This is a genomic window from bacterium, from assembly GCA_035308905.1.
Lineage (GTDB): Bacteria > Sysuimicrobiota > Sysuimicrobiia > Sysuimicrobiales > Segetimicrobiaceae > DASSJF01.
In genome coordinates this window covers 115,344-173,014 of record DATGFS010000009.1, presented here as the reverse complement: position 1 = coordinate 173,014, position 57,671 = coordinate 115,344, and the positions used below count along the sequence as shown (strand labels likewise).

Annotated in this window: 45 protein-coding genes and 1 pseudogene (2 of these 46 cut by a window edge); 10 read left to right on the top strand and 36 right to left on the bottom strand. The window is 69.3% G+C overall.

Annotation, left to right across the window (positions count from 1 at the left end; all coding sequences use genetic code 11):
• From VKT83_03360 to VKT83_03290, 15 genes and pseudogenes are all read right to left on the bottom strand, one after another.
• Nucleotides 1–508, bottom strand: partial view of a glycosyltransferase family 2 protein gene (locus VKT83_03360; GenBank protein HLY21486.1) — the 5' portion only. 443 nt of this gene lie to the left of the window's left edge; the window shows 508 of its 951 coding nt (coding positions 1–508); the start codon lies at nt 506–508; the stop codon falls past the left edge of the window.
• Nucleotides 505–1,257 carry a sugar transferase gene (locus tag VKT83_03355; protein ID HLY21485.1) on the bottom strand — a complete coding sequence of 251 codons (753 nt, stop codon included), beginning with the start codon at nt 1,255–1,257 and terminating at the stop codon, nt 505–507. Before VKT83_03355 ends, VKT83_03360 begins: the two co-directional genes overlap by 4 nt.
• A gap of 71 nt (nt 1,258–1,328) precedes the next feature.
• Nucleotides 1,329–2,564, bottom strand: a complete 1,236-nt coding sequence (locus VKT83_03350) for a glycosyltransferase family 4 protein (GenBank protein HLY21484.1) — start codon at nt 2,562–2,564, stop codon at nt 1,329–1,331.
• Nucleotides 2,561–3,955, bottom strand: a complete 1,395-nt coding sequence (locus VKT83_03345) for an O-antigen ligase family protein (GenBank protein ID HLY21483.1) — start codon at nt 3,953–3,955, stop codon at nt 2,561–2,563. Before VKT83_03345 ends, VKT83_03350 begins: the two co-directional genes overlap by 4 nt.
• Nucleotides 3,956–5,503, bottom strand: coding sequence for a hypothetical protein (locus VKT83_03340; GenBank protein HLY21482.1), 1,548 nt, complete (start codon nt 5,501–5,503; stop codon nt 3,956–3,958).
• The gene (locus VKT83_03335) at nt 5,500–7,302 is read right to left on the bottom strand and encodes an ABC transporter substrate-binding protein (protein HLY21481.1); all 1,803 of its coding nucleotides are present in this window, start codon (nt 7,300–7,302) and stop codon (nt 5,500–5,502) included. The genes VKT83_03340 and VKT83_03335 overlap by 4 nt, the downstream gene beginning before the upstream one ends.
• On the bottom strand, nt 7,299–8,288 hold the full coding sequence (locus VKT83_03330; GenBank protein HLY21480.1) for a methyltransferase domain-containing protein: 990 nt from the start codon (nt 8,286–8,288) through the stop codon (nt 7,299–7,301). Before VKT83_03330 ends, VKT83_03335 begins: the two co-directional genes overlap by 4 nt.
• A complete protein-coding gene (locus tag VKT83_03325; protein HLY21479.1) occupies nt 8,281–9,330 on the bottom strand; it encodes a hypothetical protein in 1,050 nt (349 codons plus the stop codon). The genes VKT83_03330 and VKT83_03325 overlap by 8 nt, the downstream gene beginning before the upstream one ends.
• A gap of 6 nt (nt 9,331–9,336) precedes the next feature.
• Nucleotides 9,337–11,061: a carbamoyltransferase C-terminal domain-containing protein gene (locus VKT83_03320; protein HLY21478.1), complete on the bottom strand. Its 1,725-nt coding sequence runs from the start codon at nt 11,059–11,061 to the stop codon at nt 9,337–9,339.
• 21 nt (nt 11,062–11,082) lie between these two features.
• A complete protein-coding gene (locus tag VKT83_03315; protein HLY21477.1) occupies nt 11,083–11,430 on the bottom strand; it encodes a hypothetical protein in 348 nt (115 codons plus the stop codon).
• Between the two features lie 271 nt (nt 11,431–11,701).
• Nucleotides 11,702–12,118 carry a hypothetical protein gene (locus VKT83_03310; GenBank protein ID HLY21476.1) on the bottom strand — a complete coding sequence of 139 codons (417 nt, stop codon included), beginning with the start codon at nt 12,116–12,118 and terminating at the stop codon, nt 11,702–11,704.
• Nucleotides 12,119–12,250: 132 nt separating this feature from the next.
• Nucleotides 12,251–13,243 carry an NAD-dependent epimerase/dehydratase family protein gene (locus tag VKT83_03305; protein ID HLY21475.1) on the bottom strand — a complete coding sequence of 331 codons (993 nt, stop codon included), beginning with the start codon at nt 13,241–13,243 and terminating at the stop codon, nt 12,251–12,253.
• Nucleotides 13,240–14,247, bottom strand: coding sequence for a GDP-mannose 4,6-dehydratase (locus VKT83_03300; protein HLY21474.1), 1,008 nt, complete (start codon nt 14,245–14,247; stop codon nt 13,240–13,242). The genes VKT83_03305 and VKT83_03300 overlap by 4 nt, the downstream gene beginning before the upstream one ends.
• Before the next feature lie 333 nt (nt 14,248–14,580).
• Nucleotides 14,581–15,099: pseudogene (locus VKT83_03295) on the bottom strand (glycosyltransferase family 2 protein).
• Complete coding sequence (locus VKT83_03290) at nt 15,096–16,316, bottom strand: DegT/DnrJ/EryC1/StrS family aminotransferase (GenBank protein ID HLY21473.1); 1,221 nt, start codon at nt 16,314–16,316, stop codon at nt 15,096–15,098. Before VKT83_03290 ends, VKT83_03295 begins: the two are co-directional and overlap by 4 nt.
• Nucleotides 16,317–16,424: 108 nt before the next feature.
• Between VKT83_03290 and VKT83_03285 the strand changes: the two genes are divergently transcribed.
• A complete protein-coding gene (locus tag VKT83_03285) occupies nt 16,425–19,145 on the top strand; it encodes a LamG-like jellyroll fold domain-containing protein (protein HLY21472.1) in 2,721 nt (906 codons plus the stop codon).
• Nucleotides 19,146–19,173: 28 nt separating this feature from the next.
• Nucleotides 19,174–21,873 (top strand): LamG-like jellyroll fold domain-containing protein, encoded by a 2,700-nt coding sequence (locus tag VKT83_03280; GenBank protein HLY21471.1) that lies wholly within the window; start codon nt 19,174–19,176, stop codon nt 21,871–21,873.
• Between the two features lie 17 nt (nt 21,874–21,890).
• Here the strand turns inward: VKT83_03280 and VKT83_03275 are convergent, their stop codons facing one another.
• The 6 genes from VKT83_03275 to VKT83_03250 all read right to left on the bottom strand — a co-directional run bounded on the left by VKT83_03275 (nt 21,891) and on the right by VKT83_03250 (nt 29,836).
• Nucleotides 21,891–22,670, bottom strand: a complete 780-nt coding sequence (locus VKT83_03275) for a hypothetical protein (GenBank protein HLY21470.1) — start codon at nt 22,668–22,670, stop codon at nt 21,891–21,893.
• Between the two features lie 430 nt (nt 22,671–23,100).
• A complete protein-coding gene (locus VKT83_03270; protein HLY21469.1) occupies nt 23,101–24,282 on the bottom strand; it encodes an acyltransferase in 1,182 nt (393 codons plus the stop codon).
• Between the two features lie 5 nt (nt 24,283–24,287).
• Nucleotides 24,288–26,195, bottom strand: a complete 1,908-nt coding sequence (locus tag VKT83_03265) for a methyltransferase domain-containing protein (GenBank protein ID HLY21468.1) — start codon at nt 26,193–26,195, stop codon at nt 24,288–24,290.
• The gene (locus tag VKT83_03260) at nt 26,192–27,604 is read right to left on the bottom strand and encodes an oligosaccharide flippase family protein (protein ID HLY21467.1); all 1,413 of its coding nucleotides are present in this window, start codon (nt 27,602–27,604) and stop codon (nt 26,192–26,194) included. The genes VKT83_03265 and VKT83_03260 overlap by 4 nt, the downstream gene beginning before the upstream one ends.
• Before the next feature lie 41 nt (nt 27,605–27,645).
• Nucleotides 27,646–28,578: a glycosyltransferase gene (locus VKT83_03255; protein ID HLY21466.1), complete on the bottom strand. Its 933-nt coding sequence runs from the start codon at nt 28,576–28,578 to the stop codon at nt 27,646–27,648.
• Between the two features lie 4 nt (nt 28,579–28,582).
• Nucleotides 28,583–29,836, bottom strand: coding sequence for a GDP-mannose 4,6-dehydratase (locus VKT83_03250; protein ID HLY21465.1), 1,254 nt, complete (start codon nt 29,834–29,836; stop codon nt 28,583–28,585).
• Nucleotides 29,837–29,982: 146 nt separating this feature from the next.
• On the opposite strand from VKT83_03250, the gene VKT83_03245 reads away from it, so the two are divergent.
• Nucleotides 29,983–31,173 carry a BMP family ABC transporter substrate-binding protein gene (locus VKT83_03245; GenBank protein HLY21464.1) on the top strand — a complete coding sequence of 397 codons (1,191 nt, stop codon included), beginning with the start codon at nt 29,983–29,985 and terminating at the stop codon, nt 31,171–31,173.
• Here VKT83_03245 and VKT83_03240 read toward each other — a convergent pair.
• Genes VKT83_03240 through VKT83_03210 form a run of 7 tightly spaced genes read right to left on the bottom strand, consistent with a single transcriptional unit; the run spans nt 31,161 to nt 39,552 of the window.
• Nucleotides 31,161–32,360: a glycosyltransferase family 4 protein gene (locus VKT83_03240; GenBank protein ID HLY21463.1), complete on the bottom strand. Its 1,200-nt coding sequence runs from the start codon at nt 32,358–32,360 to the stop codon at nt 31,161–31,163. The two genes, VKT83_03245 and VKT83_03240, sit on opposite strands and share 13 nt — an antisense overlap.
• Nucleotides 32,357–33,091, bottom strand: a complete 735-nt coding sequence (locus tag VKT83_03235) for a class I SAM-dependent methyltransferase (protein HLY21462.1) — start codon at nt 33,089–33,091, stop codon at nt 32,357–32,359. Before VKT83_03235 ends, VKT83_03240 begins: the two co-directional genes overlap by 4 nt.
• Entirely contained in the window at nt 33,088–33,888 is an 801-nt protein-coding gene (locus tag VKT83_03230) for a class I SAM-dependent methyltransferase (GenBank protein HLY21461.1), read from the bottom strand. Before VKT83_03230 ends, VKT83_03235 begins: the two co-directional genes overlap by 4 nt.
• The gene (locus tag VKT83_03225) at nt 33,889–35,004 is read right to left on the bottom strand and encodes a glycosyltransferase family 4 protein (protein ID HLY21460.1); all 1,116 of its coding nucleotides are present in this window, start codon (nt 35,002–35,004) and stop codon (nt 33,889–33,891) included.
• Between the two features lie 4 nt (nt 35,005–35,008).
• Complete coding sequence (gene asnB, locus VKT83_03220) at nt 35,009–36,892, bottom strand: asparagine synthase (glutamine-hydrolyzing) (GenBank protein ID HLY21459.1); 1,884 nt, start codon at nt 36,890–36,892, stop codon at nt 35,009–35,011.
• 51 nt (nt 36,893–36,943) lie between these two features.
• Nucleotides 36,944–38,233, bottom strand: a complete 1,290-nt coding sequence (locus VKT83_03215) for a UDP-glucose/GDP-mannose dehydrogenase family protein (protein HLY21458.1) — start codon at nt 38,231–38,233, stop codon at nt 36,944–36,946.
• Between the two features lie 23 nt (nt 38,234–38,256).
• A complete protein-coding gene (locus tag VKT83_03210; protein HLY21457.1) occupies nt 38,257–39,552 on the bottom strand; it encodes an O-antigen ligase family protein in 1,296 nt (431 codons plus the stop codon).
• 65 nt (nt 39,553–39,617) lie between these two features.
• Between VKT83_03210 and VKT83_03205 the strand changes: the two genes are divergently transcribed.
• The 4 genes from VKT83_03205 (at nt 39,618) to VKT83_03190 (ending at nt 45,329) form a co-directional block, all read left to right on the top strand.
• Complete coding sequence (locus VKT83_03205; GenBank protein HLY21456.1) at nt 39,618–41,201, top strand: glycosyltransferase family 39 protein; 1,584 nt, start codon at nt 39,618–39,620, stop codon at nt 41,199–41,201.
• Nucleotides 41,198–42,349, top strand: coding sequence for a glycosyltransferase family 1 protein (locus tag VKT83_03200; protein ID HLY21455.1), 1,152 nt, complete (start codon nt 41,198–41,200; stop codon nt 42,347–42,349). Before VKT83_03205 ends, VKT83_03200 begins: the two co-directional genes overlap by 4 nt.
• 71 nt (nt 42,350–42,420) lie before the next feature.
• Nucleotides 42,421–43,803, top strand: coding sequence for a phosphomannomutase/phosphoglucomutase (locus VKT83_03195; protein HLY21454.1), 1,383 nt, complete (start codon nt 42,421–42,423; stop codon nt 43,801–43,803).
• 47 nt (nt 43,804–43,850) lie between these two features.
• Nucleotides 43,851–45,329, top strand: coding sequence for an LptA/OstA family protein (locus VKT83_03190; protein HLY21453.1), 1,479 nt, complete (start codon nt 43,851–43,853; stop codon nt 45,327–45,329).
• Nucleotides 45,330–45,341: 12 nt separating this feature from the next.
• On the opposite strand, the gene VKT83_03185 is transcribed toward VKT83_03190, so the two are convergent.
• The 6 genes from VKT83_03185 to VKT83_03160 form a co-directional block, all read right to left on the bottom strand.
• Nucleotides 45,342–47,219, bottom strand: coding sequence for a bifunctional homocysteine S-methyltransferase/methylenetetrahydrofolate reductase (locus VKT83_03185; GenBank protein HLY21452.1), 1,878 nt, complete (start codon nt 47,217–47,219; stop codon nt 45,342–45,344).
• Nucleotides 47,216–47,971 carry a hypothetical protein gene (locus VKT83_03180; GenBank protein HLY21451.1) on the bottom strand — a complete coding sequence of 252 codons (756 nt, stop codon included), beginning with the start codon at nt 47,969–47,971 and terminating at the stop codon, nt 47,216–47,218. Before VKT83_03180 ends, VKT83_03185 begins: the two co-directional genes overlap by 4 nt.
• Nucleotides 47,972–48,048: 77 nt before the next feature.
• Nucleotides 48,049–49,569, bottom strand: a complete 1,521-nt coding sequence (locus VKT83_03175; GenBank protein ID HLY21450.1) for a cobalamin-dependent protein — start codon at nt 49,567–49,569, stop codon at nt 48,049–48,051.
• On the bottom strand, nt 49,569–50,615 hold the full coding sequence (locus VKT83_03170) for a transketolase C-terminal domain-containing protein (protein ID HLY21449.1): 1,047 nt from the start codon (nt 50,613–50,615) through the stop codon (nt 49,569–49,571). The genes VKT83_03175 and VKT83_03170 overlap by 1 nt, the downstream gene beginning before the upstream one ends.
• A complete protein-coding gene (locus VKT83_03165) occupies nt 50,590–51,594 on the bottom strand; it encodes a thiamine pyrophosphate-dependent dehydrogenase E1 component subunit alpha (GenBank protein HLY21448.1) in 1,005 nt (334 codons plus the stop codon). The genes VKT83_03170 and VKT83_03165 overlap by 26 nt, the downstream gene beginning before the upstream one ends.
• Nucleotides 51,585–52,286 carry a glycosyltransferase family 2 protein gene (locus VKT83_03160; protein HLY21447.1) on the bottom strand — a complete coding sequence of 234 codons (702 nt, stop codon included), beginning with the start codon at nt 52,284–52,286 and terminating at the stop codon, nt 51,585–51,587. The genes VKT83_03165 and VKT83_03160 overlap by 10 nt, the downstream gene beginning before the upstream one ends.
• Nucleotides 52,287–52,421: 135 nt before the next feature.
• On the opposite strand from VKT83_03160, the gene VKT83_03155 reads away from it, so the two are divergent.
• Nucleotides 52,422–53,363: an NAD(P)-dependent oxidoreductase gene (locus tag VKT83_03155; protein HLY21446.1), complete on the top strand. Its 942-nt coding sequence runs from the start codon at nt 52,422–52,424 to the stop codon at nt 53,361–53,363.
• A 24-nt stretch (nt 53,364–53,387) separates the two neighbouring features.
• Here VKT83_03155 and VKT83_03150 read toward each other — a convergent pair whose 3' ends face one another.
• Both VKT83_03150 and VKT83_03145 read right to left on the bottom strand, forming a co-directional pair.
• Nucleotides 53,388–54,686, bottom strand: a complete 1,299-nt coding sequence (locus VKT83_03150; protein HLY21445.1) for a hypothetical protein — start codon at nt 54,684–54,686, stop codon at nt 53,388–53,390.
• A 484-nt stretch (nt 54,687–55,170) separates the two neighbouring features.
• A complete protein-coding gene (locus tag VKT83_03145) occupies nt 55,171–56,808 on the bottom strand; it encodes a hypothetical protein (protein ID HLY21444.1) in 1,638 nt (545 codons plus the stop codon).
• Between the two features lie 141 nt (nt 56,809–56,949).
• Between VKT83_03145 and VKT83_03140 the strand changes: the two genes are divergently transcribed.
• Together VKT83_03140 and VKT83_03135 are read left to right on the top strand one after the other, a co-directional pair.
• A complete protein-coding gene (locus VKT83_03140; protein ID HLY21443.1) occupies nt 56,950–57,573 on the top strand; it encodes an SIS domain-containing protein in 624 nt (207 codons plus the stop codon).
• Nucleotides 57,570–57,671, top strand: partial view of a kinase gene (locus tag VKT83_03135; GenBank protein HLY21442.1) — the 5' portion only. The gene runs 975 nt beyond the window's last position; the window shows 102 of its 1,077 coding nt (coding positions 1–102); it begins with the start codon at nt 57,570–57,572; its stop codon lies beyond the right edge, outside the window. Before VKT83_03140 ends, VKT83_03135 begins: the two co-directional genes overlap by 4 nt.

Sequence of the window (57,671 nt, the reverse complement as noted above, 5' to 3'; positions counted from 1 at the left end):
CCGCCCGCTCCTCGCACCGGGACACGCGGTGCCGCATGACCCGCAGCAGCCAGACCGGGTAGTACCCGCCGTGTCGGAGCCAGCGGCCGAGGAAAATAAAGCGGCGCTTCAGGTAGAAGCCCGCGAGGTCCGGCGGGGCCGCCGCGAGCGCCGCGGGCAGCTCGGCGGCCAGCTCCGGGCTGACGGTTTCGTCGGCGTCGAGGACCAGCACCCAGTCGCCCGTAAACGGCAGATTGCGAAGCGCCCAGTTCCGCTGCGCGGGGTACCCCGTGAAGTCATGGGTCACGACACGCGCGCCGGCCGCGTCCGCGATCGACGCCGTCCGGTCGGTACTGTGGGAATCCACGACCCAGACCGCGGCGGCCAGGGCGGCGACGCTCGCCAGCGCCCGCGAAAGATTGTCCTCCTCGTTCCGCGTGAGGATCAGGACGTCGAGCGGAGGCTGGCGGATCGTGACGTTCGGAACCGGCGACGGTGCGGCGACTCGCTCCGCCCGCCCCGGCGTCATCCCGCTCCCCTGCGCCGCACCGACCGGCCTCGCCGGGGCCAGCGCCCGGTGAGGCTGATCACGACCGACGTGGCGAACAGCTTCATGTCCAGCCACGGACTGATCCGGCGCACGTACAGTGCGTCGTACTTGAATTTCTTCTGCCGGCTGATGTCCCGCCGCGCATAGACTTGCGCCAGCCCGGTGAGACCCGGACACACCGAGGTCCGCACGTGGTAGTTCGGGACTTCCTCGATGTGATGGTAGCGCGACTTGGGATCGACTTCGACTTCCTTGGGCAGCAGCGCGCGCGGCCCGACGAAGCTCATCTCCCCCCGGAGGATGTTGAGCAGCTGCGGGACCTCATCGAGGGCCGTCGCCCGCAGCAGCCGTCCGACGCGGGTGATGCGCCCGTCGCACGTCGTGGCCTGGCGCGGCACGTCATGCGCCTCGGGCTCCCGCATCGTCCGGAACTTGAAGAGATGGAACAGCCGGCCGCCTCGACCGACTCGAGTCTGCCGCACAAACACCGGGCCGCGATCGTCCAGCCAGATCAGCGCCGCGATCAGAAACGCGGCCGGGATGATCACCGAGATGCCTAGAGACGCGAGCATCACCTCGACGGGGCGCCGGAGCGGATATCCCGGCACCGCCGCCGCCGGCGGAACATGGCCGTTCAGCGAGAGCCGGCCGGCGGCCTCGCCGTTGAGCGACAACGTGGGTGTTGCGGCGACCTGCTCCTCGAGCCCAGAAGAGGTGCTTACGGCCATTACGTCCCCCGTCAAAGAAGTATCAAGCACTGCAGCGCGGTTTGCTTTGGCTAACCCACAACCGTTTTCCTCTACGAATCGGTGCCCTCGCGGCCCACGACCGTGGTCAGGAGCCGGGTGTACGCCTGCGCGGCCGTCGTCCGGGACAAGTGCGCCTCCACGTACCGCCGGCCCGCGGTTCCGAGCGAGGCCCCCAGCGCAGGATCGCGGATGAGCCGCCGGATCGCCTCGGCCAGCCCGGCCGCGTCTCCCGGCGGCACGCACAGTCCCCCGCCCGACTGCTCGATCAGCGTCCGCGCGTCGCCCGCCGGCAGCGCCCCCAAGACCGGCCGGCCGGCCGCGAGGATCCCCGCGATCTTGGATGGTACCACAGGCGTCGCCACGGTGGGCTGCAGGGTGACCAGACAGCAGTCCGCCGCGCTGACCAGCTGCGGGTAACGGTCGAACGGCTGAAACGGGAGGAACCGGACCGTGTCGAGGTTGCGGGCGCGCACGAGCGCCTCCGCCTCGCTCCGTCGCACGCCATCGCCGGCCAGCAGGAACGTGACGTCCGTCTCGCCGAGATCGCGGAGCCGGGCGGCCGCCTCGACCATGATGGCCATATCTTGTGCATACCCCATTACGCCTGCAAATAAGACCACAAACCGGGCGCCAAGTCCCAATTCGGCCCGGTAGCCGTTGTTCCGGTCGCCGGGCACGACGGCCGTCGTATCGATCCAGTTGGGAATGACGGTGACTTTGGCGGGCGCGATCCCGCGGGCGACCAACGCGTCGCGGTTGCCGGCGGAGTGGACGGTGATCGCGCGCGCGTGACGGTACGCGTGGCGCTCCAGCCACTCGAGCACGCGCAGCACGACCGGGTTGCGCACGAGCCCGAGATCCACGAGCGCCTGCGGATAGAGATCCTGGACGTTGAACACGAACGGGGCGCGCCAGGCGCGCTTCAGCACGTCGCAGGCCAGCCCCACGGTCAGCGGCGGGGAATAGGCGAGGATCACGTCGTGCCGGCCGGCCCGCAGGCCCGCCGCGGCCATCGAGCCGGCGAGCGTGAAGTGCGTGACGGCCCGGATCGCCGGCGCAACTTTGACAAACGGCAGCACGCGCACGCGGAAGACCCGGACGCCGCGGGCCTCTTCGCGCGCCGGCGGCGGCGCCCCGCGCGCCTCGTCCATGTGCTCGGGCGGGTACGGCGTGATCACGGTCACGGCGTGGCCCTGCGCCGCCAAATCCTCCGCGAGCTCCGACATCAAAAGCGACACGCTCCGGATCTCCGGCGGATAGTGCGGGGTGAGCATGAGGATTTTCATGGCCTGGACACGCGGACGTCGCGCGCGGGCGCGCCGGCCATGATCATGCCGAAGAAGAGACTGAACGCGAGGGCGCCGTCCGGCGTGTCCACGACTGTGTGCACCAGGTTGAGCGCGAGGAGCGCGCCGATCCCGACGAGCCCGACCCGGGCGCCGGGCCACACCGCGTTGTCCCGGCCGCTGCGAATCCGCAGCCAGGCGGCGCGGAGCACGGCGACGACCACCGCCAGATAGAGCGCGAACCCCGCAAGGCCGGTCTTGACCAGCAGAAACCCGTACCCCGACGCGATCGAGCGCGGCGTGATGCCCTCAACGGCGAACTCGCGAATCGGAATCACGCCGCCGAGACCCTCGCCGAAAATCGGGTGGCGGGCGAACGCCGGAAGGCTGACGGCCACTTCCTTCACCCGGAGGCGAAGCGAGTCGTCCCCGCCCGCCTGGCCCCACCGCAGCACGGTGGTCCGCAGCGGACCGCTGATACCCCGCAGGACCCCCGCGGGCCGCGCGACCAACAGCCCGCCGGCCAGCACCACCGCGATCGCGATGCCGGCGAGGACCCGCCGGCGCGCGGCGTGCCGGCGTCCCAGGGCGACCGCGATCGCGGCGGCCGCCGCCAAACCGACGATTTGAGGTGAGCGCGCGCCGGAGACAAGCAGATACCAGCCGGCGGCCAGGGCCGCGGCCGCCCACGCCGCCGTCTTGAGGCGTACGGACGCGGTCAGCGCGCCGGCCACGGCCAGCAGCAGCGCGACCAGCGGCACGGACCAGTCGAGATAGTCGATCCGATACCCGGCCGCGGCGGCCACCGCGATCGTCGGCATCGGCGAGACATGCTCGTTCCAGCTGAACGACTGGACGGTGAACCCGGCCGGCGCCAGCAGCGCATCCGGCGTGTACCCGGGGAGGGCCACCAGCCAGCGGAGGTGCACGAACACCGCCGCCACCGCCACGACCGTGCCGCCGGCGTAGGCGGCGGCGAACGCGCGGAGGTCGGCGGGGCGATAACGCGGCGCGGCGAACGCGAGGCCAAGGGCGTAAAATGCCAGGCCGCGGGCCTCGCGAACGGCCGTCGCCCGTGCGCCGGCATCGTGGAGGCCGATCGCCAGCGGCACCGCCATATATAGGATGAAACCGCTGAGGAGAAGGAGCGGCGCCTCCCGCTCGACGAGGACGCTCCGGAGGATAGGCCGCGCGGCGAGCAGCACTGCGCAGGCGGCAAGGCCGTCGACGAGGTTGATTTTCGCCGTCCCGATCGTGAGAAGCGGCATGGTCCGCAGCGTGTACCAGGGCAGCATAGCCCCGGCGAACAAAAGAACCAAGAGCGACACATACGGCAGGGAAATCCGCGGGAAGGTGGGTGCCGCCTCCGCCCGGGCCAGTGCGCGCTCCATCTAGCCCGCCGCCTCCCCCCTGGGGGCCGGCGCAAACGCCGGTTCGCGGCGGGCAAGCCAGAGGGTGCCCCAGGCGATAAGCGCGGCCAGCGCGGTCAGGCGGAAGACGTTCGGATAGATCGAGAACGCCCAGCCCTCGACCGCGGTCATCATCCACGGCCACAGGATCGCGTAGATGAAAGCCCGCAGCGGCGAGACCGGCTGCAGCAGGCAGGCCACCGCTGCGCGCTGCAGCAGGCCCACGAGAAACATCCCGATCAGGATCCCGGCGATGCCGAAGTTCCAGTAGAACTCTGCCACCTCCGTGAGGGCGATGCCGCCCCGGGAGAAATCCGGATACCCGAAGAGGCGCGGCACGGGGGTCAGGACGCGCGCCAGGACGTCATATTTCGCCGGGCGGATGATCGTGGGCTCGAGCACCTTGACGACCCAGGCGAGCGACGCCCCACGCGCATAGCCGGTGATCTGGGGGACCCCCCGGACCACGGCCGCGATGCCGTCCACGCCGGACAGCCGGTCCAGGACCGCCTGCGAGCTGATGGTGACGTACTGGACCGGCGTGAAGCGGCGAAGCCGCGCGATCACCAGTCTCGTCACGTGCGGAAGCTCGCGGCCAAACGAGCGCAGCGGAATGCTCTCCAGGCCCGCGACTTCCCGGTACTCCGTGACGATCGGGGTGACGACGAACATAAAGACGAGAATCGTCGCGAGCAGGACGGCGGGTGAGATGCGCCGCCGCAGATAGTGGGCCAGCAGCAGAAGGATGAACACGATCAATCCCAGATAAAACTTGGAGCCGATGATAAACGCGTAGATGAACTCGAGGCAGGTGAGGATCGCGGCCAGAACGCGCGGACCCGGCCGGCTGCCGCCGGGAACCGCCAGCGCGACGAGCGAGAGCGCGTAGCCGAGGACCGCGAGAATCGAGAAGAACGACACGGTCTGCACGACGGGTGGGACTTGGCCCGCAAACCGGGACGCCGCGGTCGTCAAAAACCAGCCGTGCGTGAGCTCCGGCAGCCGCGCCAGCCAGCCGAGGACATAGAACACGATGGCCACCGCGTTGACCAGCCGGGCGCCGACCTGCGTATCCCCGGCGAAGAACCGCGCCGCGGCGCGGCCGTACGGAAATGGCAGCCGGTAGCCGGCAAGATATGCTGCGGCGCCCAGGTTCGCGTACCACACGGCCTGGGCCAGCCCGGCGACGATGACGCTCGGATGCGGCGTCTCGGCGGCCAAGACTCCGGGATTGATGAGCAGATCCAGCGCCCGGACGCCGATGTACAAGAAGTAGATCGCGGCGAACGACACCCCGAGCTCAAAGATGTCGAACGACCCCGTGCGCCTGGACCGAATCGCGGGGACGGCGCACAACGCGAAGAGCACGGCGACCCCGAGCCCGACGTCGGCGGGAAGCGCGGCGGCGCCCATGACGGCCCGGAGCACCGCGGCGGCGCCCATGCCGAAAAACACAAGCACAAAGGCGGCCCACCACACATCGCAGAGCAGCGATACGCCGGCCGCCGGCCACGTCCGGGCGCGCGTCATGGGAAGAAGGCGGCGGCCACGGTGTTGTCCCGCCACCGCGACCACGCCGGGCTCCGGACCTCCATCACGTAGACCGGGCTGTGCACGCGGTCCCCATTCGAAGTGAACCGGATCATCCCTGTGACACCTTGATATTGAAAGGCCGGATCGTGGAGCGCCGCGAGCACGCCGGCGCGATCCGGCGCGCCGCCCGCTCCCGCGGCGACAATCGCCTGGAGGCCCGCGCCGGCGGCGTCAAAGGCAAGGGCCGCAAACGGTTCGGGGGGGCGCCCGAATCGGCCGCGGAAGCGCTCGACGAACCGGCCGGCACCCGGATAGAGCCCAGACGGACCGTCGAGAACCGTGTAGAAGGCCGGCAGCATCGCGCCGCCCGCGAGGTAGGCGAACTCGGACGTGTCGAGGCCGTCGGCGCCGATCAGCGGCACCCGCACGCCCGCCTCGCGCATGCGCTTCAGAAGCGGCACGGCGCCCGCCATTTCCCCCCCGTAGTACACGACGGCGGGCGCCGCCGAGGCGATGGAGGCGACGACCTGGGCCAGCGTCGTGTCGTCTACGGCGCTCAATCCCTGGGCGCGCAGCCCCAGGCGCTGCCCTTCCCACCAGAATCCCGCGGCGGTACGCAGTCCATAATCGCTCGGCTCGTACACGACGTACGCGCTCCCGCCGCCAAGCCGGACGCGGACAAACTGCGCCGCGGCGACCCCCTGGACGTCGTCCCGGCCGATCACGCGGAACACCGACCCGTGTCCCGCGTCCGTCAGCGTAGCCACTTCGCCGGCGGGCGTGATCATCGGGAGGCCGGCGCCGTCGTAGACCGGCGCCGCCGCGATCGACGTGCCGGAGAGGCTGTGGCCGACGACGAGCAGCACGGAGGGATCGGCCGCGAGACGCCGCGCGTTGTCCGCCGCGACCGCGGGATCTCCTCGATCGTCCGCCGCGATCACCGACGGTCCGATGCCCCGCGCCCGAAGCGCGGCGCCGAGGTCCTCAACCGCAAGCTGCACGCCGTCACGAATGGCACGGCCGCCCGCGGCCGACGGCCCGGATAGCGTCGCGTTCACCGCGATGGTAATCTGCCGCGAGGCGAGACGGGGCGCGGGCGGAACGGCGGCGGCGGACGGCGGCGATGCGGCACGGCCGGCCGGTTCCCGGCGCATCCGCTCGACGACCGGGAGCAGTCCCGGATTCGACTTGGCCCACGCGGTGCGCCGGACGCCCGGCGCGGTCACCTGCATCATCCCGACGACCCGGCCGGCGGTGTCGAGCACCGGGCCGCCGGCAAACCCCGGGCTGACCAAGGCGTCGGAGAAGAATGCGTACACCGGGGGACCCGCGATCCGGCTGATCGTCCCTTCTCCCTCCGCGAGATCGCGCGAGCCGAGGGATTCCGCGAACGGGTAGCCGTAGGCGCGCACCGACTGTCCGATCTGGAGCGGCGTCGAGTCTGCAAACGGCGGGACCGGCAGGAGATGCGGGGCCGCGACCTTGAGCAGGGCGAGATCGCTGCCCGCGTCCGACGCCACCAGCCGGGCGGGAAGCGGCGAGGATCCGGGCAGCGTCACGGTCAGGGTGTGCGCGCTGCGCACCGTGCGCAGCTCGGTGACGATCAGGCCGTCGGACGCGACGACGATGCCGGCCTGGGCGTTGGTCAAGCCGAGCGGAAGGGTGGCGGTGACGAGGGGCACGACGATCTCGGGCGGCAGACCCGCGCGGCCGGGCGTCCCCGCATCACCCGAGGCGGACAGCAGCAGGGTCGCGGCGGCACAGGCGCCGGCAATTCTGTTGAGCGCCGTGGTCACGCGGATCCGTCCTCGCGACGCCTAGATCTCACGTAAAGACTATCCGCACCCAACACCAGCCAGGGCAGCCTTTCACTGAGATGGCGAATCAACTCGGAGCAGTATACCACGTATCGAAACGGGGGCGGCAGGAGTTCTTGATCGCTGGCCTGCGGATTCAGCGAAAAGTAGCCGTCCGCGAAGAGCGACGTGGGACCGATCGCGCGCGCGAACACGCGGCGGAGCTCGCGCGGGCTCCAATACCTCACCTCGAAGGCCCGCGTGCGGCGGAAGCCTCGACGCGCCTGATGGTACAGGTTGCGGAGGCCGAACGCGTTCGGCATCTGGATGATCGAGATCCCCGACGCGCCGAGCACGCGCCCGATTTCAGCGAGCGCCTTCCGAGCGTCGCCCTTGTCGAAGTGCTGGAGCACGCTGTAGGAAAATGCCACGTCGAACGATCCCGCGCGGAACGGCAGGTGCCGCGCGTCGGCGACCACGTAGATCGCCGCCGCGCCCAATTGGTGCGCGACGCGGCGCGCGGCCTCGATCGCCTCCAGCGATGGATCGACGCCGACGGCGCGGTACCCTTTCCTCGCCGCGCTGACGCACCAACGCCCCCAGTTGCAGCCGACGTCCAGGAAGACCCGCCCCCCGCCCGGCGGCAGCCGGACGTCGGGGATCGGATACTCCGTCAGCCGGCCCACGAGCCGGCGGTACATGTTTCCGCACGTGCCGGCGACCGCGTCCTGCACGAATGGATCGACGCCGCCGGCCGCGGCGCGGCCGGTGGCGGCGCGCCCGCCCGGCGCGGCCGCATCGCCGACACGCGACAGCGTCTCGTGAAAAGCCACGTGGGTGGGCGGCACGTCGGACAGCAGCATGACGGGGATCCCGCCGACACAAGGATAGGCATGCCCCGCGGGACACACGAGCGTATCGCCTTCCTCGCGCAGCGCGCCGTGGTCGCGGGGGCACACGAGATGCTCGCGCAGCCAGCTATCCATTCGCGATGTGGGTCCGCCAGAGGTGTGCGACGTGATCTTCCCCCCGCACCGCGAGCCCGCTGGCGGCCAGCACGTCGCCGTCGTTGGCGCCCGACGGCAGCACGATGTTCGCGTATTGAAACAACGCGAGCGGCCAGCCGTCGCGGGCCCACCGCGTGAGCGCCGACCATGCGCCGCCGTCCGCGCCGCCGTACAGCGTGGCGTACCGGCTCCGGTTGACGCGGCTCGGTTCGACCGCCGTCGAGAAAAAGAGCGCGCCGCCGGCGCGGCAACTCCAAAAACTCGACCCGTCAATCGCCGCCAGCCGGTCCAGGCGGCCGCGGTGGTCCAGGCGGTAGATGTAATTCGCTTCGAGCGGAGTGTCCGTGGCGAAGTAGACCGCGTCCGCGCCCGGCACGAGCGTCACCGCGCGGGCCTGCTGGCCGCCGGAGCGCACTACCTCGACCGAGGACCAGTCCGGCGCGGCTCGAAGCATCCGGCACTCCTCGCCTTCGTCCCCGGTCAGCACCCACAGACGGTCGGCGTACGGATCGTACGTGATGCTGTGCACGTGGCGGATCGCCCCGGGCGGGAACGTGTAGACCGCCTCCCATGAAGCGCCGGCGTCGGCCGAGCCGTAGACGTGCACGGCCTCCCGGTGCGGATTGTCGAAATACTCTCCCCAATACAGGCGGCCCGAGGGCGTGGCGGCGATCGCGAGGGGACGCGTCCCGCGCGGGACGCGAAAGACGGCCTGAAATCGGTCGCTCCCGGGCCGGAGCACCCCGATCGCACCCGGAAAAACGGCCGCGAGCGTGCCGTCGGGCAGTCCCGCCAGCGCGTGAAACCCGTCGCGGACCAGCCGGGCAGAGAGGCGATTCCGGGACGTCACACGGCGCCAGCGTGCGGGACTGAACGACGCGCGGCGCGTCCACCGGCCGGTGCCGGGCTCCCAGCGCAGCAGCGCGTAGCCGCGTCCGGCGTACAGCGCGCCGGCGTGCCAGGCGAGCACCCGCAGGCCGGGGAACCGGCCGATCGGTTCCAGGCGCACCGTCACGGACATCGGGGGTTACTTACGGACGAGATGGTTCCCGAGGACGAGCGCGTCCATGCGCGTGCGTAGAAAACACTCGATCGCCTCTCGGGGGGTGCACACGATCGGCTCGTTCTCGTTGAAGGACGTGTTCAACACGACCGGCACCCCGGTCTGCTCGCCGAACTCCTTGATGAGCCGCCAGTACAGCGGGTTGGCCGGCCGGTCCACGGTTTGCAGCCGGCCGGTCCCGTCGACGTGGGTCACCGCCGGGATATCCCCCCGCCGCGCCGGCAACACATTATACACTTTCAGCATGAACGGGTCCGGATAGGTCTGGTCAAAATATTCGCCCACCGCGTCCAGCAGCACCGACGGCGCGAACGGCCGGAACGGTTCCCGGCGCTTGATGCGGGCGTTCAGCACGTCCTTCATGTCCGCGCGCCGGGGATCGGCGACGATGCTGCGGTTGCCGAGGGCGCGGGGGCCCCACTCCATCCGCCCCTGAAACCAGCCGACCACATTGCCCTCGGCCACCAGCCGCGCCGCGCGGCGGACGAGCTCGTCCTCGTCGAGGGACTCGACGGCCGCCTGGTACGACGCCAGGATCTCCGCGATCTCCCGGTTGGCGTACTCGGGTCCGGTGTAGGCGTGGGTCATGACGTACGATCGCGGCCGGCCCAGCACATGATGGTAGATGTAGTAGCACACGCCGAGGGCCGTCCCCGCGTCGCCGGCCGCCGGTTGGATGAAGATGTCGCGGAACTCCGTGTTCGGCAGGATCTTCCCGTTGAAGGCGCTGTTGAGGGCGACCCCCCCGGCCATGCACAGCGCCGCCGCACCGGTCTCCCGCTGGAGACGCCGGACCAGCGCGAACTCGGCCTCTTCGAGCATCGCCTGCAGCGACGCGGCGATGTCCTGGTGTCTTCGCGTGATCTCCGCGCCGGGCTCGCGCGGCGGGCCGAACGTCTCGACCATCTTCGGCGAGTACATCGTGCCGATCGCCGGCGAGCCTTCGTCGAAGGTCATCGACGCGCCCGCGGCATGGTGGACGAAGAAATCCAGGTCGAGCTCGAACGTGCCGTCGGCCTGCACCCGCAGCATCCGCCGGAATTCGTCCATGAACACCGGCCGGCCGTATGGCGCGAGGCCCATGACTTTCCCCTCGTCGCCGTACTGCGGAAACCCGAGCCACTGCGACACGGCGGTGTAGACGTAGCCGAGCGAATGGGGAAAGTTGATCTCGCCCAGAATGTCGAGGCGGTTGTCGTTTCCGGTGCCCCACATCGTACTGACGAAATCGCCCATGCCGTCGACCGACAATACCGCGGCGCGGGGGAACGGCGAGACAAAAAACGCGCTCGCCATGTGGGCGCGGTGATGTTCGACGTTGTGGAACTGCGCCCGTAGGCGCCGCGGATCCAGCCCGAGCGTCTCGCTGAGCGCCGCGTCGGGCCGGCGCACCTGCAGCTGATTCGCCAGGCGCTCGCGGATCAGTCCGAGGCTCGGTCGGCGCGCGAGCGTGAACAGCACCTTCTTCATCAGATTCGCGCTCGGATCGCGCGAGATCCCGACGTGGTCGAGATCGTAGGCGGTGATCCCGCCCGCGCGGAGGCAGTACTCGATGGCGAGGCGTGGGAATCCCGCCCAGTACTTGATGCGCCGGAAGCGCTCCTCCTCCGCGGCGGCGATGAGCTCGCCGTCCCGGATCAGGCAGGCCGAAGCGCCGGCATGATGCGCGTTGATGCCTAGAATGTGCATCCTACGGGAGTGGGCCTCTGCTCAACAGGTCTCGACCGCCTGGTTATACACGATGTAGATCCGGCCCGATCCGGGCCCGTTCCACATCGGCGTATCGCCGGGATAGTATACGTCCACGTAGTACACCGTGCCCGCTCCGAGCTGCCATCCCATTGCCGCCGTGAGCGTTTCATAGACAAACCCCGCCGGCCACGACGCCTTGTCCAGGATGGATTTGAGTCCAGGCGGTACTCCCGCGCCGCCGCGCGCCATGTCCGGATAGCAGTTGTTCTCTACGTAATAGCGCTTCACGGCGTTCACGACGGGTGCGGCCTGCTTGACCTTGGTGGGATTCGCCTGGACGGCCGGTGGCGGGGCCTTCCACGGCACCGGCGGTGGCAGTTTCCGGACGGGCCGCGGTGGCAATTGCATGACCGAGGGCGGCGTACGCTGCTGCTGCGCGACGGCCGGCGGCGCCGTCGGTGAAACCGGCTGCATGACCGACGGCGGCTGCTGCGCGGGCGGCTGCTGCGCCCCTTGACGGGCCGAGGTACATGCCGATGCCAGAATCGCGGCAGCGCCAAGCGCCGTAACGCGCGTGACAACAAGGATTCTGCTCGCCGACGCGCTCAACATGTCGTGACCGGCTTGTTGTGCACAACTAGCGTGGGTGAGGGATTCGTTCACAGGCATTCGTGCCGATGCTGGCTGGGGGTGCCCAGCGCGGGCGGATGCCCGTTGCCAATTCGATGACCAAAGCCGCCTTTTCGATCGCGTCTTCTCGCATATGAGAAGTGTCTCCTTTTATGCGGGTGGCTTCCACGTCCTCCAACGCCCGCTGAGCGTTTTCGGCGTCGTTCAGCGCCTGCTGGATCGCAGGGACATCCTGCCCGAACGTTTGACCCGTCCGGTCCAGTTGGGGGTTCTTGGCGAAATAACTAGTGGCTGTGAACGCAGCCGCATTAATGGCCGCTTGCACCGACCCTGAGGCGGCGCCGCCAAACTCGGGAATGCGCTGGATCGCGGGGGATAGGCGCTCCGTGATCCGGGAAGATACGTCGATTCCAGCCAATGTCACCAACGCTCCTGATGCCACCCACACGTACCACGGGACGTGCCTCCAACGCATCGCCCGCCTCCATTCTACCGGCGCTTATTTTGGGTCATCAGCAGCGTCTGCGGCCCAATGCGGGACGCCTCGGGAATAGTGTCAACGTACCTGCGGGGAGTGACGCGACACCTGCGTCGCGTACCATTCGATCGTGCGCCGCAGGCCCTCGCGGAGCGGCACCGCGGCGTGAAATCCGAGGACGCGCTCCGCTTTGGCGGTGTCGCACGTCCGCCGCGGCTGCCCGCCGGGACGCGAGACGTCGAACTCCACGGCGACGCGCCGGCCCGACAGCTCGACGATGAGGTGCGCGAGGTCCCGGATCGTGACCTCTTCGGTCGACCCGATGTTGACCGCATCCGCCTCCGGATAGCGCTCCGCGGCCGCGATCAGTCCTTCCACGAAATCCGTGACGTAGAGAAACGTCCGCGTCTGCTCGCCGGTCCCCCACACCCGCAGCGGGTTTTCACCCGCAAAGATCCGGCGGATCAGCGCGGGGATCACGTGCGATGAGTCCGGGTTGAAGTTGTCGCGCGGTCCGTACGCGTTGTACGGGCGCGCGATCGCGACCGACAGTCCGTACTGACGCGCGTACGCCGCGCCCAAGAATTCTTCCATGCGCTTGGACCAGCCGTAGCCCTCGTTGGTCGGCTCCGGCGTCCCCGCGAAGCCCTCTTCCTCCGGCGTCGGCACGGAGCACTCCCGCGGGTAGACGCAGGCGGAGCTGACCACCAGGAAACGCTTCACTCCGGCGATCCGGGCCGCCTCGATGACGTTCATGAAGATCGTCATGTTCTCGCGAAAAATCGATGCGGGATGGTCGATGTTGTACTGGATACCGCCGACGCGGGCCGCGAGGTTCATCACCACGTCGTGTCCGGCCACGGCCGCGGCGCACTCCTCCCAGCGGCCGAGATCGGCCACGGGCAGCGCGACCCGGTCGAGCACGCCGGCGAGATGGTCACGGCGCGCGTCCGCCGACCGCAGCGGCACGGTCACCGCCGCGCCGAGCGCCACGAGACGCTCGACGAGGTGGCTGCCGATGAATCCCGCCCCGCCGGTGACGAGGACGCGCTTACCGATCCAGAAACTCATCCTCTCGCGTACCGCTCTTGCGGCGGTGCGGCGGGCCGGCCGGCCCCGACGCCCACCAGCGCGCAATCGGCTTCGACCATGAGCCGTACTATCTCGTGGAACCTCGTCGCCGCGACCCACCCGAGCCGGTCCCGGGCTTTGGACGCATCGCCCACAAGATTCTCTCCCTGCGCGGGCCGGACGTGCTGCGCCGCGGTCTCGACATGATCGCGCCATGCCAAACCCGCTTCGGCGAACGCCGCGTCGACGAATTGCTCGACGCTGTGCGTCTCACCCGTGGCGATGACATAGTCATCCGGCTCCGGCTGCTGCAGCATGCGCCACGCCGCGTCGACGTACTCGGGTGCGTACCCCCAGTCCCGCTGCGCCGACAGGTCCCCGAGCGTCAGGCCTTTCTGCAATCCGGCCTTGATCCGAGCCACGGCGCGGGTGACCTTGCGGGTGAAGAAGTTCTCGCCGCGCCGCGGCGACTCGTGGTTGTAGAGGATCCCGTTGCAGACGAACATCCCGTACGCCTCACGATAGTTGACCGCGGTCCAGTACGCAAACGCCTTCGAGACCGCGTACGGCGTCCGCGGATGAAACGGCGTGCTCTCGTTCTGCGGAGAGGATGCCGCCGCCCCGAACATCTCCGAGCTGGCGGCGTGAAAGACGCGGGTGGCGCATCCGGCGGCCCGCAGCGCGTCGAGCACTCGCAGCATCCCCAGCGCGGTGATGTCCGCCGTGTATTCTGGAATCTCGAAGCTGAGTCCGGCCTCACTCTGCGCCGCGAGATGGTACAGCTCGTCCGGCCGGACGGCGCGAATCACCTCGACGACACGCCCCGCGTCGGCGAGGTCCGCGTGGTGAAGATGGATCCGCGGACCGCCGGGGCCGTCCAGCAGCGCGGCGAGGCGCCCGACGGCGGACGAACTGGTCCGGCGGATCGTTCCGTGGACATCGTACCCCTTCGCGAGCAGGAGCTCCGCGAGATACGATCCGTCCTGTCCGGTGATCCCGGTGATGAGGGCGGTCTTCCGGCGCGGAGATGCCGCCGCGTGCCCCCCTAACGAGGAGGCGGCGAGCGCGGCGGGTGCGGGCGGCGGCGGTGTTGAGGCCGGCACCGGCGCGCCCGCGGGTTCCCGCGGCCCGGGCGACATTCCCGCCAGCAATTCGCGCGCGAGTGTCCGCGTGAAACGCCGGCCGGCGTCCACCGATCCGACTTTACTCACGCCTCCGATGCGCGGCCCCTCGCGCGTCGGGAATTCGACAATGCGAAGGCCGCGTCTGAGCGCCCGGATCGTCATCTGATACTCGATGGTAAAGTCCTTCACGTCCAAACCGAGCACGTCGAATGCCTCCCGGCGGATCGCCCGGTAGCCGTTGATGCTGTCCGTCACATAGCCGCGGCCCGTCAGGCAGGCACGGGTGTTCCACAGCAGATTGGCGATCAGCGTATACCCCTGGTTCGCCCACTTCCGCGGCTTGATGACCTGATCGCTCTCCTCGTTGCGTGCGCCGCGCATCATCCGGGAGGCGATAATCAGATCGCAGCCGCGCTCACAGTACTCGCGGAATTTCGGGATGTCCGCCGGGTCTTCGTTCCCGTCCGGGCTGAAGAACACGATGAGATCGCCCCGCGCCCGACGGACGGCCAGGCGGAACGCCTCCCCCCGCCCGCGGACCTCCTGCACGATCACGGGCAGGCCGCGCGCCTCGAAGAACGCGCGTGTGCCGTCCGTGGACCCGCCGTCCACTACGAATGCCTCGTCCACCGCGGCGAGCGGAATGCGGGCGAACATGCCGCGGACCGCATCGATTTCGTTGAGCGTCAGGATGGCGAGCGACACCCTGAGGCCGGCCGGAGGCGCGCTCATCGTCTGAAGAACGCGTGCATCTGCTCGATGATGAAGTCGAGCTCCCGCCGCGTGAGTCCCGGATGGCATCCGACGTAGAAACCGTTCTGCGTCACCCACTGCGCCACGGGATAGCGGGCCGCGAGAGGGCCGAAGAGGCGCCGGTAGAACGGCTGCGACAGCAATGGGAAGGCATCCCGCGTCTCGACGTTCCGGTCCTCGAGGAAGAACACCAGGTCGCGCTTGCTGCCGGCGCCGGGACGCAGAACGATCGGATACATCATGAACGCATGCTCGGTGTGCGGCCGGATCGCCGGCAGCTGCACCCGATCCTCGAGATCGCGGAGGCCGTTCGTGAGATACGCGGCGTTCCGCCGGCGCTCGGCGATCGTTTCCCGCCAAGTCTTGAGCTGCGCGAGGCCGAGCGCGGCCTCCAGTTCGGTCGCACGGTAGCTGTAGCCTTGGCGAACGAACGAGAAGCGCCGTTCGACCACCCGGAGCATCGCCGCGCCGCGCAGCCGTTTGTCGTCGTCGATCGACGTGTAAATGCCGTCCCGTCCGTGGTTGCAGAGACTCTTCAGGAGCACGGCGAGGTCTTTGTCGTTCGTGCAGGCCAGTCCGCCCACGCCGGTTGTGAGGAGGTGCGCGGCATAGGTGGAGAAGCATGCGATCTCGCCCCACGAGCCGACGGGGGCGCCACGGTACTTCACGAACATCGCCTCGCAGGAATCCTCGAGCACGTGCAGCCGCCGGCGCCTTGCGATCTCGAGAATCGGCCGCATGTCGCACGGCTGGCCGAAAAGGTGCACCGGCATGATTGCTCGGGTCCGGCGGGTGATGTGGCGCTCGATCTGGGCGGGATCGATCTCGTAGTAGCATGGGTCGATGTCGACGAACACCGGCTTGAGCCCGGCCATCAGCACCACATTCGACGTGGCGATAAACGTAGCCGCCGGGACGAGCACCTCGTCGCCGGGCTTCCAGCGGTAGGTATTGCGGAGCGCGTCAACGGCGACCTGCAGCGCGCTCGTGCCGCTGTTGCAGAACACGGCGAACCGCCGTGCGTGTGCCTCGGCAAACTTGCGCTCGAGCGCCGCCGAGTAGGGCCCGTAGGAGAGGCGGGCGGTGCGCAGCACGTCGGCGACGTAGCGTTTTTGGAGCGGGGAGATCAGCACCGTTCCGACGCCGATCTGATGCGGATAACGCCGACGCGGCCCCTCGGCCCTCAGTCGCGGCATGTGCCGTAAGTTCGCGCGGAGCGCGCGCTCGTTCCTCTGTGGCGGCAGCAGGTCGGCGCGGGCCGTAAAGAGAACCTGACGGCCCGAAGTATCCGCCCGGGGGGAACGATGATCGGACAAAAGCTCCGCGAAGCCGTCGCGTCACGCGAGACGAGTCTGCTCGGGCTGGTCCTTACTGCCGCGCTGGCGGTCAGGCTGCTGGGCGTAGGCCGGGGTCTCCCGTACATGCACGAGTGGGACGAGCCCACGGTCCTCAGCTACGTCATCGGGATGATGCAGCGCGGGGATCTGTACCCCAACGCGTTTGTTTACCCGAGCGTGTACTATTACATGCTGCTGCCGGTGATGTACCTGCACTATTTCTATCTGCACGCGCGCGGCGCGCTCGCCACGCCGTGGGACATCAACCTCTTTCACCCTCAGGCCTCAGGCAGCGCGTATTGGTGGTACATCAGCGTTCCATCGTTCTACTTGTGGGGACGCGTGCTCACGTCGCTCGTCGGTACCGCGACCGTCTACTTGGTCTACCGCCTCGGCAGGGCGGTCTACGGCGCGCCGGCCGGTTTACTGGGCGCCGCGTTTCTCGCGTTCGCCCCCGGCGCCGTGTACTACTCGGATACGGTCCGCGTGGACATCCCGATGACGTTCTTCGTCACGCTCACCCTGCTGACCGGGCTCGCGGTGCTGCGCCGCGGAACAGTCCGCGACTACGCGGTGACCGGCCTGCTGGCCGGCGTCGCGATCTCGACCAAGACGAACGCGGTGGTCGTCGGACTACCGCTCGCCCTGGCCCATCTGCTCAACACCCAGCGGAAGCACCTGATCACGGCACCGCTCGTGCTGATGGGCGCCTGCGCGCTGGCCGGTTTCGCGCTCGGCACACCATACGTCCTGATCCGATCCCAAATGGTCCTACAGCAGTTTCGCGACCAGGCCCTGGCCTACGGCGGCATTCCGAGCCTCCATCTTATGAAGACGATCCTACCCAGATATCTCGCGTACTTCGTCCGCCCCAGCCAGGGCGACGAGTGGTTCGTTGTCCCGCACGCTGCGATCGGCCTGCTGCCGGCGATTGCCGCGCTCACCGGCGCGATCGTCGGGTACCGGTCCGCGCCGCGCGAGCACGTATACTTGGTCAGTTTCCCGGTGGTCTACATCCTCTTCATGTCAGGACAGCGGTTGACGACGCTCCGCAACATGATGGCGGCGCTGCCGGTCATTGCGCTCTTGGCAGGGGTCGCCTGCGTCTGGGCGTGGCGGCTGGTACTGAGCCGGTGGCCGACCGGACACGTCCGCCTCGCTCCGGCGTTCGCCGGTCTCGCGGTGGTGACGCTGCTCGCGGCGCCCGCGCGGGACAGCATCCGCCTCGGATGGACGTTGGGCTTCCGCCCCGACACTCGGACCGCCGCCGTCGATTGGCTGCGCCGCCACATGGCGCCGGGCTCGCGCATCGCCTTCGAAGAGGACCTACGATGGTTCATCCCGGGGCTCGACCGGCTGCCCTATACCACGCTGTTCGCGCCGCGGGACGCCGACGTCGCCTGGTACTTGAAGAACCGCGTCGCCGTTGCCGTGGTCGGCGACCGGAGCCCGCTCGACCGTCTGCCGCCGCTGGCCGTGATTCCGCGGCCACCGTACGTCTACACGGCGGACTCCTGGGCGCTGGATACGTATCCGGTCATCGATCCGAAGATTTACATCGTCCGGCCAAAGCCGCAGGAGGTCAACGCAGTCTTTCCCGTGCAGCTGGAGGCGGGAGATATGGTGCCCGACCCAGTCTCCAAACAGGCCGTGGGCGCGTACGGGCAGACAATCCACCTACCCGACCAGCGGTTCACGCCGGGCCCCTATACGATCAGCGTCGCCGGCGCGTGGCCCTGGCTGTGGGCGCCGCCGACGTATCAGCTCTATATCGAGATCCAGGTCGGGCGGCTCATCGTGGCGAGTCACACCGTCGGCGGGCTCGAGCCCCTGAATTTCACGACGCCGCCGTTCCGCATCGAACAGGCGGCGACCCTGCCGGTCCAGCTGCATGTCACGCTACGCACGCCGCGCCGGGACACCCACGCAGGGTGGGCCCTCCGACCGTCGCCGACCTGCGCGACCGTATCGGATGCGCCGTCGCTCAACGTTCAGCAACTGACCGCCGAAGCCTGGCTGTACCTCGAGAGCATGCATGAACCGCCCGGCATGCATACGATGGCGGGATTGGAGTCGGAAGGTCCCATCCTGAGCAAGCGCGATAACAACGGCTACACTCTGCGGCTGTCGGGTGACAGCAACAACAAGATCTGGGTGGACCTGAGCGTCGCGGGACGGTGGGGGGCCGGCCGCGCCGGGTTTGTGCCGTTCCGGAAGTGGACCCATCTCGCGGCGACGTACGACGGCCACAAGACCGCGATCTATATCAACGGCAGCCCGGCGATTCAGGACACCGGCCGGACGCCCAACTACGAAGGGACCATTCAAAGCGAGGGCGCGCCGCTGGCGATCGGCTGCCGGGATCCTCGGGCTTCCGACCAGGTCTCGTTTACCGGCTTGATCACCGGCGTCCGCCTGTGGGATCGCGTCCTGCGCCCCGACGAGATCCACGACGAAGCGAACATCCAGCGCCTTCCCGACAAGAGCCCCGGCCTAGTCGGCAGTTGGACCTTCCAGGCGACCACAGGGGACCAGATCCTGGACCTGTCGCCTGCGAAGAACAACATTGGCAACGCCCTGCAGCTCAAGCGGGTCCCGATCGAAGGCGGGACGCCGGCGCTGCCGTCCTGGACGGCCGGTGAGCTGAATCTCATCGAAACGGTTGCCATCCGGCGGGCGACGCCCTAACATGGCCGGCCGTGCGCCGGCGGTGAGAATGTCCGCGGCCGGCCGGTGGGGACGGGCCCTGCTCCTGCTCGCCGTCCTCACCGGGGCGGCGCTGCTTCGCCTGCCCGGCGTTGTTCATGGCATCCCCTACATCTACGAGTGGGACGAGCCCACCGTGATGAACGCGGTGGTCGGGATGCTGCAGCGCGGCGACTGGACGCCGCGGATGTACGTCTATCCACCGGTGTATTTCTACCTTCTATATCCAGTGCTCGCGTTCCACTACGCTGCGCTGCACTCTGCCGGACTGCTCGCGTCGCCTGCGGCGATCGCGCTGACGCCGCCCGACGGAACGCAGTACTACTGGTATCTCGGCGTCCCGACGTTCTACGTCTGGGGCCGTCTCCTCACGGTGCTCTTCGGGGTGGGCTGCGTGTACCTCACCTACCATATCGGCCGGCGCGCCTTCGACGCCCCGACCGGCTTCGTGGCCGCCGCCGTGCTCGCGCTCGCGCCGGGCGCCGTGTATTATGCGGGCGTCATCCGCACGGACGTACCAATGACGTTCATGGTGCTGGTCGCATTTGGGGCGGGCCTGCATATCCTCCGCGGCGGCACGCCGTTCGACTATCTGGCGGCCGGAATCCTGGCGGGGCTGGCCATTGTGACGAAGTATCCGGCGTTTCCGGTCGTCATCTCGCTCGTAACCGCCCACCTCCTGGCCCCCGGACGGCGGCGTCTTGTCGATAGAGACATCGCCGTACTGGGCGGCGGCATCGTGGCGGGCATTCTCCTCGGATTCCCGGAACTCGCCGTGCGGCCGCTCGCGGTCATTCACGAGATCCAGGCCGTCCGCCTGGCCCGCATGGGCCCTCCGTTCGCGACCCTCGTCCCCTACCTGCGATACCTCGCCACCGGCATCACCTGGATCTGGTTCATCCCGCGGCACGCCGGCCTGGGACTCGTGGCCACGGTGCTCGCCGGGGCCGGCGCGCTCGGCGGGTGGCGCGATCACCGCCGCGCGCAGCTGATGGTGCTGAGCTTCGCGGTCCCCATCCTTGCCATCACCTCGACGCAGGCCTACATGTCGCCCCAATACATGGCGCCGCTTCTGCCGTTTGCGGCGCTGCTCGCGGCGCGGGCGGTCGCCACCGCCGGCGCGTGGCTGAAGCAGAACGCGGGCACGACGCGGGCGGCGCCGGCCCTCACGGCCGTGCTCATCGCCGCCATCCTCGCCGGTCCCGCGTCGGAATCGGCGCGTCTCGCGCGGCGCTTTCTTCGGCCCGACAGCCGCGTGACCGCGACGGCGTGGCTGCGGACGCACGTCCCGGACGGCAGCACCGTCGCGGTGGCCGAGGATCTGCACTGGTTTCTCCCCGCGTTCGAGGGTGCGCCGTTCAAGGTGCTGGTGGCGGCGCGGGCGCAAGAGACATCCAGCTGGCTGATCCAGCAGCACGTCGGCTACTACGTGCAGCCCGGGGCCCGCGACGCGTTCCCGCGATTTCCTCGCCTCGCCGCGTTTGCGGGGGATCCGAGGATGGCGGCGCCGCCCGACTCCCCAGCCGACCTCGTTCCGGTCATCGACCCGGCGATCACCGTCCTCGACGCGAGGGGCGCGCTGCCGGCGGACACCGATACCGCCTTTCCGAGGCGTGTGGCGCCGGACGAGATGATCGCCGAGCCCGCACGCTCGCTCACCCCGGGGACGATCACCGGCGTGGTCCACCTCCCCGGTCTTCACGTGCATCCCGGCCGCTACGCCGTCTCGGTGACCGCGGGGTGGGCGCCCCCGGCCTGGCTTCCGCCGCTCGTGGAGACCCGCTATCGGATTCGTGTCCTCGCCGGCGATCGCGAGGTCGGCGCGTTCACAGTGAGCGATCCCAGCCAACGGACGTATACCACGCCGCCGTTCGACGTCACATCCACGCGGACGCTGCCGCTGCGCCTCATCGAGGAGCTGCAGGGCTCCGTGTGGGCATTCAGGCCGAGCAAGGATCGATGCGCCCGCGTCCCCGACGCCGCCGGCCTGAATCCGCAGCAGTTCACCCTCGAAGCGTGGGTGTGGATCAACGATCTTCACCACACCTCGCCCGCCAACGAGGAACACGAGGCCCGCATTCTGTCGAAGAACGCCGAATCGGGCTACACGCTGCGAATCGAGGGACAGCGGTTGCCGGAGACGTGGAAGCTCGAGGTCGCGCTCGCCGGGCAGTGGAGCGCCGTAACGGGCAGCGCCGGCGTCGCGTCAACGGGGCCCGAAGGCGTCGTGCCGCTGCGGACCTGGACGCACGTCGCCGCCACCGCCGACGGCCGCGTCGCGCGCATCTACATCAACGGCGTGCCGGTGGGCACGCAGTTTACCGCCAATCCGAGCGGCGCGTACACGGGTCCGATCAAGAGCGCCGGGGCGCCGCTCTCGATCGGATGCCGGGCGATCTTCGACGATTGGTTCGATGGCGCGATCGCGCAGGTGCGAATCTGGGACCATGCGCTTTCGCCGGAGGAGCTCCGGCGCCGCATGGCGATCGCGCCGAAGCCCGATGATGCCGGATTGCTGGGGGCGTGGTCGTTCGATACGGTCACCCCGGACGGCCGCATTCCCGATCTCTCCGGACACGGACACGACGTCCCCGGCGCCGCCGGCCTCACACGCGTGCTCGAGCCGCTGCTATTGAATCCCCGCCAGGCGGACCGGATCAGTCCGAGTCTGCCAGTACCGGGTCCGGTGATAGTGGAAAAGGCGCCGTAGTTCCGACCGCGCGTCGACTACCGCTCCATGACCGTCGCGAGTACGGAATTGACTGGCGCCCCAGGTGACGAGGACAATTGCAAACTAATCCGATCCCCCGCGTTAACCGAAACCGTATGCGCGGTGTCGTTCCTGTCAGTAACCGTGTCCCCGATGACCACGGATAGGGCGGTGGGCGTTCCGTTGTGCATCACCGTGAAAGTCACCCACTGCCGCTCACCGGGTGCGGTAAGGAGATGCAGATACAACCCTACGAGGACTCCGGTTTGCCCGATGATCGCCCCTGTGCTGGTTTCCCCGCTGCTCCAGACTCCATTCGGCCCTGTCCACATCAAATGGCTGCTGCCCTGAAACGGTGCGGAATTGAGAACCATGGCTGCGAACGGACGCGGACCTGTCGCCGCGCTGTTGCCGGCAGGCGTCCCACACCCCGTGCAGGACGCAACCGAGATCGCCCCCAATTGGGCGCTTCCGTCGGCGTAAATTGTCGCTTTCGCGGACCCGTCATGCTGGATGCCCACGTTGAAACTGCCATCCACGTCGAATGTCGCGGTCGGTGTCTCGCCTCCCCTCGACAGGATCGCAATGCCGCGTTGCACACCGACTCCAAGGTTATCGTGCGTGGTCCGTAGGAAAAACCACGTTTTGCCGAGCGCGGTGTCGTCCCTGTGGAACGCCAGCGTCATCTCCTCGAAGTAAGTGGACCCACTTACGAGTCCTGGGAGATTGTTCCAGACCTCCTCCTGAGCGTACCCGCCTGGCCCCGAATGGTCGATGACCGCCCGGTTGATCAGCACGGCGGCATTGTTAGCGGGAGTCCCAACGTACAAACTGGTGAAATGACCTTCTGAGAACCGGAGTTGAGAACTTCCAACGGTCACTACGTTGTCTGCTGCAGGAAGGAGGGGTGCGCTGACTGTGTTCGGCGATTGTGCCTGCGCCGTCAACGCGCTGCAGAGACACCCGACGAGAACCGCGATGCTCCACCTCACGAGTGAGCGTATCCGCTCGCTCATAGAGCTCGCCTCCCCATGGCCCCTTGGCGTTTATTCTCGTGCTATCCTCCGGAACGTATATTGAAAATGGAAACTCGACGCGTGGAGATTTCCTCGTTCAACAGTGGTGAACCTCTCACGCAAATGAGAAGATCCGCTGGCGGCATTGCGAGGATGCTCAGACGGACCTAAATAGACAAGTGGCTGACATCGCGCACCATTAGGTACGGGCTTAGGCTGTGACTGAAGCGGGCCGTGAGCTGCGGAGGATGAATCGCCGCACGTCGTCGGTCCGCGCCTCCGTCACCCGCGAGATCACGAACGCGTAGGCGAAGACGACGAGCACGATGCCCGCCAGGCGGAGGAGATGCGCGGGATCGGGCTGCCAGCGGGCGGAGCCCACCAGCCAGGCCTGGAGGAACACCAGGAGCGGCAGGTGGACGGCGTACAGCGTATAGGACATCTCGGCGAGGAACTTCGAGCCGGACTCGTAGGCCCGCCCGAACGAAGACACCGCGGCGCGGTTGACGAGCGTAAACACAAAGAGCGCGCACGTGACGCCGGCGACGAGCTCAGCCAGCGAGTCGGACCGGAGGCCGTGTAACCGAAGCACGGTCAGCGCGGCGCCGAACAGCGGCAGTGTGAGCCACAGCGGCAGAAGGCGTCCGGCCCGCTGTGAGAGCGAGGGCCGGCGGATAACAAACGTCGCGGCGGCGCCCATCAGCCACAGCACGAGGCCAAGATCGCCGCTCGGCCCCAGCATGACGACGACGGCCGTGCCGAGCGCCAGCAGGCCGATACGCACCGGCACCTTCTGCGCCCCGAGCAGCGCGAACCATCCGAGTGGAAACGCGATGTAGTACCAGAACTCATAGCCGAGGCTCCACAGCGCGGAGTTGGAGCCGAAGGGCGGCACCGCGATCTGCTGGAGGAACAGCACGTTGCCGAAGAACGCGAGCGCGGACGACCGCTGGGCGACGGCGAACTCGACGACGTTGCCCGCGCTCGGGTTGCCGCCGTACACGCGTGCCACGCCGAACAGCGCCATGCCCATCTGATCCCACATCGCCGTCAGCACGAGCGCCGGCGCCAGGACCACGAGGAGGCGCGCGAGCCGGTTCACGAGGTACCGGGACCAGGACCAGCGGTTCCCGTCGTACGCTTCGAAGATGCTCGACGAGATCAGCAATCCGCTCAGCACAAAGAACCCGAGAACGGCCTGCGTCCCGAAGCCGGTGAAAAAGTACAGGCCTTTGGTGACGGCGGAGGCATGCGCGACGTTCCGATCGTCGACGAGAAACAGCCCGCGGGCGTGCCCGAGGAACACCGCCAGCGCGAGCAGGCCCCGCAGCAGATCGAGATGGGGGTTTTTCCTGCGCTCGACCACGGGCGACGGTTCCACGGCGGGCGGCACGACGCCTACCGGCCGGGACCGGGACGGCGCGCCAGCACGATCAGGCCGGGCGCGAAGACGGCCGGCCACCGATTGCCGAGGAAGGCGCCCCGCAGTGCCGCCGGCAGGCGGCGCTGCAATTGGCGCGCGAGGAACCGTCCGACGCCGCCGAACACCTCGAGGCCGTCGAACACCGACGGGTCGGCCTTGCTGCGGACCCATTCGACCTCGAGCCCGGCCGCCCGTAGGAGTGCTGTGAAGCTGCCCTTCGTAAAGAATCGAATGTGCGGAGCCTTCCACGGATTCGCGAAGTCCGTGACCCCCGCGAGCACCTCGCCGCGCGTGAGCACCGCCAGCCGGTCCCGGAAATAGCCCGCGTTCGGTACGCTCGCCACGAGACGGCCGCCGGGACGCAGGATCCGGCGGATCTCCCGCACCGTGTGCTTCGGATCGAACAGATGCTCCAGCACTTCGAAGCAGACGACAAGGTCGAACGTCTCGTCGTCGTACGGGAGGTTCTCGCTGAGATCGTGCACCTTGGCGAGGACGCCCTTGGCGCGCGCGCGCGCCACCGCGCGCTCGGAGATGTCGATCCCGTGGACCTCGCGCGCGACCTCGATGAGCCTGGCCTGGTAGGCGCGCGCGTCGCCGCAGCCGATGTCGAGGACGGTGTCGCCGGGCCGCAGCACGCCGGTGAAATGGCGCCGGAACTCGGGCTCGCCCCACCCCGTGTTGGTCTCCCACACGTCGCTGATGTGCCAGAAGTAGTCGTAGAACTCGTCGGGGCGGCTCTCCGTCGCGGCCGCGCCCCGGGCGCGATCCACGAGCCGCCCGTATTCCGCGCTGATCCGGTCACCGTACGCGTCCCACGTGAATTCCCGCGCCCGGGCCGTGGCTGCTTCACCCATCCGCCGTCGCACGTCCGGATGGTCCGCGAGATACCGCAGCCGTTCGCACAGCGCCTCGGGATCGCGTATCGGCACGATGAACCCCTCGACGCCGTCGCGTACGAGATCCGGCCCGGCCGTGTTGTCGGTGCAGATGACGGGCAGACCGGCGGCCATCGCCTGAGGGATCATGAGGCCGAACCCGTCCTGGATCGACGCCTGCACGAACACAGACCCGTGGCGCATCAGGCCGGCCAGCTTCGCCTGACCGACGAAGCCCGGCCACCGGTAGCGGCCCCGGTACTCCGCGAGCACGTCCGCCACGTCCGGCCCCATCCCGCCGAGAAACGTCAATTCGGCGTCGGGCCGGGCGAGCCGCCGCACAGCGTCGAGGACGTACGGCGTGCCCTTCTGCAGGCTGAGCCCGGCCGCGAGCACGCGAAAGGACCCGCCGTCTTGAGGACCGGGAGAGAACTGCAGGGTGTCGGCGCCGAGCGGGACGTTGATGAGGCGATGCGGGGGGAAGCCGTGCTCGAGGAACGTGTTGTAAACGAACGTGCTGGGCACGGCGATGTAGTCCGCTTCCCCGTACTCCCACAACTGTTTCTGCACGAGCCGCGGGTCCATCGGCGGCGCGGTGCGGCCGAACCGCCGGTACTCGTCCTCCAGCAGGGTCCGCTGGCTCAGGATGTGGGCCGAGGCCCGCTCGAGGACGGTGACGGTGTCGTGCGCCTTCGCCGCGCGGATCGTGTGCAGGCTGAACGCCGCGAACCCCACCAAGAGATCGCACCCGTCGACGTGCCGGCGGGCCCACCAGTCGAACGACTGCGCCTTGAGGTAGTCGCCCCGCACCGGCAGATGCAGCCGGCGCGGAACCTGCAGGAAGAGCTCCGGCAGCGGGTTCGCGACGATCCGCTCGCGGCTCACGCCCTCGCCGCGCAGCGGCCGGTGGGTGGTGACGAGCCGGTGGAGATATCCGCGGTGCTCCAGCTGCCCGGCCAGCTCGAAGGCGTGAAAGGTGCCGCCGACGGAGACGGTCACCTTCATGCGACGGCGACGTCCGGCCGGCGCAGCCCGCGCAGAATGATGCCGAGATTCCGTTGCATCTCTTCGCCGTCCACCATGAACAGCACGATGCAGTACAGGATGCAGGCCCCGCCGATGTATCCGATCTGCGCGAGCCGGTCGGTGGAGCCGAGCAGGTGGAAGCGCCTGGCCGCCTCGATCGCCACGGCCGCCGTCGCGCCGGCGATCGTGGGACGTACGTAGGATCCGAGCGCGAGATCACGCACCGCGGTCCGCAAGAATACGTAGCCGGCGATGAGCGCCGCCAGATCGCCGATGGTCGCCGCGGCGGCCACCCCCTTCGCCGCCCAGAAGGGAATGGCCGCCGCCGACACCACGATGGTGACGGCGGCCTGCCACACCCGCACCCAGACCGCCTCCTTGAGCCTGCCGATCCCGGTGAGGAGGACCTTGATGTTGTCGATGATGGGGAACAGGAACGCGTACACGGCGAGCCAGCCCAGCACCGGCGCCGCGTCGAGCCACCGCGTGCCGTAGAGCACGCTGAGGATCTCGCGCGGAAACAGGGCGACGCAGAGCAACATCGGGTACATGAGCCGGATAAGAAAGTAATGCGTGAGCCGGTAGGCCTCCGAGAGCTGGTCCCGGTTCGACTGCAGGCGCGCGTACACCGGAAAGGCCACCTGCACGGCGCCGAAGGACACCGCGTACTGCCCGAGCTCCGCCAGGTAGCGGGCACGGTCGTAGAAGCCGAGCGACAGCACTCCGCCGAACACGCCGAGCAGGAAGCTGCCGCTCCGGTACCAGACCGACTCCAGCGTCCGCGCCAGGAAGATCTGGTAGCCGAAGATCCAGAGCGCCCGCGCGGTCTCCCGATTGTACCGGAAGCGCGGCACCCAGCGCGTGGCGACGATCAGTCCGGCGAAGGTGACGATGGTGGTGACCAGCTCCCGATCGAAGAGGCTCCACACGCCGGCGCCCCGCGCGGCCATGAAGAGTGCCGCGCCGGCGCCGAGCACGGCCGCGACCACGCGGATCTGCGAGAGCGCGGAATAGTGCAGCTCCCGCTCGAGCTGCGCGGAGTACACGTACGTGAAGAGCGACACGATCCGCAGGACGAAGAGCGAGAAGAACAGGACCGCAAAATTGGCGTGGTAGAAGACGCGGATCGTCAGGAACGCGACGCCCCCGATCACGAACAACGCCCCCGACGTCCACAGCGTCAGCATGAACGCGGTGTCGACGATGTCGTCCTCGGCGCCCATCTGGATGATGCCCTGCGAGAAGCTGAAGCCCGCCAGGATCGAGAGCAGTTCGACGGACGAGACGGCGAGCGCGAACGCGCCGAAATCCCGCGGAAACAGGAGGCGCGCCAGCACCAGGTTGGCGGCGAAGTTCAGGACATACGTCAGGTAGCCGCCGACGCTCAACCAGGTGGCCCCCAGGAGCGCCCGGCGAAGGCCGTTCGAACTCACTGGGTGGTGAGACGCTCTGGAGCGGGGGCGTGGCGGCGGTACCGGACGATGTCCCGCACGCCCTGCCATTCGCCGTAGGTGTGCGCGGCCTCCGTGAGCGCGAAGACGGCGCAAAATCCGGGAAGGTCCCGCAGGCCGCGCGGCGTGTGCCGCCGGAGGCGCAGGCAGGACGCCACGGTCGGCACGACGAGGCCCACGGCCAGCCCCGACCGGACGGTCTTGATGAGCGCGCGCGCGACGAGCCGCGGCAGCGCGTTGTGCTCGAGGAAGAAATAGTACCGGCCATTGGCCCGGCCGCGGCCGGCCTGCTGATGCCAGAACTCCCGGACGGTTTCCGGCGCCACGTGCGGGACGACGATCGACCGGTCGATCACCTTGCGGAATCGCGCGGCCATGCGCGTGCCGAAGTACCCGTCTTCGCCGGCCAGCATCGGCAGCGGGGTCTCGGGGAACAGGCCCGCCTCGAGCGCCGCGGAGCGGCGGCAGGAGAACCCTTCGGTCCACTCGATCCAGTCCGCGCCCGCGTAGGTCCGGCGGTGCAGCGCCTCGAGGTAGCGCGGAATGAGCGCCGCGGTGTTGGCGACGCGGGACTCGACCAGCACGTAGTCCGCGCCGAGCCGGTAGTGGGCGGCGATCCGTTCCACGAAATCCGGCCCGGGAAAGACGTCGGCGTTCAGGATCACGATCACCTCGCCGCGGGCTTCCTGGATGCCGAGGTTGCGCGCCTCGCAGCGCCCGCGGCGGCGGGCCGGGCGCAGGAGGCGTACGCCCCGGGCCGCGTACTCGCCGACGATGCGCGGGGTGTCGTCGGTCGAGTCATCGACGACGATAATCTCCGTCGCCGGGTACGTCTGTGCGACCAGGGCGTCGAGCGTCCGGCGAATATCGCCGGCCTCGTTGAACGTCGGGACGATGATGCTGACGAGCATGCGGTCAGGGCAGCGCGTAACCCGTGCGGTGCTGCGCGTCCTGGTAGTACTCGACCTGATCCCGGACGATGTCGCGCAGGCCCGCGCGGCTCTGAAACCCGAGCGACCGGCTGCGGGAGGCGTCGCACAGCAGGATCGGCACCTCCGACGGCCGGAAACGCTGCGGATCGAAGACGACGCGGACGTCGCCGCGGCTCGTGGCGATCAGCAGACCTCCGTCTTCGAGGTCGAAACTCAACCCCTCGGTCAGCATCAATTCGTCCACGCGGGTCGCGTCGAACTCCACCCCCCAGAGGCCGAGGCGTCTGATCTCGGCGGGCCGGTCCACGGACTTCGTTCCGCGCAGCGTGCGCAGCGCGCGCACAGACCACCCGACCTCCTCGAGCGCGATGAGCATGTAGGACAACACCGAATTTGTGCGCATCGAGCCCTGATTGTACACCTCGCCCGGCTCTCCGTGCTCGGCCAGCAGGATGTAGCCGCGCACGATGTCCCGCACGTGGGACCAGTCGCGGAAACTGTTCACATCGCCGAGTTGAATGCGGTCCGCCTCGCCGAGGGCGAACCGGACGGCCTGGTAGGCCATCTGTGACGTCACGAAGTTGATGCCGCGCCCGGCGCCCTCGTGGTTGAACGCGCGCGACACGATCCCGCGGAGGCCGAACGAACACGCGTAGTTGCGCAGCAGGTAGTCGCCGTAGACCTTGCTGGTACCGTACGGAGACATCGGCCGCATGGGATTGGTCTCGCGGATCGGCAGCTCCGGCAGGCGCTCCGGCGCGGGAAAGACGCCGCCGTACTTCTTGCGGGCCGCCGCGTACTGCTCGGCGGTGACAAAGACGAGACCGTACTGCTCGCTGCTGCCCGCGAAGACGACGGTCGCCTGCGGCGCCCCGAGGCGCACGGCCTCGAACAGGTTGGCCGTCCCCATGGAATTGTCGCGCGCGAATACCAAGGGGCTCTCGAACGACATCTTGACGAACGACTGCGCGCCGAGATGGAACACCGCGTCGGGACGGACCTCGTCCATGATCCGGAGGAGGCCCGCAAGCTCTTCCAGGGCGCCTTCCCGCAGCCGCACCGAGCGGCCGACGGCCCGGTCCAGCAGCCCCCGGGACAGCGAGCGGTCGGCGCGGGGCCGCAGCACCCCATGCACCTCCGCTCCCTGCTCGAGCAGCTCGCGCGCCAGATACGGACCGACGAACCCGCTGATGCCGGTGACGAGTACCCGTTTCCCCGACCAAAAGCCGGATGCCATTGCGTTCCCCCGAGCGCGCGCAGCGAAGCGATGCCGGGCACGATTTCTGCCGTACGTGGGAGGTCAAGCTTCGGGAAGCCGCCGCGGATATCCTTGACCCGCGCCGGCGGAGGAGCGCCCCGCGTCCCCGCGAAATTCGTCGGGTCGTGCTTCGTCTGCTCCGTACGGCCCGCGTCCTCCGCCTCGCCGGCGCCGCCGCTGTCCTGGCGGGCCTGGTCGCGTGGAGCGGACCCGCGTGGCCCGCGCCGCCGGTCAAACGCGTCGTCATGGTCGCGGCGTATCTGTCCGACGACGACACGAAGTTGATCGAAGACGCCGTCGGCGGGCTCGCGGAGGCGCGGGCGGCGCTGCGCGGACGCGTGAGCGTGTCGTGGACGTCGCTCACGACCAGCGACACGGCTCTCGTGGCCGCGAAAGGCGCCCCGGCGCCCCTGCATGATGCCGTGGAGCGCGCGGCCGAATCCGCGGATCTCGTGATCGCCTGGGGCGATCCGCTGGCCGACGTGACCGTGGACGCGGCGCGCCGCCACCCTGCGGTAAAGTTCGTCCTCGTGAGTTACCTGTACTTGAACGTCTTGCCGCCGAACCTGAGCGAAGGCTCGTTTGCGGACACGGTCGAGGCCTTCATCGCCGGCGCCGCCGCGGCGGTGCAGACGCGAACGGGGTTGATCGGACTCATCGAGCCGGTGGATCGCGGCCCGCAGCGGGTGGCGTTCCAGGCCGGCGCCTACTACGCCAGCCCGCGCGTCCGCGTCCTCGAGGACTTTGTCGGCGTCAGCCGGGCGCTGGATCCGCTGATCAAGGATCTCCCGCCCTCGTGGACCGCCGCCCGGTACGCGGGCACCGCCGAATCGGCGGCCCACGATCCGGGCAAAGCCGAGGAGGTGGCGCTCGCGCAGTACGATCTCGGCGCGGACATCGTCTACGCGGATGCCGGGCCGGCCAACGCGGGGATCTACCGCGCGGCGATGCGCCGCGGGCGGTGGCTGATCGCGCGGGGTCCTCTGCGGAGCGGCGAGCGGCCGCGGCGGCAGCCATGGAGCGACCAGGTCCTGACGAGCGTGATCGAGCGGCCCGACCTGGCCGCCCTCCACCTGGTCAACCAGTTCCTGTCGGACACGCCGCTGCCGCGCCACTTCCTCTGGGGACTCACGTATCCGCAGCCGCAGCCGCGCGAGCCGCTCATCGGATTCCTGCACGGGCACGCCGACGACTCTCGCGCCCGCGACGCGGATGCCATCTTGACACAACTGATGGAGAATATTCGGGCGGAGCGGGTCGTCGTCCCCTACAGTACCGGGCAGCTGAACAATTTTCTCCGCGACTACCCGCCGTAGGCGCGCGGCGCGGCGACCGCGCGAAGCGCCTCGAGCACCCCGCGCACGTCGGCGTCGTATGAATACCCGGCGATGAGGCTTCGCGACCGCGCCCCCATCCGGGCGCGCCGGTCGGGGTCGGCGAGCACCGTTCGGAGCACCGCGGCGAGCGCGGGCACGTCCCCGACAGGGTACACGAACCCGTTCTCCTCCGGCCGGACGAGATCGGCCGCGGCGCCCACCATCGTGCTTGCCACGACGGGAAGCCCAAAGCACATCCCCTCGTTGAGCGTGAGCCCCCACGGCTCGTGGCTCGACGCCAGGACCACGACGTCGGCCGCCGCGTAGTATCGCGCGATCTCGGCCTGGTTCACAAACCCGGTCACGTAGACGTGGCGAAGCCCCCGCCGCGCCGCCGCGGCTTCGATCCCGGCGCGTTCGCCGCCCTCGCCGAGGAAGACGAGCGCGGACGGAATCTCGCCGGCCAGGCTCGCGTACGCCTCGAGCACGTCGTGCGGCCGCTTGCGCGGGATCAGCTTGCCGACCGCGAGAATCACCGGCGCCTCGCGGGGCCACTCGAACTCGGCGCGGAGCTCGTCCCGGCGGGGACGCAGCCGGTCGGCCTCCGCGGTGAAGCGGTCGTTGTCCACGGCGTACGGCGTGAAGAAGATGCGGTCGTCGGGCACGCCGTGTGCGCGGTAGAACTCCCGGTTGAGCCGGCCGATCGCGAGCGCGCCCTGCACCCGGCGCAGCAGCGCGGTCCGCGCGCCGCGCTTGACGCGGGCGGACCACGTCGCGGGCCGTCCGAGCAAGATGGACTCTCCCCGGATGAGCAGCGGCGTGCCCACGAGCCGCGCCGCCGCGAACGCGAGCCATTCGGTGACGTGCGCGTAGCCGTGCACGATGAGCGCGTCGAATCGTTCGCGGCGCAGCGCGCGCACGATCTCGGGGTGGATGAAGCGCAGCGCGTGATCCCCGGCGGACCACGGCGAGCGGTTGCGCAGCACCCGCCAGGCGTAGCCGTCTAGCAGCGGCACGTCCCACTGGATCGGGACGCCGAACTCGAGATCCCGGTAGAGCCGCGCCCCCTGATCGTCCATGAAGTAGACCTGCAGCGCCAGGTCGGGATGCGCCGCGAGACGCCGCAGCATCGGCGCCTGGTACTGAATCGGGTGGGAGACGAGGTACGCGACCCGGTACGGCGTCATCGCTTTTCCGCGACGGCGCAGAGGTTGGACGTAAAGACGCCGCTGCCGGCGGTCCCCTGCTCGACGAGCAGATACAGCCGGATCAGCTGCTTGATGCCGAGCCAGAGGAAGCGGCGGCCGGCGCTGGCCAGCCCGTGCGCGTAGGGTTCGAGCGGGTACACCTCGACCCCGGTGAAATGCGCCACCCGCAACACCTGCGTGATGCTGCGGGGGCTGAAGGTGACCTCGTGGGAGAAGTCGGCGTACCGGATCCACGAGTGAAACGGACTGTCCGCGTTGGGCGTGCGCAGGAGGAGGCGCCCTCCCGGCCGGAGCGCGCCGTGCGCCAGGTCGAGAAACTCGAGCACCTCGTCTTTGGTGAAGTGTTCGATCACGTCGAGCGCGGCGAGAAAATCGTACTGCTCCCGGTGGCGCGCGAGATACGGCATCGCGTCGGCGACCTCCACCGCGTCCACCCCGAGCCGCCGCGCGAGCGCGACCTGCTCTTCCCCGGCGTCGATGCCGCGGACGTGCCGGTACCCTTCGTCGCGCAGAAACGCGAGAAAGCTGCCGGTCCCGCAGCCGACCTCCAAAATCTCCGCGTCCCGGGACCGCGGCAAAAACCGGCGGTAGAGGGCGCGGAAGAGGCGGCGGTCCCGCTCCATCGACTCGGGCGTCGCCGGGCGGTACGTTTCGAAGTGCGTGGACAGATACGCGCGGTACAGGCGTGCGCGATACCCCGGCGTCGTCACGGTACCTTCCGCGTTCCCTTTCGCACGACGACCGGCGCGTACCGGAACAATATGCGGTCGCGCAGCGACGGCGCGCCCGGCACGTCGTACCCGCGGGAGAGAAAATACGCGATCACGGCGTGGGGGTCGATCGCCGCGCTGGCGTCGGAGTCGGCGCACAGGTACTCGCGCAGGTTGGGCTCGAGCCGCCGGTACGCCAGCGGCAGCGGGCCGCGGCGCAGCCGCAGGCGGATCTCGCGCAGGATGCGGACCGGGATGATCCACAGCCCGCGGATCACCGTGCTGTCCAGCATCGGGAGCAGCGCCTTCGTGATCCGGTCGCGCAGCGGCAGCGCCGCGTACGGCCTGACCGCCACGCCCCGCGCCGCCCACGGACGGCAGAACCACGCCGGCGCGAGGTATGCCAGCCCGCCGGGGCGGAGCATCCGGTCGATTTCGGCGAGACAGCGTTCGGGCGCGGGCAGGTGCTCGAGGGTCGCGGTCGACACGACGAGGGCCGCGGCGCCGCCGCGGACCGGCACTTCCTGCGCGTCGCCCTGCACGGACCACTGCGTTCCGCGGAAGCGGCTGAGCGCGTAGTGCGACAGATCGACGCCGAGGTAGCGGGCCCCCAGCCCGCGCAGCGGACCCTTGCCGCAGCCCAAGTCCACGACCAGCTCATCGGCGCCGATGCCGTGGCGCGCCAAGAGGCGACGCAGCGCCCGCACCTGCTGCGGCAGGTCGGCGCGGCCGTAGCGGTCTTCGTCCGCCGCGTTGTAGAACTCGGCGGTCGGCGCGCGGCGGCCGTCGGGGCTCATTCAGACGTCCTCGATCGCCCGCTCCACCTCGCGGCGGAAGCGGTCGTAGGTAAACTGCGTCTGGACCCACCGGCGGCCCGCGTCGCCCATCCGCGCCCGCAGCGTCCCGTCCCGCGACAGGCGGACGAGCGCCTCCGCCACAGCGGCGACGCTGCGGCCGTCCACGACCAGACCGGTCACGCCGTCTTGGACGGCCTCCGGCGCGCCGCCGCCCTGCCCTGCCACGACGGGCTTGGCGAACGCCGCCGCCTCGATGTAGACGATGCCGAATCCCTCCCCGGCCCATCCACCGGGCCGCTGCTCGCACAGTGACGGCATCACGAAAATATCGCTCTCCCGGTACCGCGCCGCGAGACCGGCCGCGTCCGTTCGCCCGACGAACGTCACCGCGTCCGCGACCCCGCGTTCGCGGGCCAGCGCGCGCAGGCGCGGTTCGTCATCGCCCCCGCCCACGATCACGTAGCGGACGGGACCGGCCCCCTCGGCGACCGCCGGCAGCGCGCCGATCACCGTATCGAGGCCCTTGTACCGTTCCTGCGCGGAGAGCCGCGCCACGGTGAGCAGCGTGAGCGGCTCCCCGTTGCGCGCGGGCTCGGGTCCGCCGGCCGGTGCGGCGAGCGCGAGGAGCGCAGGGTCCACGGCGGGATGGATGATTCGGATCCGGGCGGCCGGAACCCCGTGCACGGCCGTCACCATGCCGCCGGTGAACCGGCTGATCACGATCACGCGCGCCGCCCGGCGGAGCGCCGTCCGGCGAAGCGCGCCCAACGGGCCCCACACGTCGATGCCGTAGCCGACGACCAGGTAGGGCACGCGAAACACCCGGGACAAGATGAGGCCCACGGGGGCGACCGCGACGTGCGCGCAGATCACGAGCCGGCAGCCCCGGCCCTGCCGGAGCGCGCGAGCGAGAAAGCGGGCGTGCGCCCACCGGGTCGAGCGATCCCCGAGGTCCCCGAGATAGCGGCCGGCCGTTCCGTCCGCGGCGTCGCCGCGGAGGAGCGACAGGATATCGACCTGGGCGCCCGTCCCGGCCGCGGCCCGGACCAGCAGCCGCGTGTACGCTTCGGCCCCGCCCAGCCCGAAGTATCGGGTCGAGAGCACCAGCACCTTCATACGGTCATCCGGCGAGCGCCTCCGATCCGCCGGCGACGGCGCGCATCCACTCGGACAGGACGACGAGCACCCAGAGGCGGGACCAATGCGCGCGCCCGCGCGCGACCTGGTGTTGAAGGCGCGCCACTGCCGCCGGACGGAACAGGCGGACGTCGCGCAGGGCGTCCTGCGCGCGGGGACGGAGCGGACCGTTCAGCCAGCGGCCCAGCGGAAACGTGAATCCGCGCTTCACCGCGCCGGCCGTCTCCGGGACCAGCGTGCCCAGCGCCTTCCGGAGCAGCCATTTCGGCGCGTGGCCGTCGGCGCGCAGTTGTCCCGGCAGCGCGGCCGCATATTCGACGAGCGGGTGGTCCAGGAACGGCACCCGCACCTCGAGGCTGTGCGCCATGCTCATGACGTCGGTGTCGCGCAGCAGCTGATTGTGCATGTACCCCCGGAGCTCGAGGACGCCCGTGGCGGCGACCGGATCGGCGGGCGTGTCCGGCGCAAGCGCCCCGATCGCCGCGACGGCGTCGAAATCCCTCGCGGCGTCGGACAGCGGGCCGGGCGCGAGCACGCCGACCGTTTCCTCCCGGCTCATGAGGCCCCGGACGGTCAGGTAGGCCGACTGAATCGTGGGCGGCAGGCCGAGACTCTCCCGCAGCTTGGCGGAGCGCCGCGACGGCACCGCGGCGAGCGCCGCGGCGAGGACCGGCCGGGCCGCGGCGATCCGGCCGGTAGCGCGCTGCCACGCCAGCACGCGGGGGGTGAGCCGGAATGACGGATAGCCGCAGAACAGCTCGTCGCCGCCCAGTCCCGACAGCGCGACGATCGTGCCGGACCGGCGGGTGACGCGCGACACGTAGTAGGTATTGATGCCGTCGACCGTCGGCTGATCCATCGCCGCGACGATCCCGTCGAGGTCCGCGGCGAGGTCGTCGCCGCGCACCTCGGACGCGGTGTGTTCCGTCTGATAATAGGCGGCCAGACGCGCCGCGTCCCCGCCCTCGTCGAACTCGCGCTCGGGAAAGGTGATGGAGAAGGTCCGGATCCGGTCGTGCCCCGCGTCGCGCATCAGCGCCACGATCGCCGCGGAGTCCATGCCGCCGCTGAGAAAGACACCGAGCGGCACGTCGCTCACCAGGTGGCTGGCGACGGCGCTGCGCAGCCGCTCGCGGATCACCTCCGCGGCCGTCTCCGGGTCGCCGGCGCCGGCGCGGAGCGCCGGCAGCTCCCAGTAGCGCTCTGGGGTCGCGCGGCCGTCGCGAATGGTCAGCACGTGGGCGGGCGGGAGCTCCTCGACGCCGGCGAACGCCGTCATCGGCGCGGGCACCGACCCGAGGCGCAGGAACGCCGCGAGCGCCGCCGGGTTCGGCGGGAGCGACAGCAGGCCGGACGCCCGGATCGCCCTGATCTCCTGCGCGAAGACGCACCGACCGCCCCGCATCGCGTAGTACAGCGGCTTGATGCCGAGACGGTCGCGGGCGAGCAGGAGCTCTCGCGAACGGCCGTCCCAGATCGCGAGCGCGAACATGCCGCGGAGGCGCCGGCACATCGCCTTCCCTTCCCGGAGATAGAGGGCCAGGATCACCTCGGTGTCCGACCGGCCGCGGAACGGATACCCCGACGCTACGAGCCCCTCGCGAAGCTCCTGGAAGTTGTAGATCTCGCCGTTGTAAGTGAGGACCACGTCCCCGTCCGCGGCGACCATGGGCTGATGTCCCGCCGGCGAGAGATCGATGATCGCGAGACGGCGATTGCCGAGCGCGGCCCGGCCGCCGGGATCCGCCCAGACGCCGCCGTCGTCCGGACCGCGGTGGACGAGGCAGGCCGTCATGCGCTCGGCGGCGCCCTCAAGCTGGGCCGGGTCTCCCGCTGGATCCTGGTAGACGCCGCAGATGCCGCACATGCTAGACGCGTCCGGCGCCCGGAACCGGCGCGGGGATCGTCGGGGCGACGCTCATCGCCCCATGCCGGCGTAGTGAAAGCCGAGCGCGCGCGCCGCCTGCGGGTCGAGCACGTTCCGGCCGTCGATCAGCACCGGGCGGCGCATGACTTCCCGCAGCCGGGCGAGATCGAGCGATCGAAACTCGTCCCACTCGGTGAGGATCACCACGGCATCGCTGTCGCTCGCCGTCTCGTACGGAGTCGGGCAGTACGTCACCGCCGGCAGAAGCTGGCGGGCGTTGGTCTCGGCGGCGGGATCGTACGCGCGGACGGCGGCGCCTTCACGGAGTAGCCGGTCGATGATGGCCACGGACGGCGCTTCGCGCATATCGTCGGTGTTGGGCTTGTAGGCCAGTCCGAAGACCGCGATCGTCCGGTCGGCGAAGACCCGCAGCGCGTCCCGCAGATGCCGCAGGAGCGTCTCCCGCTGCTCGTCGTTGATCCGGGCCACCTCTTCCAGCAGGCGGAACTTGTAGCCGGCTCCCTCGGCGATCCGGATGAACGCGGCGACGTCCTTCGGAAAACAGGAGCCCCCGTAGCCCACGCCGGCGTCGAGGAACGCGCGGCCGATGCGGCGGTCGTACCCCATGCCGTCGGCCACCTGCCGGATGTCCGCCCCCACGCGCTCGCAGATCGCGGACACGGCGTTGATGTAGGAGATCTTCATCGCCAGGAAGGCGTTGCTGGCGTGCTTGATCGTCTCGGCGGTCGTCAGGTCGGTCACGAGCAGCGGACAGGCGAACGGCGCGTACAGTTCCCGCAGCAGCTGCTCGCTGCGTTCGCTCGTGACGCCCAGCACGATCCGGTCCGGATGCATGAAATCCTCGATCGCGGACCCCTCGCGGAGAAACTCCGGGTTGCACGCGACGTCGAACGGCACCGCCCCGCCCGTGAGGCGGGCGATCTGGTCGCGGATCCTCGCGCCGGTGCGGACCGGCACGGTGCTCTTCTCCACGATCAGGCGGTAGCCGGTCAGCGCGCCGGCGATGCCCTCGGCGACCGCGGTGACGGCGCCGAGGTCGGCGTCGCCGCCCTCCTTGGACGGGGTGCCGACGGTGATGAAGAGGACGTCCGAGCGCTCCACCGCCTCGCCGATGCTCGTCGAGAATTGCAGGCGGTCCGCCTGCTGCACCCGCTGGAGCATCTCCGCCAGGCCGGGCTCGTAAAACGGGACGTCGCCGTCATGCAGCCGGCGGATGCGTTCGGCGTCGCGATCCATGCCGATCACGTGGTGCCCGAGATCGGCGAAGCAGGCGGCCGTCACCAAACCGACGTAGCCGGTGCCGATGACACTCAACCGCATGACTGGCTCCCCATAACAGGCTCTCATGGTACCATGCCCGCCGCGCTCGGCTCAATGGACGCCCCGCGACGGGACGGGACGGCGCGCCCCGACGCGCCGTTCGCGGCGGGCCGGCCGGGCACGGCCAGGTAGGCGAGGAGCAGCCAGAGCGCGGCGCTCGTGGAAATTGAAAACAGCGTGTTGTCGGCGAGCTGATCGACGAGCAGCCCGACCCACAGCGCGGCGACGATGGGCCGCGACGGATCCGTCCGGCCCGGCTGCAGCGCCCGCCCCCACCGCCGCCATTCGGCGATGCCGGCCTGCGCCACCCACGCGGCGGCGTAGAGACCCAGCACGCCCGTCTCCACCGCGAGGTTGAGCGCGAGATTGAACGCGAAGGGCTCGCTGCTCATGTCGGGGTCTTTCCAGTGCGCGTACGCGGCCTCGAACGTGCCGAAGCCGGTCCCGAGCCACGGCGACGAGGCGAGCATGCGCAGCGAGGTGCCCCAAATCTTGAGGCGATTGCCCGCGATATCGTACGGGGCGTTGAGCACCCGGTCGGTCATGTCGGGAGCCACGTCCTCGGCCCGGGCGAGCAGCGGGCCGAGCGTCGCGTCGTACACGTCCGGTGAGACCGCCGCGGCCACGCCGACGGCGACCAGCGCCGCCGCCACGACCGCCGCGGCGGCGCGCGCCCGCGGGCGCAGGCGGTGCCAGCCGAGCCAGAGCGCGCCGACGAGCCAGCCGAGCAGAGAGGCGCGCGAACCGGAGGCCAGAAGACCCGCGAACACAACCGCGGCGCACGCCGCCCACGCGATCCGCTCCCACAGCCTCCTCCGCGGGGCGAGCCCGAGCCCCAGCGCGAGCAGGCCGCCGAGGAGCAGCGTCGTGCCGAGGCCGTTCGGCCCGACGCCGCGCGGAATCGAAGCGCGTTCGGCGTGCCCGAGCACGACGGTGGCGAGGCCGGCCAGCGCAGCCGGCGGCGCGCCAAGGGCCCAGGCGCGCAGCAGGGTCATGCGCGAGGCCGGATCGTGCTCGAGCAGCCAGGCGAACGAGCCGAAATAGATCGCGCCCGACAGCAGCAGCGCCGGCGTGACGATCAGCGCGATGGAGCGGTACGGCGAGGCGATCGCGGAGACAAGCAGCACGATCCCGAACACGGCGAGCGGCGGATCGAGCGGCGTTTGCCGCCACGGGAAGGATCGACGGCGCAGCAGGCTCCATGCCGCGCCGAAGAACATCAGGCCGAACCCGATCGTGGCGTATCCCGCGCTGTAGCAGACGACTGTGGCGACGGCCGCCCACCGGACGTAGGCGACGCGCGCGTTAGGCGGCGTCACACACGCTCCTGTTCGTTTCCCGCGGTGCGTCCCCTGCCCGCGGCCGCGCGCGGTATAATGACGGCATGCCGTCGGAGCGTCCGGTCCCCTGGGAAGGCGCGCAGCTTCCCGCCGGCGTCTACCGGTGGGGCGTGGCGCTGGCGACGGTGCTCGGCGCGGCGCTCCGCGTCGCGCACATCGCGCGGCCGTTCAACCGCCTGATGGCCTGGAACGAAGGGCACTATGCGATGATCGCCCTCAACTTCACCCGCTACGGGCTGTGGTCGCAGCACAACGAGCTCGGCGTCGACCGTACCTTCTCGCCCGGGGTGCCGTGGCTCATCTGGGCGTCGATGAAGCTTTTCGGACCGTCCGAGGCCGCGGCCAGGCTGCCCATCGCGCTCTTCGGCATCGCCGCGATCCCGCTGCTCGCGGCTGCCGCGCGGCGCCTGGTCAAGAGCGAACAGATCGCCCTCGCCGCGGCGGCCTTCGTCGCGGTGGCCCCCGGGCTCGTGTACTTCGCGCAGAACGTGCAGCTCGACACGCCGAGCATCTGCTGCGCGCTCGCCGCCGCGGTGATGATGCTGCGCTACCGCGACACCCGCCGCCGCGCCGACGCCGTGTGGGCCGGCGTCTGGCTGGCCGCGGCGGTCTGGCTCAAGTTCACGACGATGCTCCTGTACCCCGCGTTTCTTGCGCTGTGGTGGCCCGCCCGGCCGCAGCCGCCGCTGCGCGCCGCGGCCGCGGCTGTCGGCTTCACCACGGCGACCGCGCTGCCGAGCCTGGCCTGGATCGTCAGCGGCTGGCTGACCTTCTCTTCGTCCTCGGGCTTCACGAAGCGGTTCTTCTTCCGGGATTGGGACCTCCGCGGCATCGTGAAGGCGCTCTCCGAAATCCCGCTCGCCGTGGAAGCGCACCTCTTTGCCCTGATCTTTCTCCTGCTCATCGTGGGCGTCGTGGCCTCCGTGCGGGCGCGCGCGCATCTCGCGGCCGTCTGGATCTGGTGCCTGCCGTGGATCGCCCTCTACATCTTCGCGCCGTGGGACAGTCTCGTAAACCGGTACTACGACTTGGCCGCCACTTATCTGCTCACCATCGTCGCCGCGATCGGTCTCTGGCAGTGGACCGCCCGCCGGACGCGGCGCGCGCCGGGGGACGAGCCCTGGCCGCGCGCGCTCCTGGCCGGGCTGGTGGTGGTCGTCGCCGTCACCGCCGCCTACGACGTGTGGGACCCGATGACCGACCGGATCGCGCGGGCGTCGATGGCGCACGTGCCGCCGATCGATCCGTCGCCCTTCTACTCGGCGCGCATCGTGGGCGCGCTGCCCCGCGGCCCGACGATCGCCGACACTCCGCAAACCATGTTCTACGCCGGCGGCGACCCCGCGTGGATCGAGATCACCGGCGGCGACGTCCGCTGGAAGATCGACGACGAGCGGTTCGACTACATCGTGCTCAACGACTACGGCCACGGGCAGGAGCCGTACTACGCGATCGACACGGCGCTGCGCGACGAGCTCGCCCGGCATCACTACGTGCAGATCGCGCCGGCCGCGTGGGCGCACGTGCGCACCCGCATCGCCGATCTCGGCGGCTACCGCGACGAGACCGTCCCGTTCTGGTCGCCGGGCGCCGCCTGGCGGCGCCCGGGCATCACCGTCTGGGAGTGACCCGGCCGCTGCGCGTCGTCGTGAACGCGGTGGCCGCGCGCATGGGCGGGGCCGCCACGCACCTGCCGAACTTTCTGGAGACCGCGGGATCGCGCTATCCCGGCGACACCTTCGTGGTCTGCGTCAACTCCTCGTGGCGCCTTCCGGGACTCGCGCCCAACATCCGGCTGGTCGACGCGGGCGGGCTGGGCAACCGCCTTGCGCATGCGGCCTGGGATCAGTGGGGCGTCGCGCGGACGGTCGCGCGCGAGCGCGCGGACGTTCTGCTGTCGCTGCTGAACTTCGGCCCGGTGCGGCCGCGGGTGCCGCATGTGGTGCTGGAACGCAACCCGGTGTACTTCTGCCCGTTCTACCTCGAGACGCTCGGCCGGGCCCGCGCGGTCGAGGTGGCGGCGACCCGCGCGCTGGCCCACGCGGTGATGCGCGGCGCGCGCTGGGTGATCACGCCGTCCGCCGCGATGCGCGACATGATCCGCGTCCGGTACCCGGACCTGCCCGCGGCGAAGTTCCGGGTGGTCCCGCACGGCTTCGGCGAGGGGGCGTTCCGGCGCGAGGCCCCGCTGCCCGCGGACGCCGCGGGAGCGATGTCCGGATCGTCCGGCACCCGCCTCCTCTACGTGTCGCACGCCGCCTCGTACAAAGGCATCGAGCTGCTCCTCGAAGCGGCGCGCCTCCTGCGCGACGAGACCCGCCTGGAGGCGACCACGTGGCTCACGATCGCGCCGGAGGACTGGCCGGAGGGATTCGGCCGCTACCTTGCGCTCATCGAGCGCCACCGGCTCGCGCCGCAGGTGCGCCTCCTCGGCCGCGTCCCGCACGGAGCCGTCCACCGCGTCTACGAGGCCGCGGACGTCTTTGTCTATCCGAGTCTGTGCGAATCGTTCGGATTCCCGCTGGTCGAGGCCATGGCCAGCGGCCTGCCGATCGTCGCCGCCGACCTACCGCTGAACCGGGAGATGTGCGGGGAGGCCGCGGTCTACTATCCCCCCCGCGACCCCGCGGCGATGGCCCGCGAGACCGCGCGGGTGGCCCGCGACGGCGCGCTGCGCGAACATCTCGCCGCCGCCGGACGGGTCCGCGCGCGGCAGTTTTCGTGGGACGCGCACGTCGACGCGGTCATGGACGCGGTCCGTGACGCGGCCGGGTGACGGCGCCGCGGGCTGACGGCGCGCCGCAAGTCAAGTAGGGGGAGCCGCGCGCGAAGACAAAGTCTTTGTACATGCATCCAGCGCCGCACATCTTCCGCGAATACGACATCCGGGGCGTGGTCGGCCGGGACCTGGACGCCGGCGCGGCCGAGAAGATCGCCCGGGCCTTCGGCGTCTACCTGGCCCGCGCCGGCGTCGGGCGCGCCGCCGTCGGCCACGACAACCGCGCCAGCTCGGCCGATCTGTACGCCGCGGTCGTCCGCGGCCTCGGCACCGAAGGGTGCGACACGATCGGCATCGGTCTGGCCGTCACGCCGATGCTCTACTTTGCGCTGCGGCACTTCGAGGTCCAGGGCGGCGTCATGGTCACGGCGAGCCACAACCCGCCGGAGTTCAACGGCTTCAAGCTCTGCCTCGGCCCGGGGACCCTCTACGGCGCGCAGATCCAGGAGGTCCGCGCCCTCGCCGAGGGCATCGCCGGCAGGGCGCCGGCCGGCAGAGCCGGGACCGCCGAACAGCGTGCCGTCTTCCCGGCGTACCGGCAGATGCTGTTCGAGCGCATCGTGCTGGGGCCGCGCCGGCTTCGCGTCGTCCTCGACTGCGGGAACGGCACCGCGGGCGCGTTCGCCCCCGACATCTTCCGCGGCTGGGGCTGCGAGGTGGTGCCGCTCTACTGCGAGCCGGACCCCTCGTTTCCGCATCATCACCCGGATCCGGTCGCGCCCGAGAACCTCACGGACCTCATCCGCGCCGTGCGCGAGCACCACGCCGACGTCGGCATCGGACTGGACGGCGACGGCGATCGCATCGGCGTGGTGGACGACGGCGGCTCGATCTTGTGGGGCGATCTTCTGATGGCGCTGTTCTGGCGCGAGGTGCTGGCCGCGCATCCGGGCGCCGTGGCGCTGGTGGAAGTCAAGTGCTCGCAGGCGTTGATCGACGAGATCCGGCGGCTCGGCGGCCGGCCCGAGTTTACGCGCACGGGCCACTCGCTCATCAAGGCCCGCATGCGCGAGGTCGGCGCGGTGTTCGCCGGGGAGATGTCCGGGCACATGTTCTTTGCCGACGAATACTACGGCTACGACGACGCCCTCTACGCGGCCGGCCGCCTCTTGAGGATGCTCGCGCGCGCCGGCCGGCCGCTGTCGTCGCTCGCCGCGGAAATCCCGCGCTACTACGCGACCCCGGAGACCCGTGTCGCGTGTCCGGACGACCGGAAGTTCGAGGTCGTCGACGCGCTGACGCGCGAGTTCCGCTCGAAGTACAAGGTCATCGACGTGGACGGGGCCCGGATCGTGTTTCCGGACGGCTGGGCGCTCGTCCGGGCCAGCAACACCCAGCCGGTCCTCGTCGTGCGCGCCGAAGGCACGACCCCCGAGGCGCTCGCGCGGGCGAAAGGCGTCTTGGCAGAGGCGCTGCGGCGGCATCCTGAGGTCGCTCCGGTCTCGTGGTAGGCCGCCGGTTTCTGCGCGACGTCGCAGCCTTGGTGACGTGTGCCGCGATGGTCCTGTCGCTGGGCTCGCCCGGCCTGGCGCAGCAGAGCCCCGCCGCGCCGGATCAGGGACCCGTTACGCTGACGGCGGATCACATCGAGTACGACAGCCAAACCGGGAACGTCGTCGCCGACGGACACGTCGTTGCGACGCGCGGCGACTCCACGATCAACGCGGACCACCTCACCGGAAACCTCAAGACCGGCGAAGTCCTGGCGTCGGGGCACGTGGTCTTGACTCAGCCTCGGAAGACGGCGACCGGCGACCAGCTTAAGTACAACTACCGCACCAAGGCCGGCCAGATGACCCGGGCGGTCGCGAAATACCCTCCCTGGACCGTGACCGGCCAAACCATGTCGACCACGTCCGGCCGGGGCACCGCCCTCTCGGCGTCCGCGACGCCCTGCGATCCCCGCCGGCCGGCCTTCCGCGTCGCCGCGCGCCGAGTCTTCATCGTGTTCGACAATTATCTGAAAGCGTACGACGCGGTGATCTACATCTACGGCGTGCCGGTGATGTACGTGCCGGTGTACACTGTCTCGCTCCGACCCGGCCGCGGCAACGCCGGTCCCACCCTCGGGTACGACAACTTCAACGGGTTCTGGGCCGAGTACACGCAGTACATTCCGATCGGCGACTGGACCGGGCAGGTCCGCGTCCGCGATGCCACGCGATCCGGAGTGTCGGGCGAGGGGATCTTCTTCCGGCAGTTCCCCGACTATCTCGTCAACTTCCACCTCGGCCGGGCCGTGTCGTTCGACCAAAACGGCAACCAGTTCAACCTCGATCAGAACACGGTCGACGTCACGGGCAATTACTGGCGGCTTCCCTGGCTGCCGCTGTCGGTGCAGGGCATTGTGCAAACCGGCACCTTCTACGAGAGTGAGAGCGGCGTGGGCGCCTCGCGCACCGAAGAGATCGTAAACATCATGAGCGATACGTTCAAGCTCGCCCCGCAACTCTACGTCTCCGCCGCCGGGTACCTGCGGTGGGATTCGTACGGCACGGGGCAGAACCGCCAGGTCACCTCGGCGCAGGCGGCGATAACGCGGACGCTCACGTCGGCCAGTTCGACCACCCTGGCCTACAACTTCGCCACGGTCATCGGAGCCAGCCCGTTCCTGTTCGACGGGGTCGGAACGGACAGCTCGCTCGCGCTCAGCTACAGCTACTACCCGGGCGGCCTGCTGGCGAATGCCACGATCAGCGACACCTATGACTTTCTGTCGCGGCAGACGACGTACGGACTGTACGCAAGTTTCAACGTTAGCCCGTCGATCCAGGTCGGCACCAACGTCCAGTACAACTACACGCTGCGGCAGCTCAACGAAATCGACTACGTCGTGAACCTGACCTGCGACTGCCTGTCGCTGGGTGTGCTCTATCAGACCTTTCCGTATTCGCCGCAGACCAACCGATGGTACGTCACGATGGGGATCAATACGCTGCCCGGCATCGCCACCACGCTGAGGTTCGGCGCGCCCTAGGGGCGCAGGACGTCAGCGCCGCGCCCGGCCCGCCGCCGTTCCGACGCGCGCGCGGATCTCCCGCACGAGGGCCGCGCACACCTCGTACCGCCCGAAGGACGGCATGAGGTAGGCGCCGTCGATCCGATCGACCAGGCCCGCCAGCAGCTCGCGGGCGAGTCCGAACCCTTCGTCCCGTCCCGCGCTGCCGGCGAGGTGCATCCGATCGCGGACCCAGTCCGGGATCGTGATGCCCGGCACCTCGTTATGCAGGAATTCGGCGTGGCGGAAGCTCTGCAGCGGCAGGACGCCGACCAGCACCGGGACGGGCAGCCGGCCGACCCGCCGCTCGAACGCGTCGAGCGTCTCCGGCTCGTAGATCGGCTGCGTCATGAAAAAGTCCACGCCCGACTCGAGCTTGCGCTCCATCTTCGGCAGCTCGCGGTCGAGCGTCGCCGTCGTCATGTCGAGCGCCCCGCCGATCAAAAACCGCGCCGGGTGTCCGATCGACTTGCCGGCGAGGTCCAGTCCCTCGTTGAAACGCTTGATGATCCGCATGAGTCCGGCGCTGTCCACGTCGTAGACGGCCGTCACGTTGGGATAGTCGCCGCGCGGCGGCTCCCCGGTGAGCGCGAGCACGTTGCGCACGCCCATCGCGTGCGCCCCGATCAGGTCGGCCTGCAGGCCGACCACGTTGCGGTCCCGGGTCGTGAAGTGGATGATCGTCTCGATCCCGACGTGCTGCTGGATCAGGTAGCACATCGCGAGCGCGCTCATCCGCACCCGCCCGATCGGGCTGTCGCCGACGTCGATCACGTCCGCGCCGGCCTCTTTGAGCAGCCGCGCGCCCTCGAGGTCCTTGGTCGCGTCGAGCCCTTTCGGAGGATCGACCTCGACGCTGATGACGAACGACCGGTGCAGCTGTTGCGCCAGTTCGCTCGGCGCGCCGACGGCCGGCAGGGTCTCGTCGCGCGCGGCCGCGGGAACGGCTTCACGGACGGCCGGTTCCGGCGCCGCGCCGGTCTCGGCGATCGCCCGGCGGATCGCCGCGATGTGCTCGGGCGTCGTGCCGCAGCAGCCGCCGACGAGGCGGGCGCCCGCGTCGACCATCTTCTTCGCGTACGTCGCCATGTGCTCCGGCGACGAGAGATAGAGATAGCGGCCCTCGACGAGCGTGGGGAATCCGGCGTTCGGCTGCGCGGACAGCGGCACGCGCGCGACCGCCGCCATCTGCTGGATGACGTCCAGCATCGGCACGGGCCCGACGCTGCAGTTGGCGCCCACGAGATCGACGCCGACGCCTTCGAGCGCCGCGACGACCTCCGCCGGGCTGTGGCCGTACCGCGTCCGGCCGTCCTCCGTGAACGTCATCTGCGCGACGAGCGGGAGGTCGCAGGCCTCGCGCGCGGCCGACACCGCCTCGAGCAGTTCGCTCAGGTTGGCGAACGTCTCGAGGATGAGGATGTCCACCCCGCCCTCGACGAGGCCGTCGATCTGAGCCCGGAAGGCGCTCCGCGCCTCGGCGGGCGTGACCCGGCCGAACGGCGCCATCGGCCGGCCGAGGGGGCCCATCGACCCGGCGATGAAGAACGCGCGGCCGAAGATGTCCCGGGCTTCCTTCGCGATCTTGGCGCCCTGGCGGTTGACCTCGCGGACGCGATCGGCCAGCCCGTGCTGGGACAACTTGAAGGTATTGGCGCCGAACGTGTTGGTCTCGATGACCTCGGCGCCGGCCCGTAGATAGTCGAGGTGGATGTTCAGGACTCGTTCGCGGTCGGTGAGGTTGAGCGCGTCGAAGCAGTGATCAAACGGCACGCCTCTCGCGTAGAGCAGCGTGCCCATCGCGCCGTCGCACACGAGCGGTCCGCGCGCGAGCCGGGCGCGGAACGGGTGGACGGCGTCCGTCGTCACGGGGCGAGTTGGAGAGGCGGTCCCCCGCAGGCGTTGCAGGGCTGCGCGAAGTCGCGCTGACTGCTGAGCACGAAGCCCTCCGGCGTCTGCTTGAACGTGCGGATCTTGAACTGCACCGGCCACGTCCGGAAGTCGACGACCGGGTTGATCTGCCGCTCGAGATTCGCCGCGAGGATGTACGGCACGGGGATGGAGTTCACTGAGAGCGCCTGGATGTGAAAGAACACCTCGGGATCGCCGTACACCTGGAAGACCCCCTGCATCCGGACGCGCGTGGGAATCCCGTTGTAGACGACCGTGGCAGCGCCCGTGATCGCCTCGGCGTTGACGCCGAGCTGCACGTCCCTCACCGCCGCCTGCCGGTTCAGGAAGTCCTGGACGGCCGCGAGCGACAGCTTCCCGTAGATCGCGTTGTCGCGGATGTCCGTGACCTTGAGATTCCCCCGCCGCAGCTCCGCCGGATCGAAGGACACGCCGACGAGTCGGATCCACAGCTCGTCGATGAGCATGCCCTTGATGAAGACGTGGCGGCCGTAGACGCTGACGCGCGCGTAGCCGCCGTCGTAGATATCGGGCACCGCTTCCATGTGGATCACCGGCGGATCGCCGAGGAGGTGCGCGAACAGCGTCCGGAGCTCCGCGGTGGACGTCGTCTGCTGCGTCTGCTGCGTTTGCGCCCCGGCCGGCACGAGCAGACCGCCGACGCAGGCGGCAACGGCGAGGAGTGCGAGAAAGCGGACCGGACGAGCCATCAAACCCTCCCGCGGCCCATCGGCCGACCACCGCCCCGGCGCCGCGTGCTTACTATAACACGCCGGGGCGTTCGCCGTCAGGCCCGCAGCGCGCTGCGCGTCAGCCTCCGGGACGCCATCGCGCGGACGTGCTCCGCGGTCGGGCGGCCGAACTTTTGCTCCACCATCGCGAGGTACCGGCCGTCGCTGAAGTAGACCTGAAAGGCATGGTCCCGGAAACGCAGGACTTCGGCCCCCGAGAGATACTTCGTCGGCAGCGGCAGCGTGTTCTCGGCGTGCTGCGAGTAGCCGGACCACGCCGGCGGAAGCGGCCAGCCGTTCTGGACGGCGATCTCGTACAGCCTCGACCCCGGATAGGCCATCGCGGAGTAGAAGTTGGCGAACTCGCAGTTCAGCGACTGGGCGAGGTCGAGGGTCTCCTGCATCGAGGCCACGTCGTCCTCCGGCAGACCGAAGATGTAGTTGCCGAGGACGTTGATGCCGCCGGCGCGCAGCCGCTCGACCGTCGCGAAGATCTCCTGCTGCGGAAACGCCTTGTCGACGTCCGTGCGGACGCGCTCGCTCGCCGCCTCGATCCCGAGCACCAGCCAGTTGAAGCCGGCCCGCTTCAATTTCTCCACGGTGCCCTCGCCGCGCACCGTGTCCACGCGGGCGTAGGCCCAGATGTTCAGACCGTAGTTGCGCTCGATCAAGAGGTCGCAGATGCCGTGAACGTGCCGCACGTTGAGCACGAACATCTCGTCCGCGAACTTGATGTTCCGCACGCCGTAGGTGTTGACCAGCGTGTCGATCTGCGCGACCGTCGCCTTGGGGTCCCAGAAGCGGTAGCTGTTCACCGCCTCCTTGTACCCGAGTACCTGCTCGCCGCTCTTAAACGGCGCCTGAATGCAGCAGAAGCTGCAGTGGTAGGGACAGCCGAGCGTGGTGTAGATCGCCGCGTACGGCTGCCGCTCGAGATGCCCGAAGCAGTGCCAGTTGTGGGCGCGGTACGCCGTCATCGGCAGCAGGTCCCAGGCGAGGCCGGGCATCTCCTCGTCGACGTTCGTCACGAGCGGCGCCGGCGGCGTCGCGCGGGGCGCGCCGCCGTCCCAGTACCACAGGCCCCGCACCTTGGACAGGTCCGGGTGGCCGTGCGCCAGCGCCTCCAGAAGATCGACGAGCGTGTGCGGCCCTTCGCCGCCGCAGACGAAGTCGCAGCGCTCCTCGCGCAGGGTGCGCTCCGGCAGCGCCGCCACGTGCCCGCCCACCAGAAGGACCTTGAGGTCCGGCGCGAGGTCCTTCACCGCCCGGCAGACCGCGCCCGCGGCCGTCATGTTCTGGGTCGACGCGGACGGCTGGTGCCCGTAGACCACGACCGCCACGAGCCGCGGCGCCATCTCCGCCACGCGCTGCGCGGTCGCCTCCGCCCCCAGCTCCTCGGCGTGGCTGTCGATGACCTCGACCGAAAACCCGCGCCGCCGGGCGAACGTGGCCATCAGCCCAACCCACACCGGCGGCTCGACCGCGCTCAGGTTCTCGCCGAGCGCCTGATAGATCTGTCGGCGGTCGCCGGGGTTGACCAGCACAAGATCCACCTGTCCCCGCTTGTGCGCCGGCATCAGAACGGCCCCCGGAACGCCGCGATCTCCGGCGCCTCAACGGCCGGCGGCGTCCACGCGTCCTGTCCGCCGCGCACCAAGCGATAGGCCTGCGCCGCGATCTGGTGCGGCGTCGGATAGAAGAGGTTTTGCAGGTTCTGGGTCGTCGGGCAGCTGACCGGCGCGTACCCCATGCGCTGGACCTGCACGGGCCGCGTCCCCGCGAGCCGCTCGGCCACCTGCGCGAGGATCTCGGCGGTGGCGCCGCAGGCCGTCCACGCGGTGTCCACTACGATGAGCCGCCCCGTCTTCCCGACCGACTCCACGATCGTGTCTATGTCGAGCGGCGCGAGCGACACCGGGTCGATCACCTCGGCGCTGATGCCGGCCGATTCCAGCGTCTTCTGCGCCCGCAGGCACTCGAGCGCCATGTACGAGATGCCGACCAGCGTCACGTCGGAACCGCGGACCATCACGCGCGCCTTTCCGAACGGCACGGAGTAGTCGCCCTCCGGCACGGGGCCTTTCTGCGAATGCAGCATCCGGTGCTCGACGAAGATCACCGGATTGTCGTCGCGGATGCTCTCGATGAGCAGCCCCTTCGCGTCGTGCGGCGAGCTCGGCGCGGCGACCTTCAGGCCGGGCACGTGCATGAACAGGCCGTGGAGGCCCTGCGAGTGCGTCGGCCCCTGCCCCCAGCTGCGGCCGATCGTCGCCCGCACCACGATCGGCACCCGCAGCGCGCCGGCGGACATGTAGCGGGTCTTGGCCGCGACGTTGACCAGGGCGTTCATCGCGACGAGCAGGTAGTCGAATCTGGCGTGGACGTGGATGGGGCGCATCCCGGCCAGCGCCGCGCCGACGGCGACGCCGGTCAGCGCCTCCTCCGACAGCGGCGTGTCGGACACCCGGTCGGGACCGAAGCGCTCGAGCAGGCCCTTCGTCGTCCCGAAGATCGCTTTATGGTCGTCGACGCCGAGACCGAACAGGAGGACGGAGGGATCCCGCTCCATCTCGAGCCACGTGGCTTCGCGAATCGCTTCAGCGTAGGTGAGCAGCCGCTCCATGTCGCCCGTCCGTAAACACGTCGGTGTAGAGTTCTTCGGCCTCGGGGAACGGACTCCGTTCCGCGAACTCGAAGGCCTCGCGAATTTCGCCGAGCACGTCCTCTTCGATTGCCTCGCGCTCCGCCGGCGGCACCATCCCGGCGAGGCGAGCGACCTGGTCGCTCGCGAACCACGGCTCCGCCTCGCTCCGCGACCGGTAGCCGATGTCGAAATCTTCGTTCGGGCCGACGTGTTCGCGCCAGCGGTACGTCAGGCACTCCAGGAAGCGCGGCCCCGGCCGGCCGGCGCGCAGATCGGCCACCGCGGCGCGCGTCCACTCGTAGATTTTGAACACGTCCATGTCCTCGATCCGTTCGGCGGGGACGCCGTAGGCGCGCGCGCGCTCGTAGACGTTCGACACCGGCTGCCGCGCGCCGAGGCGGCTGTGGATCGCGAGGTTGTTGTTTTCGCAGATGTAGAGCACCGGCACGTGCTTGAGCGCGGCGAAATTCAGGCTCTCGAAGACGGAGCCTTCCTCCCACGCGCCGTCTCCCGAGAAGCTGACGGCGACGTCGTCCTTTCCCTGGAGCTTCAGCGCCCACGCGTAGCCCACGGCCTGCGGCTCGATCGTGCCGATGATCGCGCCCGTGCTCATAATGCCGGCCGCGGCGTCGATCAGGTGCATCGAGCCGCCCTTGCCCTTCGCGCAGCCAGTCGCCTTGCCGTACAATTCGGCGATCATCTTCTTCAAGTCGCCGCCCTTGGCGAGATACGCGGCGTGCCCCCGGAGGGTGGCGAAGACCACGTCCGTCTTCCGCAGGGCCGCGCAGACGCCGACTGAGACCGCCTCCTGCCCGATCGACAGGTGGATAGGACTCTTGATCTTGTCCGTGGGATAGACCCGCGCGATCTCTTCCTCGACGCGCCGGATCCGAAAGAGCATCCGGTAGAACCGCGAGGTCAGCCCGGCATCCGCCGACGCGCCGCGCGCTACCGCCATGACACCAGCTCGCGTCCGATCTCCAGAATGTATGCAAACCCCCATTTCACGTGCAGCTGCTTGCGCCCGCCGATCCGGCAGGGTTCGTCTCCGGGAATTTCCGCGACCCGGAGCCGCCGCTTCGCCGCCCGAATGCTGAGGAGCGGCTCCCATCCCACGGTGGTCCGCAGGAGGGTTTCTTCAGGCCGGTAGGACCACTCCTTGTCAAGATCCAGTTCCTCGATCAACGCCCGCCGGTAGCCGCGAAACATCACCATAGAATCAGTGTATTTCGCCCGAAAGAGCAGGTTGATCGTGAACGTAAACACGAGGTTGGCGAGGCCCGAGACGAAGTCGTCGTCCTCGCTCTTAGCGCCCCCTGTATAGCGTGACACGATTACCATATCATATCCTTCGCGCAATTTGGCGACGAGCGGCGGAATCGCCTCAGGGACCGAGTTCCCGTCGGGGCTGAATGTGATGACCGCGTCGCCGGTGACGTGGGGCCAGGCGTCGAGGAACGCGAAGCGCAGCCCCCGCCGGCGCTGAGTGACAACCTGATACCCCTGCGCCGTAAGATATTCGACGGTGCCGTCGGTCGAACCGCCGTCGACGATCAGCACCTGGTCGCACCACTCGCGGCGGATGCGGGGCATGATCGCCCGCACGCCCTCGATCTCGTTCAGCGTAGGAACCAGGAGGGTTACTCGCATGACCACCGAATGCTGGACCGATGTCTGCGGCACCCGGCGGCGTCAGCCCGCGGCAAGATCCTGTGCACATTCGTTTCTTCGCGATGCCCGGCCCGGGGGTCCTGTGAACCCGCGCCGCCGACCGGCCGACTGCGCGTGAGCCGCCGATCGGTCCTGGTCACCGGCGGAGCCGGCTATCTCGGCTCGGTGCTGTGCGAGCATCTGCTCGACGCCGGCTGGCAGGTCACCGCGGTCGACAACTTGATGTACCGCCAGCACCCGCTGCTGCACCTCTGCGCGAACCCGTCGTTCGCGTTCGTCCGGGGCGACGTCCGGGACGAGACGGTGATCCGGCCGCTGATCGCCAAAGCCGACGCCCTGGTCCCGCTGGCTGCGATCGTCGGGGCGCCGGCGTGCGACCGGGATCCGCGCCTCGCCGAGTCCGTGAACGTGGAGGCGGTGCGCCTGCTGAACCGCCTCCGCAGCCCCCGCCAGCTCGTCGTGTTCCCGAACACGAACAGCGGATATGGCACGCGGGCGGGGTCGGCGGTCTGCACGGAGGACACACCGCTTGAGCCGATCTCGCTGTACGGACGGACGAAAGCACAGGCGGAAGCCGAGCTGCTGGCCACGCCAAACGCGGTCACTCTCCGGCTGGCCACGGTGTTCGGCACGTCGCCCCGCATGCGGCTCGACCTCCTCGTCAACCACTTCGTCTACGCGGCCGTCACGGACGGCTACATCGTCATCTTCGAGAAGGACTTCCGGCGCAACTACGTGCACATCCGGGACGTCGCCGACTGCTTCGTCTACTGCCTCGAGCACGGCGAGCGCCTGGCGGGCCGATGCTACAACTTCGGCCTCGACGCGGCCAACATGTCGAAAGAGGACCTGGCGCTTAAGGTGAAGGAGCACGTCCCGGATTTGGTCATCCAATTCTCGTCGTTCCGCAGCGACGTCGATCGCCGCGATTACATCGTGTCCAATGCGCGCCTACGAGACTCCGGGTTCGAGGCGCGCCGCTCCCTCGACGACGGCATCGAGGAGCTCCTCAAAGGGTACCGCATGCTGCCGCGGGGCCCCTTCCAAAACGTCTGATCGGAGCCCTCCGGTCGCGTGATCTTACCGCGCGGGCACGTGGAAGGGCTGCGGCCACACCGCGACCTGATACGGTCCAACCTGGGTGAGAGTGTATCCCCCGCCAAAGGTGCGCTCTGCGGCGGGGACGCTGACTCCTGTGCCCTTCTGATCGTCGAAAACGACGAATCTCATCGGCTCCGAATACCACTGGCTCGCGGAGTACGGGATGGGGCCGACCCGGTCCACCGCCCAGGTCCCGAGGGGCCGCACGAGCAGCCGGCCCTCGGATTCGACGGTCAGGACGGCGGCGTCCGAATATTGCGCATATCCGTAACGAAGGTCGTGGTCGACGAGCCACTTTATAAGCTGGGTTCGGGGCGAGACATACGGCGCGTATCGAAGCCAGACGGAAAATGAGGATACCGAGGCGACCGTGAAGACGGTCACAACCCCGCAGAGGACGACCTTCCCCCACCTGCCGGCATCGCGATACATCTCGCCGAACGCCCTGCCCGCGACCGCGCCGCCGTAGGGCAACAGAGCCAGCAGGTACCGGCTGGTTTCGAGACCGGCCGGCAAAATGCTTGCCACGTAGGCGCCGAGGTTCGACACGAATCCCAAAGCAAGCACACCCAGAAGCCAATCCTGCTTCCGTCCCCGCCATGCGGCCGCCACGGAACGCCCGACCGCCCAGAGAACGAAGAGCAGCGCCGCGAGATGCACGAGTACATAGAGCGTCGCCAAGTCGAGGACCGGGCGGCCAAACCAATAGGCGCCGAAGAACCCCACGAGGCCCTGAAGAGCGAGGCGCAGGTTTTGTGAGAAGAACTGATCGAACGGCGCGAAGGTTACCCAGTTGACCGGCTGAAGCACCGTCTCCCCGCCCGTTGTGTGCAGAAGCCAAAGCAGAAACCGCGACAGCATGAACGCGACGATTCCGAACGCGGCGCCGGCGAGGATGCGTTTGTCCCAACGATCCCGAAACACGGCGAGAACGGCGAGCACCAAAACCGGAACGATCACCGTCGCCAGAGCCAGCGCGTCGCTCGTAACAATGGATCCGGCGATGACAACCGCCGCCGCTGCGAAGAGGCCCGTTCGAAGACGACCGGGCGCCCCATCTCCAGGCCCCGTGGAGCCGGCTTTCCAAAAGAGCGCGAGCGACAGCAGGCCACCGGCGGTCGTCAGGGCTTCGAAGGGCGAACCGGTGATGTACGGCACCGCGGATACGGCGGTGTCGACCGCGGGAAGTCCGACGAAGAGAAAGGCGACGGCTCCCGCGATGAGGCCGTCGATGCCCCGCAAAGGTCGCGCCGCGGCCCAGACGCCGCAGGCGACCATCGTCGCCCACGCGAGCCCTGCTACGTATGGCGTTGCTGCGACCGGACCTCGTGCGAGCAGGGTCCCCGCATACACGACCGGCTGAACCGGCCACCATGCGGAATTAACGATCGTCCAACCATGCAGGTTCCAGTTTCCCCGAAGCAAGTCTTGCGCTTCTACGACAAAACTGACGCTGTCCGCGTTGACGAGCCCTTCCCTGTCTGCCGCGGCCCTGTAAAAGGCGCAAAGGGCGAGGAAAACGATCGCAACGAGGACGTACCGCGACAGCCTCGTGTCTACGGCGGACGCCGCCCACCGCCATACGACGCCCCGAAGGGCACGCATCGCAGTAACCATCCATCCTCCCGACGTGCTTCCGCGGCCGTCGACCGCGGCGTCCCGGTTACATGACGCCGCCGATGTCTGCGAGCTCCCACAGGTGCCGCACTTGGTGAATGCAACCCTCCCGCAACGTCATTAAACGCGTCTCACCCGACCGCGTCTACGGTCCGGGAACCTGGATAACATGCCGCCACGCGGCAACCCGGTAAGGTCCGATCGTATCGAGTCCATGATCGGGCCCAAAGGTGCGCTCCGCCGCCAGAACGCTGACTCCCGTCGCGTCCTCGTCGTGGAAAACCACGAACGTCGTCGGTTCGCTGTACCAATGGCGCGCCGAGTACGGGATGGGCCCGACCCGATGATCCGACCACTGTCCAATAGGGCGCACAGTCAGCCGTCCGCCGGATTCCACGGTGAGCGCCGCCGCGTCCGAGTACTGCGCGTATCCGTAACGCAGGTGGTGATCGACGAGCCAGCGGACCACCTTTGTCCGGGGCGACACGTACACCGAATCCTCAAACCATACGGCAAACGACGACAGCGAGGCGGCCGCCAGGAGCACCAACGTGCCGCCGACCATCAGCCGCTTCCGAAGGCCGGCGTCCCGAAGCATCTCACCGAGCACCCGGGCGGCGACGACGGCACCGTACGGCAACACCGCGAGCAGGTACCGGCTCGTGTAGAGGCTGGCGGGCAACGTGCTCGACGCGTAGGCGCCGAGGTTGGCGACGAATCCGAGGGCCAGGACGCCGGTCAACCAGTCGAGCTTCGCCCCGGTGCCCACGGCTAGGAGCGTCCTTCCCACCGCGTAAAGCACAAAGACCAGCGCGGCCAGATGAACCAGCACGTACAGCGTCGCAAGCTCAAGAACCGGGCGCCCAAACCAATACGCCCCGTAGAAGCCGATCAGGCCCTGCAGCGCGAGCGGCAGGTTGCGTGAGAAGAAGCTCTCGAACGGCGCGAACGAGATCCAGTTGACCGGTTGAAGCAGCTGCTCGCCGTGTGTCGCGCTCAACAGCCAGAGCAGACACCGTGAAAGGCCGAGCGCGAGCATGGCGAACGCGGCGCCGGCCGCAGCCCGTCCCCGCCTGCCGCGTCGAAATACGTCGAGCGCCGCGAGCGCCAGGACCGGGACGATGACCGTCGCGACGGCCAGGATGTCCCCCGCCACCGCGCATCCGGCTACGAGCACCGCAGCGCCCGCCCGGAGTCCCGCCCGGACAAGAGTGCCTTCACATTCCTCCGGCCGGCGGAAGACCGCGCGAGTGAACAACACCAGCGACAACAATCCGCCCGCAGTCGTCAGCGCTTCGAACGGCGCGGTAGCGACATGCCCGATGGCGGTGGTAATCGTGTCCACCGCGGGCAGTCCCACCAGCAGAAAAGCGACGGCGCCAGCGATGAATGCGGTCCAGCCGCCAAACGACCGCACGGCGGCCCAGACGGCGCACGCAACGACCGTCGCCCAAGCCAGCGCGGCCGCGGCCTGCGGCGCCCCGACCGGTCCTCGAATCAGCAGCAACGCCGCGTAGACGGAAGGCTGAACCGGCCACCACGCCGAGTTGACAATCGTCCAACCGTGGAGATTCCAGTTGCCGCGAAGCAGGTCTTGCGCTTCGATGACGAAGCTGACGTTGTCCGGATTCCCCAGCCCCTCCCGAAGCGCCCCTGCGTTGTAAACGGCGCACAAAGCGAGGAACGCCGAGGCGGAAAGGACGTACCGGATGAGTCTCGCGCCGGCGTCCGGCGTCGCCCAACGCCGGGCGAAATGCCTAAGCGTGTCGGCCGCGTCGGCCACATATCCCCCCGATCATCGCGGATGGGTTCATTGATGAGATTGCCATTCCTGCCCTGCAGGGGATAATCGGCCGCCGGTCGTAGGAACAGGGTCGAGCAACCACGGCCTATGGTGGCCATGACCCGGAGACGAACGGCGCCGATGCAGACACGTGCGGACACGCGCTCCGAGCGGGCGCGGGCGCACCTCACAACCTCGGCCGAGGTCACGCGGCGGACGGGCGAGGTGTGCCTCGACGCCATCCTGAAGGCCGCCGAGGCGATCGCGAAGGCCCTCCGCGCGGGCGGCAAGGTGCTCCTCTGCGGCAACGGCGGCAGCGCCGCCGACTGTCAGCACCTGGCCGGCGAGTTCATGAACCGCCTCACCAAGGATTTCGACCGGCCGGGGATGGCCGTGCTGGCGCTGACGACCGACACGTCGTTTCTCACCGCCTTCGCCAACGACTCGGGCTTCGACGGGGTCTTCGAGCGCCAGGTCCGGGCGCTCGGCAGGCCGGGCGACGTGCTCATGGGCATCAGCACGAGCGGGAAATCGCGGAACGTGATCCGGGCGGTGGAGGCGGCCAACGGGTTGAAGATGACGACGATCGCCCTGACCGGCCGCGGCGGCCGTCTCGGCGAGGTGGCCTCCGTCGTGATCGCCGTGCCCAGCGCCGACACGCAGCACATCCAGGAGGCCCACCTGTCCATCGAGCACGCGATCTGCGACCTCGTCGAGCGCGGCATCTGGCGCGACGGGCCGGGCGCGCGGGGGGATGTCCGATGATCATCACCCGGACGCCGTTCCGCATCTCCTTCTTTGGAGGCGGCACCGACTACCCCGCGTGGTATCTCCGGAACGGCGGGACGGTGCTGGCGGCGGCG

Coding starts and splice junctions, on each gene's coding strand:
- VKT83_03175 (HLY21450.1), bottom strand. CDS start 49,569: ATGCCGGCGCACAAGCGGGGACAGGTGGATCTTGTGCTGGTCAACCCC.
- VKT83_03330 (HLY21480.1), bottom strand. CDS start 8,288: ATGGATAGCTGGCTGCGCGAGCATCTCGTGTGCCCCCGCGACCACGGC.
- VKT83_03195 (HLY21454.1), top strand. CDS start 42,421: ATGCATCCAGCGCCGCACATCTTCCGCGAATACGACATCCGGGGCGTG.
- VKT83_03290 (HLY21473.1), bottom strand. CDS start 16,316: ATGCCGCGACTGAGGGCCGAGGGGCCGCGTCGGCGTTATCCGCATCAG.
- VKT83_03165 (HLY21448.1), bottom strand. CDS start 51,594: ATGGCGGTAGCGCGCGGCGCGTCGGCGGATGCCGGGCTGACCTCGCGG.
- VKT83_03170 (HLY21449.1), bottom strand. CDS start 50,615: ATGGAGCGGCTGCTCACCTACGCTGAAGCGATTCGCGAAGCCACGTGG.
- VKT83_03240 (HLY21463.1), bottom strand. CDS start 32,360: ATGACGCCGTACCGGGTCGCGTACCTCGTCTCCCACCCGATTCAGTAC.
- VKT83_03320 (HLY21478.1), bottom strand. CDS start 11,061: ATGCACATTCTAGGCATCAACGCGCATCATGCCGGCGCTTCGGCCTGC.
- VKT83_03325 (HLY21479.1), bottom strand. CDS start 9,330: ATGTCCGTGACGGTGCGCCTGGAACCGATCGGCCGGTTCCCCGGCCTG.
- VKT83_03160 (HLY21447.1), bottom strand. CDS start 52,286: ATGCGAGTAACCCTCCTGGTTCCTACGCTGAACGAGATCGAGGGCGTG.
- VKT83_03180 (HLY21451.1), bottom strand. CDS start 47,971: ATGGCTCGTCCGGTCCGCTTTCTCGCACTCCTCGCCGTTGCCGCCTGC.
- VKT83_03345 (HLY21483.1), bottom strand. CDS start 3,955: ATGGAGCGCGCACTGGCCCGGGCGGAGGCGGCACCCACCTTCCCGCGG.
- VKT83_03340 (HLY21482.1), bottom strand. CDS start 5,503: ATGACGCGCGCCCGGACGTGGCCGGCGGCCGGCGTATCGCTGCTCTGC.
- VKT83_03150 (HLY21445.1), bottom strand. CDS start 54,686: ATGGTCGCCTGCGGCGTCTGGGCCGCGGCGCGACCTTTGCGGGGCATC.
- VKT83_03280 (HLY21471.1), top strand. CDS start 19,174: ATGTCCGCGGCCGGCCGGTGGGGACGGGCCCTGCTCCTGCTCGCCGTC.
- VKT83_03140 (HLY21443.1), top strand. CDS start 56,950: ATGCAGACACGTGCGGACACGCGCTCCGAGCGGGCGCGGGCGCACCTC.
- VKT83_03205 (HLY21456.1), top strand. CDS start 39,618: ATGCCGTCGGAGCGTCCGGTCCCCTGGGAAGGCGCGCAGCTTCCCGCC.
- VKT83_03225 (HLY21460.1), bottom strand. CDS start 35,004: ATGAAGGTGCTGGTGCTCTCGACCCGATACTTCGGGCTGGGCGGGGCC.
- VKT83_03230 (HLY21461.1), bottom strand. CDS start 33,888: ATGAGCCCCGACGGCCGCCGCGCGCCGACCGCCGAGTTCTACAACGCG.
- VKT83_03355 (HLY21485.1), bottom strand. CDS start 1,257: ATGGCCGTAAGCACCTCTTCTGGGCTCGAGGAGCAGGTCGCCGCAACA.
- VKT83_03190 (HLY21453.1), top strand. CDS start 43,851: ATGGTCCTGTCGCTGGGCTCGCCCGGCCTGGCGCAGCAGAGCCCCGCC.
- VKT83_03265 (HLY21468.1), bottom strand. CDS start 26,195: ATGAAGGTGACCGTCTCCGTCGGCGGCACCTTTCACGCCTTCGAGCTG.
- asnB (HLY21459.1), bottom strand. CDS start 36,892: ATGTGCGGCATCTGCGGCGTCTACCAGGATCCAGCGGGAGACCCGGCC.
- VKT83_03350 (HLY21484.1), bottom strand. CDS start 2,564: ATGAAAATCCTCATGCTCACCCCGCACTATCCGCCGGAGATCCGGAGC.
- VKT83_03215 (HLY21458.1), bottom strand. CDS start 38,233: ATGCGGTTGAGTGTCATCGGCACCGGCTACGTCGGTTTGGTGACGGCC.
- VKT83_03285 (HLY21472.1), top strand. CDS start 16,425: ATGATCGGACAAAAGCTCCGCGAAGCCGTCGCGTCACGCGAGACGAGT.
- VKT83_03250 (HLY21465.1), bottom strand. CDS start 29,836: ATGGCATCCGGCTTTTGGTCGGGGAAACGGGTACTCGTCACCGGCATC.
- VKT83_03305 (HLY21475.1), bottom strand. CDS start 13,243: ATGAGTTTCTGGATCGGTAAGCGCGTCCTCGTCACCGGCGGGGCGGGA.
- VKT83_03255 (HLY21466.1), bottom strand. CDS start 28,578: ATGCTCGTCAGCATCATCGTCCCGACGTTCAACGAGGCCGGCGATATT.